This is a genomic window from Haloprofundus salinisoli (assembly GCF_020097815.1).
GTDB classification, from domain to species: Archaea; Halobacteriota; Halobacteria; order Halobacteriales; family Haloferacaceae; genus Haloprofundus; species Haloprofundus salinisoli.
Genome location: NZ_CP083665.1, coordinates 1 through 48,463, shown reverse-complemented (window position 1 = coordinate 48,463; position 48,463 = coordinate 1). Strand labels below are relative to the sequence as shown.

The window sequence follows — 48,463 nt, the reverse complement described above, 5'->3', positions numbered from 1 at the left end:
CGTAACAGAAAAGCAACGATACTTCGTTGCTTGGGACCGTAACAGAGTTGAAACATGGGTTCGAGGGGGAGAAAGGCGTCCATGTATAGACCTCGCGTCAGTGCGGTCGTCGAGCGGTTTCCCGGCGTTCTCTCGAGACGCGTACTCCTTTCCCCGGCAGTAACCTCCTGTTCCCGTGCACCCCCCTCTCTCGTGACCGTTACATCCGCGAACATGGTGTGTGTGAGACCGATGTCGTTCAAATCCCTCCTAACCGCTAAATAAGCGCGATAGATGGCCTGTAACGCTCGAATTGGTTTATTGTCTATGTTTACATTAGCGACGGTACCCCCTCTAAATCACCCCGAAATGAGCGCTTCGACTGTTTCGACTATTTCCCGTCGAACTCTCGCTTCGTCTGGAACTCCAGTGGTTGAATGTCTGCCATCTCTCTCAGGGCAACGAAAAATGAAAAATAGCCAACTAGACAGGTATCTTACCCTTCAACCCGGCGTAGAAGGTGTTCATTTTCATTCGCGATACTGGTGTCTCAGACTCGAATCCCCCGAATACATTCGCGGCGGTGGTGTGCCCCGCCTCGTCGTTTCTCCCGTCCGGATGTTCACACTCATCGTTCCGGAGTTACATCCGCGACGTGGCTTCTGAACCCCTTTCGACAGTTTGGCCGTTTCAGCCGAACTAGTCGCCCAAAACGCGGCGTTACATTCGCGGCGCACCCCCCATTTTGTCGGTAGACTTATCGGCATCGCTTCGAAAGGTTCGGCAACCCGATGACCGACGAAAATCCCTCCGAAACGGACCGCGATTCACTCTTCCGGTACGAGGAGCCGATTTTCGCGCGCGAGGAACTTCTTGACATCCGACATATCCCCGGCCCGGAACGGATCGTCGGCCGTGACACCCACATGCAGCGGGTTGCAAACGCGGTCAACCCGGCAATTTTCGGCCGACCGCCCAAGCATCTCCTGATATACGGGAAGACCGGGACCGGAAAGTCACTCGTCTCCCGCCACGTAACAGAACGGTTGGCGGCCGAAGCAGCCAAGGACGAGGTCACTGTCCGGACCGCGTTCGTCGACTGCGGCGAGGAGAACACGGAGACGTCCGCGGTGAAAACGATTGCGAGCCAGTTGAACGAACCCGCCGAAACCGGCGTCTCGGTCCCCGAACGCGGACTTGCCACTGGAGACTACTACAAACGACTCTGGCGTATCCTCGACGCTCGATGTGACGTTGCGCTGATTCTTCTCGACGAAATCGACATGCTCGAAGACGACGAGATCCTTCGGAAACTCTCTCGAGCGGGCGAGAACAACCGCGTCTCACGCTGCAGTATCGGCGTCATCGGCATCAGCAACAAGATCGACTATCCCGACCAGTTGACGGAGCGCGTCAAAAGTAGTTTCCAGCACGACGAGATCGTTTTCAAACCGTATACCGCAGGCCAACTCGGCGACATCCTCGACAACCGGCGCGATGCGTTCCGGCCCGGTGTTCTCGGCGATGACGTCATTCCGCTCACGTCCGCGCTCGCCGCGCAGGAACACGGCGACGCGCGGAAAGCGATCGATATCCTCCGCAACGCCGGTCGGATCGCCACCGAAGAGGAACTCACGGAAGTGGTCGTAGATCACGTGCGCAAAGCGAAGGAGCGTACGGAAGCGAACCGGTTCAACGAAATCGTAGCCGGAACCCCCGTTCAGGGGAAGGCAATTCTTCTCGCCCTCGCGATGTTGACGCTTGTCGCCGACGAGACGGAGTTTTCGACCAAACGCGTCTACGACACGTACACGTCCATCGTGAGCGAAATCGGGATGGACCAGTTGTCGGAGCGGCGGGTCAACGAGATTCTCCAGGAACAGGCGTTTTTGAACGTCATCAACTCCACTCGCACGAGTCGCGGCCGTGGTCGCGGTGTGTACAGTACCCACCGTCTGCTCGAGGACGCTGATATCGTGAGGAAAGTGATCACCGCCGACGATCGATTCGACGGATTCGACGGAGTCGGCGCGTAACGGGTCACGGCCCGATCTGAGTCCCGTTCGGTTGCTCTGAGGCTTCGCTACGCGAGGAGGCGGTAGGCGTTCAGACAGATAATCGCAGTGAAGAAGAGCACCGCCCACACCTCGGCTGCTAACACGCTCACGATCGGTACACCGACGACCGCACCGAGCGTCGCTCCGAGCCCGACTAGCCCGAGAATCAGCTCTTCGGACTGCCAGACGTCGCGGACGGTCGAAGGCTCGACGTACACGAGCACGTCTTCGAGGTTCGGTCCCGGTGCGACCGTTCCGGTGCTTTGATTGTACTCAATGACGCCGTTCTCCGCCAACTTCGGGAGGTGCGTCTGTTGGAGCGAGACGTAGACGCTCTTGTATACCTTCTCCGGTGCCGGGGTTTCCTCCGCTTCGGCGGCCGCGATCGTCCGAGCGATATCGCCGATAGTTACCGATTCGACCTCCTCGGCCAACAGCGCCATCACCATCCGGCGGCGGTCGTTTTTGAGGAGATCGAAGACGACGTCCTCTCTCGCCGCCGGATTCGGTGTCTTCGATCGTCTGCTTTCGCCGACAGGACTCAGTTCCGCGAACATCACACCTTACCAAGTGTGTAGTCCGTATTCATTCTTATTCAGAAAATCCAGTAATATAGCGTTTAATGACTGTGAATACGACGGTTTTGGTGCCCTGAGGGACCCCTCGTTCAGTCGGAGATTTCCTCTCGATAATCGACAGATTGTCCGAGCAATACCTCCCTGGCCGCGGCGTACTCTCGTCTCAGTCAGTACTCACGATGGGTTCTCTCGATCGACTAAGCTACTGTTACTCCGGGTAACGCCGCACATAGCTATCTGTGATACTTCCGTACGATAGAACGGTCGTCTCGGAAAGCACCCGAGGCCGAAGTCACGTCCACTTCACCATGAACACCACACGATACGTACCCGGAATGCGTCCTCACGCTCCGAAGCGAAACCTCCTTGTCGGCCTCTGGTACGCGTTTCTGGTGTTCTTATTCGCCGGTACCGTCCTGTAGTCCGGCAATTCCGCAGTACAAACTCTCAACTGTCTGATTTCGAATCTCCGCCCCGACTATTCCATTTTCAATGTTTTGTCTCGCGCCTGCGCGAGGCACCGTCGTGAAGGTACAGTTCCCAACAATCGAATCTCGCCTGCGACTGGGACCCCGGTTCGGGGTGTGCTACTCCACGTAACCCGCTTTCTCGCCGTTGCGCTGTCGTTCGACTGACGGACTGTCGGCGCTCCGCCCGTCGGTCTGACAGCGGCAGTTCCCACGGTCGAGTAACTCGGGAAACGACAGCGACCGGTCGCACTCGCCACAGACGACGGTCGTGTCCACGTACACGTCGAACGAATCGAGGGTGACGACATCTGCTCGTTTCAGCCGCTCGACCGTCTCTTCGGTGACCAACCGCATCCTGTTCTGCAGCGAGAGAACCGTCTTGTCCGCTTTTTCCACGCGCGACTCGGGGTCGGCTGTTCGGTCCCGCGTCGCGCCGAGGCACTCGCGGAGGTGCGTGTGTATTGTCTGGTGCGAAACGAAATCGTTGCGGACGCGCTCTACGTTGACCCCAGCGCGTTTGAGATAGTTCTCCGTCTCGGCCCGTTGTCCGGCACTTACCGACCCGTCACAAAGGCGCTCGTGGAGGTGTGTCACGTCGCCGTCCAACATCGGTATCGGCGTCTCGGCCATCGCCGACTCCAGCACTCGCTCGTTGAAATGCGTCTCCAATCGACGGAGACTGTAGCGCTCGCTGCCCTCGCCCAACCATCGGGAGACGAGAACCTCGTCGATTCGGCTCAATTCGTACTGCTCGGCGACTCGTTCGACCTTGCACCCGCAGCCATCCTCCGGTTCGACGGTGGTGCCCCGCTGCTGGTTCATGGCTGCTACCCTGTGTTCGATTGGCGAGATAAACCTTTCGACGAATGCGTAATTCAGATTTTCATTAATTTTCTCCACGCCCGCCCCCGGCGAGAACGCGCATCCCCGTGCTAACAGCGAGCAGTGTTGCGAATTACATAGATACCCGTGTAAAGAGCGGGCGGTTTTCGATGTCGGTTCGTCTTCATCTGCGGCGGGAAACCGACGCATACCAAAGGGTCGTCGCTCGAAACGAGTACCAATGAGCGAATCACCAACGGGACAGACCGTACTCGTCACCGGCGGCGCAGGCTTCATCGGCAGTCATCTCGTCGACGCTCTCGTCGAGGAGAACGAGGTCCGAATCTTAGACGACTTCTCGTCCGGACGGCGGGAGAACCTCAACGACGACGTCACTCTCTTCGAGGGGGATATCCGAGACGACGACCTCGTCGCACGCGCGACCTCGGGCGTCGACCTCGTCTATCACACCGCAGCGCTGGTCAGCGTCTCGGCGTCGGTCGAAGATCCGCTCTTGAGCCACAGCACGAACGCGTCGGCGACCGTCTCGCTGCTCGAACACGCCCGACAGGAGGGTGCGAGAGTCGTTCTCTCGTCGAGTGCGGCCATTTACGGACAACCCGAGGAAGTTCCGGTCTCGGAGTCGCATCCGAAGGACCCGGAGTCACCGTACGGCGCGGACAAACTCGCGCTCGACACGTACGCGAGACTGTATCACGACCTCTATGGGCTCGAGACGGTCGCACTCCGATACTTCAACGTCTACGGTCCGCGCCAGACCGCCGGCGACTACAGCGGCGTCATCAGCATCTTTCTCGAACAGGCGAGGGCGAACCAACCGATAACCGTCGAAGGCGACGGGGGACAGACCCGGGATTTCGTCCACGTGAGCGACGTGGTTCAAGCGAACTTGGCGGCAGGGACGACCGATGCGGTCGGTCGGGCTTACAACGTCGGCACCGGCGACACGATCTCGATAAACGACCTCGCGGAGGAGATTCGAGACGCCGCGGACTCCTCGTCGGAGATCACACACGTCGACGCCCGGCCTGGGGACGTCCGAGACAGTCGGGCAGACATCTCGCGTATCCGTGATGCACTCGACTTCGAACCGACGGTGACGCTCGCTGACGGCTTAGCGTCGCTGTGCGAGTGACCCCCCACCGAGCGTGAACGCCCGCACTGCTCGCCCTCCGGTAGCCTCGCTTCGGTTCCTGCTCTCTCGTCTCCGCACACATCACTGAGAATGACAGACCATTTAATAGTTATTTTCGAACATTTGGAACGTGATAAAGGCTATATCCTCTGAAACAGTCTGTGCATAAGTAATCCGGAGACAGCGACGCCATCGTGGCCGACTGCGTCCCACTCTGGAGAAAAGTATGAGACAGGATATCAGCGTCATTCGAGCATGATTTTGGGCAGAGATATGCATACACACGTGAAACTGTTCGTGCTCTGTATCGTCCTGCTGAGCGGCGTGTGCGGTTCGGTCTCCGCAACCGACGAATCGGCAGCCCCCGTCGCTGAATCCACGGACGTCTTTGCGGTTACTACGGGCCAGACCACCGACGGGATTTCTCCGTTCGCCAACCCGCTCGTACAGCTCGCCGCGAGTGACTCGGTCGTACAGACCGACGTCGAGTCGCTCTCGGCCGCTGTCCTGCCGTCGTTCGTCGCGGACGTCGGTAGCAGACTGTTGGACACCGTCTTCGACGGTTCGTTGCTTCGAGAGAACTCACCCGGATTCGCGTTGACCATGTTCCTCGGTCGCTTAGACGCCGCGTCGACCACGGCGATGCAGCGGGTCGACGCGAGCTCGGCGATGACCGACGACGTGCACGCTGCACCACCCATCGAGTGGATGAATCCGAATCCGAACGAACGTCTCGCTGAAATCGACTATTTCGCGCTCATGCTGAGCCTCACGACGGTACTCGTGAGCATCGGTCTCGTCGCGTATCGTCGGCTCTCGGCACCGCACGGTATCGAACGCGAAGTCGAACCGTCGCTCGCTGAACCGGAACCGACGCTCACCGACGAGGAACGTATTATGCAGCTACTCGAGGCTCACGACGGCCAAATGCGGCAGGTCGAAATCGTCGAGGAAGTCGAGTGGTCGAAAGCCAAAGTGAGTCGACTGCTCTCGCAGTTAGACGAGGACGGAAAAATCACGAAACTCCGCCTCGGCCGCGAGAACCTCATCTGCACTCGCGGTCGCGAACCCGAAGCGTCTCGGTCCCCGTTCGCCGCCCTCCAGGAGAACTGAGAGCCTACAGTAGTAGCTATCTCCTAACCTGTTTCAGTAGACGAATAACAATCCCCCTAACCAGTCAATTCTCGAACTGACCCCCGCGCCCGATGGTGCGGGTGGGGAGTGATCATGAGTTTACAAACAGGAATTTTTGTCACAATGCGTCGTCTGCGCCGGTCTATCACCGGCCGAAGAGTGTCGAGACGCTTCGCTGCGATTACGTTCGCCGCGGTGCTTCTCGTGAGTTCGATAGCTGGTCCCGTCACTGCGATGGCTCCGGCTGCCGATCAGGCGGCCATCGGAAACGTCGACGCGACCGCTTCGGACTCGGCACCGATAGAGTCGAACGAAACGTATCACGGCGCCGACGGAGTCGTCTTCTCGAGTATGGTAGAGACCGACGATGGAGGGTTCCTCCTCGCCGGGTGGGTCGACAGCGGTAAAGACGACCTCGGTGACCAAGCCACCGTCGTCAAAGTCGACGCTGCGGGCGAGCGTCAGTGGACCAAACGATTCGGTGACGAGGGTACGGACCGCCTGTTCGACATCGTCGAATCCGACGACGGTTACGTCGCCGTGGGTCGCTCGAACGATGATTCGGGCTGGTCGCAGGCGTGGGCCGTCGGTCTCTCAAACGACGGCACCGTCGACTGGGAGAAGCAGTACGGCGACGCCCGTGGCGACGCCTTCTGGTCTATCAGCCGCGCGGGTGATACGTACTTGATGAGCGGTTGGACGCCGACGGACGGCGACGGTGCTGACGGCTACGTAGTCGCCGCCGACGAGGCCGGCGAAGTCGACTGGGAGTGGACCACGGACGGCCCACAGGACGAGTACATCCGTGACAGCGTCGTGACCGACGACGGCGTCGTGTTCGTCGGCGACTCAACGACGTTCTTCGGCAACAGCGTCGGCTACGTGGCGAAACTCGGCACCGACGGAACGCTCGTCTGGGAACAGACGCACGAGAAGGCGGGCTCCGACGTGGAGTACCGCTCCGTCGCCACCGGTGACGGGGAGTTCGCCATCGCCGGGATCGACAACGGCCAGTCGAACGAGAAACCCGACGGCTTGTTCGCACGCTTCAGCGACACTGGTGAGTTCCGCAACAGCCGAACGTACGGTGACAGAGGCTACGACATGCTGGAGGGAATCGCCTACACCGGCGACGGGTACATCCTCAGCGGTGGCAACCGACTCTTCGCCTCCTGGGATCTCGACGGCTGGCTCATCCGGACCGACGAGAAAGGCAACTCCGAGTGGCGAGAGCGTCTCGGGACGACCGACCGTGACGCGCTCTGGCCCGTCGTCACCACCGACAGCGGTTACGCGGCCGCCGGGTTCACCGGCGACGAGGGGTGGTACGTGAGCATCTCCCGCCGTGTCGACGGAACCATCTCCGCCGAGAACGGCACGTCGACGGTGACGTTCGGCGACGAACCGCTGCAGCTCACGTACGACGGAGAACGAAACCAGAGCGACGTTTCGCCGTCACTCACGCGTCGCCAGTTCCTGGACCAGTCGATGCCGGGTACGCCGATGTACGCCGCGAGCATCGCCAGCACCGACGAGGGTGAGGACTCGCTGACGCAGGTCAGCGCGCGGTTCGACGAGGCGGCGCTGCGAGAACGGAACGTCTCCACGGCGTCGCTTCGCCTCGGTTACTACGCCGACGGACAGTGGCAGTTCGCAAACAGCGAGACGACCGTCGACAACGGCACTGTCGTCGTCCACGCGATGCTGCCCTCGTCGGCTAACGCGATCTATGGCGTCTCCTCGCTCGAAGCACCGACCGCTGTCGTCGACGGCGTCCCGCAAGGAGCGGTCGCCCCCGGTGAGGCTGTCGACCTGAGCGCAGCCTCGTCGACCGGCGGGTCCGACGAGAACGTCTCGGTCTCTTGGTCGTTCGCCGACGGCACCGCCGAAGGCGAGTCTGCGACCGTTCAGTTCGACGAACCCGGTCACCACGACGTCACTGCGACGGTGACGAACGCGCACGGACTCACCGCCGAACAGACGGTCTCCGTCCTGGTCAACGACCAACCGACCGTCACCGTCGACGCACCGCAATCGTTGTCGGTCGGTGAATCCGCGCAACTCAGTGCAACAGTCGCGAACGACATCGGCAACACCACGGTCACGTGGCTACTGCCGAGCGGTAACCAGACCGGTTCGACGGTCGAGTACGCGCCGCAGTCTGCGACCGAGCAGTCCGTCGTCGTCGTCGTCCGAGACGAGTTCGGCGCGGAGACGAGACAGACGCTAGAGATCTCCGTCGACGAGGTACAGAACCAGCAGAGCGCGTCCGAGACGACGACTTCGACGACGACGCCCGGGTTCGGGACCGTCGTCGCGTTCGCCTCGTTGATACTGTTCGCGGTGGGCCTCACGCGTCGATCCCGACGCTGAGGTTTCAATCACTGCTATTCTGACGAAGAGATAAGTCGGTCGCATACAACTGTGGGGTATGGATTCGACTGCCCCCGGAGACGCTATCAAAGCCGACCAGTACCAGTACGAAGACGGGACAGTGGAAGTCGTCTTCGCGGTCTCTGACGGCCGAGTCCTCACACTTCGCGAGTACCCCGACGTGCCGACGTTCAACCGCACTACCGAAGTCGCGGCGTACCGGGGCACTCATCAGGCGGTCGCGGAACTCCCGGACCTGATGGCGTTCGAGGATCTCGACCTCTAAAAACGAGTTAGCGGTACTGCTGGTAGACGCCGAGAACGATGATGAGCGTGAGGAAGATTACTGCCCAGACCTCGACGGCGAGCGCGTTGAGAACGGGAACCCCGAGCTGGGCACCGATAATCGTGAGCAGCCCGACGACGCTCACAACCAGATACACCGACCGCTGCATGGCCTCGAGACCGGTGGTTCCGTCGGTGTACACCTGAATTTCGTTCATTCGAGCGCCCGGCATGATGCGCTGGTCATCCGCGTCGTACTGGATGATTCCCTGCTCTTCGAGCTTCGGGAGATGAGTCTGTCGAAGCGAAACGTACACGCTCTTGTAGAGCTTCTGTGCGTCCTCCTCGCTGTCCGCCTCCTGTGCGGCTATCTGCTCTGCGAGTTCGGAGACGGCGATGCTCCCGCCGCTTTCGGCTAGTCCGTTAATCGTGGCTCGTCGGCGGTCGTTTCCCAATATGTGGAATATCTCCGCCTCATCCAGTTCTCCTTCCGAATTTGCCTCGCCCGTCATTCTCTCTAACGAGTTCATTGTCCTCTCTCAGTCCCGCACAGCATTGTGTGACCCACTGTCCCAGTTTCGTCTCAGTATGTTGCTTGTGTCTTCAGGCAGGTTTAATAGTTCGCACTGTCACGTTTGCTTTCAGTATTACATTTACAACCAAAATACTGCGTTAAAATAACGGATGGCGACCCAACAACGCACTACTCGGTGTCCTTGACCAATCCGAACAACACGAGATTCGTCCGTGTGTGCAGTTGGTAGAGCGCTCCACAGACGAGAAGCGTGAAGACGACGAAGATAGGGAGCAAAACGTTGAGGGTTCGGATGTACGGCGCTCCGAGCAGGTTTCCGAGCAGAAACACTACGCCGACGCCCGCGGTGCTGAGGTAGTAACTGTTCCAGGACACCCCTTCAATCGGGAACGAGTCGATGGAGAGTCGCAACGAACCGTCGGTGGTCTCGCCGCGTTCGGCGACCGTCTCCGTCCCGACGGCGATCGGAAGCGTCCCTCGTTCGATCATGAGCCGGACGCTCTCGCGGGCGACGGTCGTCTCCGCGCCGTCGAGCGGGAGCCGTTCGACGAGGCGGTCGATGATCTCCGAAGTTCCGTCGCTGCCGCTACGCTCCTTCCGTCCGCTCGTTTCGCCGTCCGCCGAGCGGCCGCCAGTGAACGTAGATAGGAATCCGGAGAGCCTCATAGTACACTGTCCACGCTCTGCATAGCGTCATATATATTTTCTGGGCACCGATCGATGAATACGATTCGTAAAACGGAGTCGGTCTGCCGCCGCTTAGCTGTTCATCCGCTGCTGTGGGATGTGTTCGCCAGTCTGTCGCTCACGCGACGTCGTGCAGTCGAGACAGCCGTGCACGTCGTCGATGTTGTCACCGAACACCCGCGCGAACTGTGGTGTCACGTGACGTCCGCAGTTGCTGCAGCGTGGACTCGTGTTCGATGCTCCCCTTCCGTTCCAGTTCAGGTCTGCCATTGTTGGATTCTCCCTGTGTGTCCGTTTCGCTGGCGGCGGCGTCCACCACCGACGGTCGTTAGTTCTCCGCTCGCGGCCGATCGCGGCCACAGACCGGGTATCTCCGACTTCGGTTCCACTGTGGGTGCAGAGACCTGATAAAAGAGGAACACCGTTTGTCAAGGTTTATTCGAGTTCATGCAGAGTAGATGTACATTTCTACGTGAATGAGGGTTACACCCCCCGAATCCACACATTCGTGTAACCACCCGGTAAGGCACTTCGTTCCGTATCGTTCAAGGGTTGCGGGAACGTGATGAACGACGAAAGCGGTGCTTGATTCGAATTCACGGACCGGTTTCCCCCCGTCGCCGATTTTTAACCTGCAAGTAATAATGTTACAGCCTCGTGGACATACACTCGTCTGAGTATATCGACTGCAGGGGGTAACTGTCTAGGTGACCGACACTATCCCAGATCGAACGGGTATTCCGGCGACGGCGCTCGGCGCTCGTCGTCGCGAAATCGGACACAACGGCGTTCGTCCGGCTCCGAGTCGACCCGCTTTCAGGCACGATATCGATCAAAATCCGACTCGCCGCTGACACTCCTCCCACGAGGGCTTATGTGACGCCCCGTGGGAGTACCGACGACCCGGGTCACCCGGTGTGTCAGTAGCGATTCGCTCCACGTCCACACATGCCAGAGAACATCACCGATACGAAACCCGACAGTCCGGTTGCGAGCGCGGCCCTCCTCGACGTACTGGGCGACGAGTGTTCGCGCGCGATTCTCGCCGCCGCCGGCCGAGAGTCGATGACCGCGAAGCAGTTGACGAACTCGTGCGACGTCTCGCCAGCGACGGTGTACCGCCGAATCAACACGCTCCTCGACCACGGCCTTCTCGAGGAGTCTATCGAGTTCGGCACGAACTCCGGGCGACAGAAGGTGTACAAGACGACGTTCTCGCACCTCGACATCGACCTCGCCGACGACGGGTTCGAGGTCACGTCGCACGACCAGAACGGCAGTTCGTACCACCTCATGCGTCTGCTCTCGGAGATGCCGTTCGAGCACGTCCGCACCGACGCGGTCGACCGCGAACTCACCGTCCAGATTGGCCTTACCGACGAGATGTTCGAACAGTTCGTCGAGATCTGGGGCCAGAACTGCCAGTAACCGGCTTCAGCGGTTCGAGCGGGAGAAATCGAAGGGTACTGTTGTTTATGATATGGATAACAAATACCCAGTCCATTGAACGGTCTATCAGAATGTACAGATGCATTACTTGAGTGGATTCCAACGAGACCTGCTGTACGTCATCAGCGGGTACGACAGACCGTCCGGCCAGCAGGTGAAAGACGAACTCGAGCAGTACTACGACACCGAGATCAACCACGGACGACTGTATCCGAATCTGGACACGCTCGTCAATAAAGATCTCGTCGAGAAAGGCCAGCTCGACAGACGGACGAACTACTACGCGCTCACCGAACGCGGCGAGGAAGCGATGCGAAAACGCCGCGAGTGGGAAGAGAAGTACTTCTCGTTCCAGGAGTGAGCGTTCGCGCGATCGCGTAGCCGGAGGTAACCGCGGCATAACAAAACCCGAAGCGAGGCTCTGTACAGCTGATTAGTCGCGAACCACGGCCGAATTCGAGTGTACGACGGGCAATATGAAATCAGAAACTAAGACATCGACACAGCTCTCTACCGAACAGTTGCTCCCAACTGACATCTTCGCAGCGTTGCTGCTGGCCGGCGGAGGTGTACTCGCAGCGCTGTTCGTTCCGCCGTCTGTGGGATTCGTCCGACTGCTCCTCGGACTTCCACTCCTGTTGTTCCTTCCCGGGTACGCGCTGGTAGCGGCGCTGTTCCCGCACCGAGCGGCCGAGAAGACCAACCGGTCGTGGTCGAACGTGCGCGAGCCGCTCGTTCACGGTGTCACCGGCGGTGAGCGTCTGGCGCTCTCGTTCGGTTTGAGCCTGGTAATCGGGCCGCTGCTCGTTCTCGGCCTTGGCGCGTCGGTGTGGGGGATCACGCTCCAGTCGGTGCTCGGCGCGTTCGGCCTCTTCGTGACGCTGTTCTCGCTCGTGGGCGTCGTCCGTCGCTACCGGCTCTCCGTCGAGGAGCGGTACAACCCGTCGTTCACCGTCGGTTACGCCCGCTTCCGTCGCCGCCTCTCGAACGGCGGCACCGCCGTCACGGCAGTCAACGTCTTGCTGGTCCTCGGCGTCCTCGCCGCCGCCAGCAGCATGGCGTTCGCACTCGCTGCCCCACCGGCCGGCGGTGGGTTCACCGACTTCTCGCTGCTCACGCAGGACGAAAACGGGACGTTCTCGTCGGCAGGGTTCCCCTCGGAGGTGACGCAGGGAACCGCGATTCCGATGGCGACGAGCATCGAGAACAACGAAGGCGAACAGACGAACTACTCCGTCGTCGTCCAACTACAACGGATGGACGGTGAACAGGTCGTCGAGCGACAGGAACTTACCCGTTTCTCGCGTAGCGTCGGCGACGGTGGGACGTGGCGACACAAGCACTCCCTCGCCCCCTCGATGACCGGCGAGGACCTCAGAGTTCAGTACCTCCTGTACGAAGGAGAACCCCCGGCCGACCCCCGCGCCCAGAACGCCGACGACGCCCTCCACATATGGATCACCGTAACCGCACCCTGACGACGCCCGTATCGACGACGTTCGACGTGACTCCCTTCGGCTTCCGTCTGCACCCGCCTGTGGGCACCAGTGCGAGGTGTCGATGAGATGTGGCCGTGGGAGCATCTCGCGTTCGGCTACATCCTGTACTCGGTCGCACACCGACTCGTTACGCGTCGGGGCGTCACCACTCCTGCGGCGCTGGCTGTCGCGGTCGCAACGCAGCTCCCCGATATCATAGACAAACCGTTGGCGTGGACGTTCGAGCTGCTTCCGAGCGGCGTCTCGCTGGCTCACTCGGCGTTCTTCGTCCCCCCGGTCACGTTGGCGGCGTACCTCGTCGGTCGCTGGACCGGATTCAAACGCCTGTGGATACCGTTTCTCGTCGGCTATCTTTCGCACCTCCTCGGTGACGGCGTCTCGGATGTCGCCTACGGCGGTAGCCCGTCGTTCTCGTTTCTGCTCTGGCCGCTGTACGAGACGTCCACACCGTCGCGTGCCGGCCTCTTTAGCAACTTCTTCTACTACCTCGGAAACTACCTGGAGACGCTCGCCAGTCCCGAGGGCGTCGTGTACATTCTCTTAGAACTGAGTCTCCTCGGGACGGCGTTTCTGCTCTGGTTGTGGGACGGCGCTCCCGGTCTGCCGCGGTTTCGACTCGGTTCGTCGCTACCGCATCGCAACCGGTAACGTCTCTTCTGCACGCGAGTAGGCGCTTCTGAGTACCGCCTCGACGCTGCCGAAGAACGGTAACGGGTCGTCGAGCGAGAGAACGTCGTACCCCGTCCGGTCGGCGCTGTCGGAGAGAAACTCCGTCATCACGCGGCGTCGATCCCTCGTTTTCGTGACTCGCATCACGTCGCCGAGTAGCCACCGCATCCGAACGCCGGCGTCGTACGTCAACGTCGGTTCCGCGTCGCCGAAACACGCGGTCCGATACAGCAGATACGGGACGTCGACGCCGGCCTCGACCGTGAGAGCGAGGCTCCCCCACAGCCGGGGGTTTATCTCCATGAGTTTCGGTTCGCCGGTTCGCGCGTCGACGCGGAACTCGACCATCGCAGCGCCTCGCCACTCCAGCTCTTCTAACAGTTGCCTCGCCGTCCGTTGTAACTCCGGATCGTCGACGGTCTCCCGATACGTGCTCGCACCGCCGTCGTCGTGACTCGAACGGAGGCGATGCTGTATCGTCAGTCCGAGCAACGCGCCGTCACAGCCGTACACCGTGTACACGCCGCGCTCACCGCCGTCGGGAACGTACTCTTGAACGAGCGGCGCGCCGGAGGGCGTGTGAGCCGCTTCGAACGCTTCCTCGAACGTCGCTTGGTCCCTACAGACGAACACACCGGCTCGGGACGAGCCTTGCCGCGCTTTGACGACGAGCGGTCGACCGAGCTCCTCGACCGCCCGGTCGTACGCCGGCGAATCCAGAAACAACGTTTTCGGGTGCGCTATGCCCGCCGTCTTGGCTACGCGAATTGTCTTCGACTTGTCGAGGGCGACGAGCAGCCGTTCGTACGGGAGCAACGGAACGACCGCGTACGGCTCGAACCGCTCCTGGGCCTCCGACACGGGCCGAACGGTCGCCTCCGCGACGGGGAGGACCATCCGATAGTCGCCCTCTCGGAGTTCCGTCTCCAGCCACGCGAGAAACCCGTCTCGATCTCGCTGAGGCGAGGGGTACTGTCGTTCCTCGGCGGCGTACTTCGACATCGCCCCCGCTGACCGGCGGAGCGGGCTGGCGGCGACTACGTCGACGCCCCGCCTTCCGAGGCTTCGAATCACCGTCACCGCGTACCGACAGTGAGCGTCGAGAACGAGCACCCTGTCGGCCGTCGGTCGGCGTTTCGATTCTAAATGTCTATCGCGTCCTGTTCGGACCTTCGAACGTTGCTCGTCGTCGGGAGGCGTCTTTCCACGACTGTCTGCCTTCACAACTTCTTGCCTCAGGGTGTTATCGGTGTCCGTGGCGGCCGTTCGAGCGCGTACCGGGTGACGACGACGCCGAGAACGGTAGCACTCACCACAGCGAGAGTCCACGAGAGAGAGAATCCGTCGAACGGTGCGATGCGAAGTATCTGCAACAGCAACAGCCCCATCCCGAAGACGCTCGCGAGAAGGTATCCGACGTGCCAGGGAGCTTTACTCTCGGCTCCGTGCCCGAGATACTTCTCGACGTTGCTGCTTGGCCGAAGCGAGACGACGTTGTCCGAACGGTCCCACTCGATGATTCCGCGCTCTTCGAGCATCGGCAGATGCGTCTGATACAGCGAGATGTAGACGCGCCGGCGCTCCGCGCGGGCGAGTTCGTCTGGTTGCTTGTCGTTTTCGGCGGCAGCGACGTGATCGACGAGAGGACTCAGCTCCGAGGCACCGCCGTTGGCCCGAAGGTGACGGATAATGCCGAGCCGACGCTGGTTGCAGAGCGTGTCGAACAACTCACCCTGCGTGAGTCCACCGGACGGCGCGCTAGTCATCCCTCGCGTGAGGCCATGAGCTCACTCCGTCTACGATTCGGCTGGGCTGGCAGTACATATCTTATTCATCCACACTATCCCCACTTTACTATCCGCTGGCTAACGTTCAGATGGTCTGTAGTTGCCGTTCGCTGTAATTTGGTTGCCGCTCCGTTCTATCGTATCGTCTGTGAATAATTGCACAGGACTAGGTGGCGAAAATTGGTAAACTGGCACATACTCTCCCATCAGGCTGTGAATAACAAAGCTACGACACCATCAGGTGAGGGTTGCAACTGGACGGACTGGGAGACTGACGCCCGGTCGAGGTTACACTACGTCATTCATGACACAAAGAGACAAACACGGCGAAACGGAGGAGATACGCCGCGCAGCCGAAGGGCCCCCTGTCGAGCTCGGGTCGGACGCAGATGTCCACGAGACCGCAGTTTTGGGCCACCCGCACGGCAACGCGTCGGAACCGACTGTGTTGGGCGAGGGTGCGACCGTACGTGCGGGCACCATCATCTATCAGGACGTCGTCGCCGGAGACGGGCTCAACACGGGTCACAACGCGTTGATCCGGGAACTCACGACGCTCGGCGACGACGTGCTCGTCGGCACGAACACGGTCATCGACGGGCAGACCGAGATCGGCTCGAACGTGAGCCTCCAGACGAACGTGTACATCCCGACTGGGACCACCATCGGAGACCGCGTCTTCGTCGGTCCCGCGGCGACGCTGACGAACGACCCCTACCCGATTCGTAAGGAGGTCGACCTCGCCGGCCCGACGTTGGAAGACGACGTCTCCATCGGCGCGAACGCAACGATTCTTCCCGGTGTTACCGTCGGTGAGGGAGCGTTCGTCGCCGCGGGTGCAGTCGTTACGGAAGACGTTCCGCCGCGAACGCTCGCAGTCGGTGCACCCGCGAAACACCGGGCCCTGCCGGAGAATCTTCAGGGACGTAACTTACTCGAATGATACCAATCGCCAGCCCCGAACTTGGCCCCGAGGAACAGCAACGCGTCGCAGACGTAATCGAGAGCGGGTATCTCGCGGACGGTCCCGAGGTACGCGACTTCGAGGAGGAGTTCGCCACCTACTGCGACGCCGACCACGGCGTCGCCACCTCGAACGGGACGACCGCGCTCCACGCCGCCTTCGAGGCGCTCGACGTCGGCCCCGGAGACCGCGTCGCTACGACGCCGTTTTCGTTCATCGCGAGCGCGAACGCGATTCGGCTCACCGGTGCCGAACCGGTGTTTCTCGACATCGACCCCGAGACGTACAACCTCGACCCCGACGCGCTGGAGGCGGCGCTCCGCGACGGCGAGGAGATCGACGCGGTGCTCGCGGTCCACCTCTACGGCCTTCCGGCGGAGATGCCGCGGTTCGTCGAACTCGCCGACGAGTACGAGTTCGCGCTCGTCGAGGACGCCGCGCAGGCGCACGGCGCGAGAATCGACGGTCAACCGGTCGGCTCCTTCGGCGACGCCGCTTGCTTCTCCTTCTACCCGACGAAGAACATGACGACGGGCGAGGGCGGCATGGTCGTCACGAACCGCCGCGACGTCGCGGAGGGCGTCGCCGAGTACATCAACCACGGACGCTCGAACGCCTACGGCGGGAGCTCCTCCTACGAGCACGTCTCCGTCGGCCACAACTTCCGGCTGACCAGCCTCGGTGCGGCCATCGGACGGGCGCAACTGGAGAAACTGCCCCGCTTCGTCGAAGCGCGCCAGCAGAACGCCGCCCGCCTCAACGTGCTGCTCGAGGAGTCGTCGGTGACCACGCCGTACACGCCCGACGGGTACGAGCACTCCTTCCACCAGTACACCGTCCGGACCGACGACCGAGACGGGCTGCAGGAGACGCTGGACGACCACGGCGTCGGCTCCGGCATCTACTACCCGGTCCCGATTCACCAGCAGCAACCGTACGCGGACCTCGGTCACACGGCACCGAACGCGGAGACGGCCGCCACAGAAGCGCTCTCGCTGCCGGTCCACCCGGCGCTGTCGGCCGACGACCTGGAGGTCATCGCCGACGCTGTCCTCGCCCACGGCGAGGAGGTGATGGCGTGAACCCCAAAGTCGGCGTCATCGGCGTCGGTCACATGGGGCAGAACCACGTGCGTGTCTACAGCGAGATGCCCGGCGTCGACCTCGCCGGCGTCTTCGACGCGGACGACGAACAGGCCGACCGAATCGCCACCGAGTACGGCACGACGGCGTACTCGATGGACAATCTGCTCGACGTCGTCGATATGGTCTCTGTCGCGGTTCCGACGCGCTTTCACGCGTCCATCGCCCGAGACTGCATCGATGCCGGCGTCGACCTCCTCGTCGAGAAACCGTTCGTCGACGACCTCGAAGTGGGTCGTGAACTCGTCCGTCGCGCCGAAGACGCGGGCGTGACGCTGCAGGTCGGTCACATCGAGCGCTTCAACCCCGCCATCACGGCGCTTAGCGACATCGTCACCGACCTCGACATCATCGCCATCGAGGCGCATCGTCTCGGTCCGCCGATCAACCGGGACTTGGAAGACAGCGTGGTGATGGATCTGATGATCCACGACGTGGACATCGTCCTCTCGCTCGTCGACGCGGAGGTCGAGTCGGTTTCAGCGGTCGGCACGCGCAACACGCAGTACGCCGACGCGCAGATACAGTTCGACGACGGCACTGTCGTCTCGCTGACGGCGAGTCGGCTCACCCAACGGAAGGTCCGCACGCTCAGCGTCACCGCTGACGAGTGCCGCGTTGACGTCGACTACATCAGCCAGTCGGTCGACATCCACCGCAACTCGCTGCCGGAGTACATCAAGCAGAACGGCGAACTGCGCTACCGCCACGAGAGCATCGTCGAACAGCCGATGGTCGAGAAGAACGAGCCGCTGCGCGACGAACTCACGGCGTTCGTGAAGGCGGCGACGGAGAACACGACGCCGCGCGTCACCGGTGAAGACGCGCTTCGCGCCATCGAAGTAACCCGCCAAATCGACGAACTGGCCTCGAAGGCCGAACGCCACGAGGTGATCCAATGAGCAGCATTCCGCGCGGAATCGGTCTGTACCGGTCGGAGTATTCGACGCAAGCACAGCGCATCGGACTCACGAGCGGGGCGGTCCCCATCGCCATCTACGGACTCGGCAAGATGGGGCTCCCGCTGGCGAGCGTCTACGCGGAGATGAGCGGCAACGTCACCGGCGTCGACATCGACGACGACGTCGTCCGCGGAATCAACCGCGGGGAGTGTCACATCGACGGTGAACCGGGACTGCCGGAACTCGTCGCAGAACAGGTCGAGCGCGACCGGTTGAGAGCGAGCTCGGACGCCCGGGCGGTCGCAAAGGAGTCGTCGGTCCACGTCGTCATCGTGCCGACGCTCATCAACGACGAACACGAGGCGGACCTCGGCGCGCTCGAATCGGTCTGCACCGACATCGGCAGCGGACTCGAACCCGGTGACCTCGTCATCATCGAGTGCACCGTCCCGCCGCGCACGTGCGAGGACGTCGTCATGCCGATTCTCGAACGCGAGAGCGGACTCTCGCGCGGCGAGTTCGGCCTCGCGTTCTGCCCGGAGCGAACCTCCAGTGGGAAGGCGCTGTACAAACTCCGCGAAGCGCACCCCAAAATCGTCGGCGGTATCGACGACGAGAGCACGCGTATCGCGGAGATGATCTACGGTGAGATCACGAACAACGACGTCATCCCGGTGTCGGACGCGACTACCGCGGAGGCGGTCAAGGTGTTCGAGGGACTCTACCGCGACGTGAACATCGGGCTGGCGAACGAACTCGCCCGCGTCACCGACAGCCTCGGCATCGACACGACCGAGGCGATAGAGGCCGCGAACACGCAGTCGTACTGCAACATCCACACGCCCGGTATCGGCGTCGGCGGCCACTGCATCCCGTACTACCCGTACTTCCTGATGCAGCAGGTCCCCGAGCAGACGCCGCTGCTACAGACCGCCCGCGAGGTCAACGACTCGATGCCCGGATTCGGCGTCGAGAAGTTGCTCGACGGGCTTTCGCGTCGCCACACCGACATCGACGGCGCGAAGGTGCTCGTCCTCGGCGTCACGTACCGCGCCGGCGTCGCGGAGACGCGGGCGACGCCCGCCGCACCGCTCATCGAGGAACTGCAGGGACTCGGCGCCGACGTGTACGCGACGGATCCGCTCGTCGACGTCTCCGAGTTCGAAGCGACATCGGTCGACCTCGACGAGGTGACCGACGACGACTACGACGCCGCGGTGCTCGTCACCGCCCACGAACAGTTCCAGGAGATAGACTGGAACGAGTTCGCCGACATGATCGTCGTCGACGGCCGGCAAGCGCTCGACCTCTCCGACACCGACCACTACGTCTACACCATCGGCGTCGGTCCCGGTGAGATGCGAACGAAAGAACGCGTCGAACAGTAGTTCGCTACTAACCAGATACACGACATGATACCCGGACACGATTTCGCACTCGGTCTCACCCACGACGTAGATAGACCGTATCAGAGCCCGATTCACGCGGTGTACTACGCCCTCCGAGAGCGAAATCCGAGCCGCCTCCGGGGACTTCGACCGGGCGCGAATCCCTACTGGCTGTTCGACGACATCATGGAACTCGAAGACGAACTCGGCGTTCGGTCTTCGTTTTACTTCCTACAGGAGCAGTCGATGCTCCAGCGCCCGCTCGAGGAGTGGCGAGACGCCAAACACTGGGTCGAGCACATCGGGCGGTACGACATCCACGCGCCGGACATACACGACCTCATCCGCCGCCTCGACGACGGGGGGTGGGAAGTCGGTCTCCACGGGTCGTACAGCTCCTACGACGACCCCGACCTGCTCTCCGAGCAGAAGGCGACGCTCGAACGCATCGTCGGCGACACCGTCGTCGGCGGGAGACAGCACTGTCTCAATATGACCGCCCCGGAGACGTGGCGGCACCACGCCGACATCGGCCTCCGCTACGACTCGACGCTCGGTTCGAGTTCGACCTACGGCTTCGAGCACGGCTACGACCCCATTCGCCCCTTCGACGACGAGTTCGTCGTCTTCCCGCTCACCATCATGGAGCGAACGCTGCCGAACGTCTCCGAGACCGTCGACGAGGCGTGGGCCGAGTGCGAACGGTTGCTCCAAGAAGCCGCCGAGAACGAGGCCGTCATGACGGTGTTGTGGCACCCTACTTACTACGACGAGGAGGAACGCCCCGGCTACCGTCGCCTCTACCGGCGACTCATCGAACGAGCGCAGGAACTCGGCGGCTACGTCGGTCCGCTCGACGAGATATACCAGTCGCTCGAACATCCAGCCACGGTCGACGCAGAGCGGTAATTCTCTTCTCTGTGGTGCGTCGGTAGCTGGCAACAACCACGGTACTGCGTCGAGGTATGCGGCGGATAACAAAGGGTTGAACGTCCCTTTTCGGAGTCAACAATGAGAGTTGAACGGCTCGACTTGACAGCGTGGGATAACGCGCTGCCGTCCTCTGGTTTCGAGGTCTTCCACACGTCGGAAGCGCTGAAAGTCCTCCGCGAGCACGCACCCGGTGAACTTCGGCTCTACGGTGGGTTCAAAGGAGAGCAAGCGATCGCCCTCCTCCCGCTCGTCGTCCGCCGCCGGTCGGTCGGGACCGCCGTGTTCTCGCCACCGCCCTCGATGGGCGTTCCCCGGCTCGGTCCGATAATGATGTCGCCGAGCCCGAAGCGACGCAAGCGCGAACGCGTCAACCGCGAGTTCACGAAGGAGGTGCTCGACGATCTGGATCTGGACGCCTCTCTCAGTTTCTTCCGGATGGTCTGCGGCACCGACTACCCCGACCCGCGGCCGTACTCGTGGAACGAGATGCGCGTCGACCCCTACTTCACCTACGTGCTCGACACGGAGGGCACGAGTACGGACGACTTGCTGAGCTCGTTCAGCAAGAGCCTTCGGCGCGAAATTCGGGACGCCGACGACACCGACGTGACCATCGAGTCGGTCCCGGCGTCCGAGGGCGCGAAACTGGTGTACGAGGACGCGAAATCCCGCTACGAGGAACAGGGAGAACAGTACCAACTGTCGTGGCCGTACGTCCGCGACCTCACGAACTCGCTCTCCGAGACCGACCGGTGTCGGGTGTACCTCGCTCGGACCCCCGACGGCGAGTACCTCAGCGGCATCACCGCGCTGTACTCCAACGACATGGCGTACTTCTGGCAGGGCGGGACGATCAGCGAGTACGACGGAACGACGGTCAACAGCCTGATCCACTGGCGTATCATCCAGGATATCGCCGAAGGCAACGCGCCCATCGACTCGGTCACCGCCTACGACCTCATGGGCGCGAACACCGAACGCCTCTGCCGCTACAAAGCGAAGTTCGGGGCCGAACTCGTCCCCTACTACACGGTCGAATCGTCGGGTGCGAGCATGGAGATGGCGAAGAAAGCATACAGTCTCATCAACGGATAATGGTCTCCAACGGGTACGGTCTACGACCGAGTAGTGCGGTACAGCACCGCGAGTCGAATACGGAGCAGCCGTAATGGTCGACAAGGGTGGCGAACTCAAGACGCTGTTGTCGAGCGCCAGCCTCGTCATCGTCGGCGGCCTCGTCGGGTCGGCGGGAAAACTCTTCGAGCGGATCATCGTCGGACGGGCGCTCGCGCCCGACGCCTACGGTGAGATGAATATCGGGTTCGCCGTGATGACGTTCGCGACGACGCTGTCGCTCGTCGGTTTCACGCAGGCGATTCCCCGATATCTGTCCAGATACGACGACGACGCCGACCGGCGCGGCCTCTGGGTCGGCGGGATGATACTCACCGGTGCGCTCGCCCTCCTCGCGACGGTCAGCGTCACCGTCTTCGCCGAGCAGCTAGCGGAGTGGTTCTTCGATAGCGGAGAGCAGGCCGTCACGCTGTTGCGACTCTTCGGGCTGACTATCCCCTTCGTCGTCGGGATGCAGGTCGCCGTCGGTGCGATTCGCGGGTACGAGAACACCATCTACAAGACGTACGTACAGGATCTGACGTATCCGTTGACGCGTATCGGACTCATCGCCGTGTTCCTCTTCGGACTCGGTGGTGGGCTTCTCACCGTCGGGTACGCCTACCTCGTCTCCGCCGTCCTGGCGTTCGTCGTGGCCCACGTGCTCCTCAACCGGCTGATCTCGCTTCGGGGGTCGTTCAGGACGCACAACAAGAAGATGCTCGCGTTCTCCGCGCCGCTCATCGTCTCGACCGTGATGTCCATCCTCATCATCCAGATGGACAACATCATGCTCGGGTACTTCACGACCTCCTTCCAGACGGGGCAGTACGGGGCGGCGTACACGCTCGCGTCGGGGATGTTGGTCGCGCTCTCGGGCTTCGGATTCATCATGCTCCCGATGGCGTCGCGGCTCGACGCCGACGGCAACCACGAGGAGATAGACACCATCTACTCGACGACGACGAAGTGGATCTACATCCTCACGTTCCCGGCGTTTTTCACGTTCGTCATCTTCCCCGGCGACGTGCTGCAGATCGTCTTCAACAGCGACTACCTCCCGGCGGCGCAGGTGCTGCCCATCCTCGCGCTCGGATTCTTCACCAGCGCGATGGTCGGTCGCAACCGCGAGACGCTATCGGCGCTCGGTGAGACGAAGTTCATCCTCGTGTCGAACTCCACCGCGTTCGCCGTGAACTTCGCGCTCAACGTCACCCTGATTCCAATGTACGGCTTCGTCGGTGCCGGTATCGCCTCCGCAGTCTCGCTTGCGGTACTGAACGGAATCGTCGTACTGGTGTTGAAGATGAAGTTCGACATCACGCCGATGTCCCCGGCGAACGTCCGGACGTTCGTCTTCGTCCCGCTGCTGCTGTTGCCCCTGGGATTCGCGTTCGAGCGGTACACCGACTTCTCGCCGTCGCTAGTGACGCTGTTTCCGTTTCTCGTCACCATCGGACTGCTCGGAATCGTCGTCGTCGTTGCAGTCGGCGCGCTACAGGAGGAAGACCTGTTCGTCATCGAGTTCTTCGAGGACCGACTCGGACGGCAGATTCCGTTCGTCCGCCGGTACTTCGCCTCGTAGACGGCGTCACCGGAGGCAGCGGTCTTTTCTCCCGTGTTTCTCCAATTCAATGGAAAATCTGTTACTTTTGAATGTTCAAATGCAAGGATATAAATATAAAACAGTTGAAGTGGTACTCATACTATCCCGTTGTGTACCACGCTCACGACAGTCTCAGCGGATGTCACGAAGATACTAGATTACTATGGATCGGACACCTCACGAACCAGGGGCGACAGAGCGGAGCGGGAAGACAATCGTACTCGGATTCGACGCGCTCGACTTTCGCTACTTAGACGCGTTCGCCGACGACACGCCGAACCTCTCGGCGCTTAGAGAACGCGGGGTCGAATCGTCGCTCGCGTCGACGTTCCCGCCGTGGACCGGAAGCGCGTGGCCCTCGATGTACACCGGCACCGACCCCAGTCATCACGGTATCTACGGATTCTTCGATTACGACGGCTATCCAGACGACGGCACCGTCGTCACTCGAAACGACGTACGGAGGCCAGCGCTCTGGAACTACCTCGATGCCGAAGGAGTCCCGTCTCTCGTCTTGAACGTCCCCGTCACACACCCGGCAGACCCGATTCGCGGCGCTCTCATCCCGGGATATCTCGCGACCGAGGACACAGCCGGATTCCCCGGCGACGTCCGCGAAGCGTTGTCTGCGTCGCTCGGTGAGGAGTACACAATCTACTCGCGCGGAGAGACCTCGTCGGACAAAGAGAAGAAACTCGCCGGCTATCTCGAACTCATCGACCTTCGAAAACGCGCCGCACTCTCGCTCATGGAGACGTACGACTGGGAGCTGGCCGTGATACAGGTCCAGAAGACCGACGCGGTGTTTCACAACTTCGACGAGGAGACCGCCCAGCGGAAGGTGTACGCGGCCGCCGACGAGCTCGCGGGTGCGGTCCTAGACGCCGTCGACGAGTCGACGAACGTCGTCGTCTGCTCGGACCACGGCATCGGACCGACGACGGGGTACCGGATCTACCTCAACGAGATACTCCGACAGCACGGATACGTGGAGACGACCAACCAGGGGAAACAGGAGTCGCTCAGCACAATCAAGACCGATCTCACCGGTGAGTCGTCCGCAGACGAGAAAGCGGAAACGGCGGGTGACGAGTCGGTACGCACTCGCCTGTTCGGGTCCGCTGGGACGGTGCTCCAGAAGGTCGGCATCTCACCGACGAGAGTGTACGAGACGGCGAAGCGGTTCGGGGTCGAGTCGGCGCTCATGTCGATTACGCCGGACGAAATCCGTAACGCCGCGGGCAAACACGTCGACTGGCGTGCCTCGAAAGCCTATCTGCAGAGCGGAACTCGCCTCGGAGTCCGAATTAACCTCGAAGGGAGAGAACCCGACGGCGTCGTTCCGGAGTCGGAGTACGAAGACGTACGGACAGACCTGATCGAACTGCTCTCCGATCTGGAGACACCCGACGGAAACCCCGCGTTCGACTTCGTGAAACGACGCGAAGAGGTGTATCAAGGGGAGTACGCCGACAAAGCGCCCGATATACTGTTCCTCCCGCGGGAGATGAACCACCAACTCTCGGTGAAGGTGTACGACCCACCGTTTCTCTCGGTCGACGTCTACGACCACAAACAGAACGGCGTCTTCCTCGGTGCGGGCCCCGCATTCGAGGGCCCAGCGCCAGAGACGATGTCGTTGACCGACGTCGCACCCGTCTGTATGGCTCTCGCCGGATTCGACATTCCCGACCGGATGACCGGGTCGGTTCCGGAGGGCCTGCTCTCGTTTTCGCCGTCGGTCCGAACGTACAGAGACGTCCCGTACGGGACAGAACAGATCGATGCCGGCGGTGAGGAGGAAGTGACCGAACGTCTCGAAGACCTCGGATATCTCTGATGGCCGCTTCGGGCGAAGAACTGAAGTCGTTACTGTCGAGTGCGTCGCTCGTTATCGTCGGCGGACTCGTCGGTGCGACGGGACGGCTAGCCGAGCGCGTGATCATCGGTCGGGTGCTCTCTCCGGCCGATTACGGCGAAGTGAGCATTGGACTCGCGATGTTGACGTTCGTGACGACGTTGTCGCTCGTCGGTTTCACGCAGGGCGTCCCCCGGTATCTCTCGCGCTACGAGAGCGACGAGCAACGCCGCGGGGTGTGGGTGAGCGGCATCGTCTTCGCCGGCTTGGTCGGGGTCGTCGCGGGTGCGGCGGTGTTCGCTTCAGCGGGCTTTCTCACGGAGAATCTGCTCGACGAAGCGGACTCCGTCAGACTGGTGCAACTGTTCGCTGTCGCCGTCCCGTTCGTCGTCGGGATGCAGATCGGCGTCGGCGCGATTCGCGGACACGAGAACACGATTTACAAGACGTACGTTCAGGACCTCCTCTACCCGGTCGGTCGGATCGTCCTCATATTCGCACTGCTCTCCGCGGGTTACGGCATCGTCGTAGTCGGGTACGCGTACCTCGCCGCGGCGATAGCCGCGTTCGTCCTGTCACACGTCCTGCTGAGTCGGTTGATGACGCTTCGAGGACCGTTCGAGACGCATACCCGCGAGATGCTCGCGTTCTCCGCGCCGCTTGTCATCTCGACGGTGATGTCGACGATGCTGACGCAGACGGACACGCTCATGTTGGGCTACTTCCGCGCGTCGGAGGAAGCCGGACTGTACAGCGCGGCGTACACGCTCGGAACCGGCATGTTGGTCGTCCTGTCGGCGTTCGGATTTCTCTACTTGCCGCTCGCGTCCAGACTCGACTCCGACGGCCAGCGCGACGAAGTCGGCACCATCTACCAGACGACGACGAAGTGGGTGTACATCGTGACGTTCCCCGCCTTTCTGACGTTCGTCGTGTTCCCGCGAGACATCCTCCGGATAATCTTCGGCGCGTCGTACGAACCGGCCGCCCTGGCGCTCATCATCGTTTCCATCGGGTTCTTCCTGAGCGCCGCGGTGGGTCGAGACCGCGAGACGCTGTCGGCACTCGGCGAGACGAACTACATCCTCGTCGGCAACGTCGCCGGGTTCGTCTTCAATTTCCTCGTGAACCTCGTGTTGATTCCGCAGTACGGGATGGAGGGTGCGGCAGTCACCTCCGCGGTTTCGATGGCGATCGTTCACGTCATCGTCTGCGGAATCCTCAAACTCCGCTTCGGCATCACGCCGTTTTCCGACGAGTCCGTCAGAACGTTCGTGCTGCTACCTCTCGCGCTGATTCCGCCCGCGCTGGTGCTATCAAACTGGGTTTCGCTCTCGACGTTGACGCTGCTGCCGTTCCTCGTCGTCGTCGGACTGCTCGGTATCGCCGTCGTAGCCGTCGGCGGCGCACTGCAGGAAGAGGATCTGATCGTCGTCGAGTTCATCGAAGACCTGCTCGGCGTCCGTATCCCGCTGGTCCGCCGGTACTTCCCCACCTGACCGGACCATCTATTTCCTGAGAGCCGGCCACAGATCGAGTCCAATCGGTCGAGTAGCGACGGAATCGGGAGTAGTCAACGAGGAAGATCAGCGGTTGACAAATCGGAGGTCGGACGAAAGAGTGGGACGAGGGAGTCAGTCGAACTCGTGGGGGTCGTGGACGATGACCTGCAGGTCGTCGTTCTCGTGGAGGTCGAACACCATCGCGAACAGCATGAACAGCCATCCGACGAAAAACAGCAGCACCGAGGGCACGCTGTCTTCGTGCTTGAACAGTTTGCGGGCCGCCGATCCAGCGCCGAGCGCCGCCGCGGCCGCGCCGAAGTAGTAGAAGAGCGGCAGCGGGTGGAAGTCCTTCACGAGATACTTCGCACGGAGTCGCCAGAGGAAATCGCGCAGCAGCAGCACCGACGCCTTCGGGATGAACTCCTGGTACTTGATGTGGCTGACTTCGTCTTTATACACCGCGCGGCGGGAGACGTCCGCGACGACCATTCCGTGGACGTTGAGCCGGACGAGTAAGTCGTTCGCGAAGCCGTAATCCTCGTACAACGAGTCGAGGTTGACTTCGTCGAGCGCGGCGTAGGAGATAGCCGTCGACCCGTTCTGCGGGTCCATCAGTTTCCAGTAGCCGCTGGCGATCTTCGTCAGCAGCGAGAGCACGAAGTTACCCACCTGCCGGAACTTCGGCATGTCCTCCCGGGCGCGCCCTCGCAGGCGATTGCCCTTCGAGTAGTCGGCGTCACCGAGCGCGACGGGCCGGATGATGCGTTCGACGATGTCGGGTTCGGTCTGGCCGTCGCCGCTGATAACCGTCGTCACGTCGACGTGGTCGGTCAGCGCGTGCTGGTAGCCGGTCTTGATCGCGCCGCCGACGCCGCGGTTCTCCTCGTGTTGGATAGGGACGACGCGGCGGTCGAAGCCGATGCCGCCGTCCGCGCGGGGGGCGGGCGCGTCCCAGCCCTCGTTGACTGTTTCGGCGGCGCGACGGATGGCGTTCCACGTGTCGTCACTCGAGCCGTCATCGATTACGTACGCTCTGTCGACGAACTCGGGGAGAGTCTCGATGACTTCGCCGATGAACTTCTCTTCGTTGTACGCCGGTATCACGGCGCCGATTGTCTTTCCTTCGTACATCTTACAGCGGGGTTGCGTCGGTCTGTTCGACGTTCTTTCGTTCACTGTAGCGAGTCAGCGAGGCGTTTCTGCTGACCGCCCGCGGATCGGTCACGACGTCGACGATGAGCTCGGTGAGATTCACCCGCTCGTCCATGAACGTCCGGCGACGCTCCTGCCAGAGCGCGGGGACGCTCTCGTCGACGAGCAGTTCGTCCGCTCGCTCGACGACGGCGTCGAAGTCGGTGATGTTGTCGATGAGGCCGTGGCGTTCGAGTTCGGCGAACTCGCCGAACTCCTGGTCGACGAACGCGCTCGACCGAATCGCCGGCGTGCCGAGCAGCGACGCTTCGGTGACCATCGTCCCCGTGTCGGCGATGAGCAGCGACGCCTCCGCGAGCGCGTCGTGCATCCGCGCGGGGTGGATGTCGTACGGTCGCGCCGGAAGGTCGTCGAAGTCCATGTTGTCGCCCTCGTCGGAGACGAGCACCGTCGCCTGCTCGGAGAGGTGTTCGATGAGTTTGCGGCGGTCTTCGAGTGAGAACCCTTTCTTCCCGGCGTCGTGCATCGCGTCGAACGAGTTGAAGCGAAGCATGACGAAACGTTCGTCGGACCCGACGCCGAGCTCCTCGCGGACGCTCGTGTCCGATTCGAACACGTCGGGGTGGAGGTACGCGCACTCCTTCAGACCGGGGAACGTGTAGTGGTTCGGTCCGAGGTCGAGGCCGTACACGTCGGGTGTAAGCACCACGTCCGCGAACTTGCTGGCGAGTTTCGGCAGCAGCGTCCCGGGAGCGGAGTCGCGGAGGAGAATCGTCTCTGCGCGAAGGAGCGTCCCCGCGTAGGCGGCGTACGCGCCGAGACCGACGACGACGTCGGGGTCGAATCGCTTGGCCGAAACCGGAATCTTGAGCAGTTGCGTCGCCAGTTCCTGAGCCATCCCGGTGTTCGAATACGCCGCCGTGTCGTGGTGGCCGTATATCTCGAACGGGAGGTCGTAGTACTCGAGGAGGTCCTTGGTGCACGTGTAGTCACGCGCCAGAATGTGGACCTCGTGTCCACGGTCCTCCAGTCGCCGGACCACGTTCTTGTACACGTGAACGTGGGCCGGAGTGTTCGTGAATATTAGATACCTCATCCCGCTCGTAGAATAACCTCATCCGGCCTTTGTTATGGCCTGTCTACCGATGAGTGCGGGACGAACTCCGCTCCGTCTACCGATTTCGGAAGTGAGCGAACCCTCACCACGGGCGGTCAATCAGGGTGTGGATAACAAAGCCCGACGATAGACTACACCCGTTAGTAGCACCATCGTCGTATGCACGTTCTCAACCTGACTACCAACGCCGACGCAAGATTCTACCGACTACAGGTCCGGGCGCTCGAGGAGTCGCACGGAGTAACCTGTACGACTCTCTCCGTTCCGGGTAAACACCACGCCGGGTCCCCGCGAACAGCGGCCGACTACCTGCGGTTCTTCCCGCAGGTCATCCGCCAGTCGCTCGGTGAGTACGACCTGATTCACGCGAACTACGGCCTCACCGCGCCGATGGCGCTCTCACAGCCGCGACTACCGGTCGTGCTGTCGCTGTGGGGGTCGGACCTCGAAGGCTCTTACCGGGCGGTGAGCAAGACGTCCGCCCGGTTCTGCGACGCCGTCATCGTGATGTCCGAGGAGATGAAGGAGTCGCTCGGACAGGAGTGTTCGGTCATTCCCCACGGCGTCGACCTGGAGCGGTTCAGCCCGACGCCGCAGGCGGAAGCGCAAGCGGAGCTCGGGTGGGACGACGACAAGTACCACGTGTTGTTCCCGTACTCCCCCGAGCGAACGGTGAAGGACTACCCGCGCGCCGAGCGCGTGGTCGAAGCCGCTCGCGATCAGATGTCGAAACCGATCGAACTCCACACGATCAGTGGCCTCCCGCACCCCCGCGTCGCGGTGTACATGAACGCGTCCGATTCGCTTCTTCTCACGTCGAAGCGAGAGGGGTCGCCGAACGTCGTCAAGGAGTCGCTGGCGTGTAATCTGCCGGTCGTGGCGACGCGCGTCGGTGACGTTCCCGAACGACTCGCGGAGGTCGACCCGTCCTTCGTCTGTGACTCCGACGAGGAACTCGTCGAGAATCTGGTTCGAGTGCTCGAACGAAACGAGCGGTCGAACGGACGCGAAGAGGCCAAGCGCATCGGCATCGAGCAGATGGCCGACCACATCTACGAGGTGTACGAGGAGGTCCTCGCCAAGAACGGACGAAAGGTCACCCAGACGGCCTGAGCGAAAACGAGCTTTTCGAGGTCGAATCGCCGTGAGGAGAGCTATCGCCGTATCGGCCGGGCGGGCGACCCGACGACGGTCGTTCCCGCGTCGACGTCGTCGAGGACGGTCGAACCGATACCCAACTCGGCGTCGTCGCCGACGGTGAGGTGACCGGCGACGGCGACGTGCGGCTGGACGACCACCCGGTCGCCGATTTCGGTGCTACCGGAGACGCCGGCGCCGTACGCCATGGAGACGTTCTCGCCGACGAAGACCTGATGTGCGATGTGAACCTGCGCGCTGAGGACGGAGCCGTCACCGATGACCGTCTCCGAGAACGCGGCGCGATCGACGCTGCTGTTCGCGCCGATTTCGACGTCGTCGCCGATGACGATTTCGCCGAGGTGGGGTTGTCGGAGCGGTCGGTCGGTCTCGTCGCGGGCGAACCCGAATCCGGGTTCGCCCAGGGTCGTTCCGGCGTGGATTCGGCAGTCGTCGCCGAGCGTCACGGCGTCGCCGATGTACGCCTGCGCGCCGACGTAACACCGGTCGCCGAGTTCCGCGCCGTCTTCGACGACGGCGCTCGGGTGGATGGTGGTCTCTTCTATCGGGTCGGCGAAGAACTCGCGGGCGGCCTTCACGAAGCCGAGTTTCGGGTCCGGGTGGCGGATGAGCGCGCGGTCGAGTTCGGGCGTCGACTCCGGGCAGATGAGCAGTCCGGCGGCGGAGCGAGCGAGTTCCTCGGGGTCGTCGTACCGGGAGAAAGCGAAATCCTCGGCCGTCGCGTCGTACAGCGACTCGACGCCGGAGACGGACACGTCGTTGCCGTCGAGGCTCGCGCCGAGAAACGATGCGATGTCGGAGGCGCGTAGTTCGGTGGGCACGAGCCGAAAATCGGGGACGACCGGTATTGTAATGACCTGATTGTCGTCCGTCGTGAAGTCGAAAGGTCGTTCGTGTTCGGCTACTCCATGTAGCCGAGACCTTTCAGCCGGTCCTCGACGCCGGAGAAGTCCTCTTCCTCGGCTTCGCCGCGGCCGACCTCGCCGTAGGGGCCGTACTCGACGGACCGGGCGGCCGTCTCTGAGTCGTCGTCGAACGCTTCGAGCAGGACGCGGCCGTCGGTGTCCTCGGGGACCGGTTCGCCGAGCGCGTGCAGGAGCGTCGGCGCTACGTCGACGACGGTCGCGCCGTCGACCGACGCGCCGGCGGCCACGTCGTCGCCCCACGCGAAGAAGATTCCCTCGGGACGGTGGGACGCCTTGAGCTGGCCGCTGTCGATGCAGACGTCCTCAGTGAGCGAGGCGCGGACCTCGTAGCCGGGCCGGCCCTCCAGGACGATGTCGGCGGAGTGTTCGTCGTCGTCGTAGATGTCGTCGCCGTCGAACACCTCGAACACGGGGTCGCCGGTTTTGGGGTCCGTATAGCTCTCGAACAGCTCCATCAGGCGAGCTTTGACCTCGGGGACGCGCTCGCGCGGGACGATGCCCTCGTCGAACCGGTCTTCGGCGTTGACGAACACGTGGCCGGAGCCGTGGACGAACGCTTCGGTCTTCGAGAAGTCCGCGTCGTACAGCGCGTGGTCGCCCGGAACCTGGTCGGCGACGGAGTCGACGAACCGGTCCGGCAGGTGTCGGGCGACGGTGTCGATGTCGAGGTTGACCGCGCCGAGCGTCTCCTCGATGCGTTGTTTCGTCAGGCCGAAACGCTGGAGCGCGCCGCGCTTTTTGTCCTGCTTTCGGACGAGGAACCCTTCCCGTTCGAGCAGCGTGTTCGCGCAGGCGTACTGGTCGATGGGGCCGAAACCGTGGTCGGAGACCACGTAGAGGTTCGCTCCGCGCTCCTCGACGTAGCGAAGCACGTCGCCGAGAATCGTGTCGAGCAGGCGGTAGTGCGCCAGCAGCGTCTCCTCGTCCCAGATGAGATGTTGGAGCCGGTCGGGTGCGGTGAAGACGAAGAAGAACAGTCGCCAGTCTTCCTCCGTCATCAGTTTCGAGAGTAGTTTGCGGCGCTGGGTAGCGAGGTTCTCGATGGCGGCGGGGAACTCGTCTTTCCGGTCGTGGTAGTCCGCGTACCGCATCCCGATGATGTAGTCGGGGATCTCCTCCTGGATTTCCTCCGAGAGCGACTTCGGACTCGTGAATCGGTCGTTGAAATCGGGCGTGAGCATTCCGGTGACCATCTTGCCGTCGATGTCGGTGGCGGGGTAGGTCATCGGCACGTTCGCCACGATAGACGGCGACAGCATCTCCCAGAGCGTCGGGCGCGAGAGATCCGAACTCGTGTACATCTCGCGGCGATAGTCCTCCATGAGTCGCTGGAAGTCGTAGAGACCGTGTTTGTCCGGCCAGACGCCGGTCGCAATGGAAGGCCACGCCAGCGGCGTCGACGCCGGGCGAGTACTCTGAAGCGAACCGGACGCACCCTCGTCTGCGAGACGCTTGAAGTTAGGCAGATGCCCGTCGTCTATCCACGACTGAAGCATCCCCCACGGGACGCCGTCGAGTCCGAGCACGAACGCTCGCGTCGTTGAGTCAGAATGCATTGCTACTACACGGAGACATACCGGATACGCGCTTTGTTATGCGTCGCGTATTCCCTCACTCGGTCTGAGTAGGTCGGCGTTGAGAAGCGTCGTGAGCCGAAAATCGAGGGAAACTCTAGCTACTCGAACCCGTCGCGGGTGACGTACAGCGTGTACTCCGAGTTCGACTGGACGAGGTTCAACTGCCGCTGTGTCGGCAGCGACTCGTACTCGGCCTTGGTGTACGCCTTCTCGTTGTACAGCAACACCTCACGTTGGTAATCCGTCTCTGTCGTGACGAAGTATCTCGGACCGTCGAACTGTCCGGAGACGTTGCTCACGTTGTTGCCGCCGCCTTCGATCGGCACGTTAGCGACCGGCGGGCCGGCCGGGTCGGTGATGTTCTCGAAGCCGTACACCGCGTCGGAGAACCGCTCGGGACCGCCGCCGGTCGACGAGAAGAACACCTCTCCGTTTCGGTGCTCGAACGTCGTCTCGTAGCCGGAGTACTGCTGTTCGGAGACGTGCTGGGTCGTCTTGACGATGTACGGCGACGGGAAGATGACGACCATCGACATCGCCAGCATCGCGACCATCACCACGGCGGCGACCGAGCGGGCGGCGTCGAACGTGAGCCGGCTCTGCAGGCCGCCGACGATTTTACTCAGCGCCACCGCACCGACGATAGTCGCCACGACGAAGATGAAGCCGAGCTGTCGGTAGCCGAGCGTCGGCGACCCGACGAAGTACGCGCCGAACAGGCCGACCAGCGGAACCAGCGCGACGCCGAGGTACAGCACGAGCGACTGACTCCGCACGTCGTCGTCGAGGCGGCCCGTCGACGTGAGTAGGAAGAACAGCCCCGTGAGCACAGCGTAAATCGTGGCAACGAGGAAGATTTTCACGAACAGTTCCTCCAAGCTCACACCGATACTCTCAGCGCCCCCACCCGTCGTACTGATTTGGTCACTGCCCACGAACGCAGCCTGCAGGATATCGACGTACACACCCTCGAACGCGCCTTGGAACCGGTCGCGCGGAATCATCCACGCGAACAGGAACAGTCCTAACAGACCGGTTTGAGCGTACACCGGCCGGTGACTGGCGACGATAGAGTCCATCGCCCGCCTGCGTGCGAGGAACTGGATGATACCGATCGTCCCGCAGACGATAAAGAGGTTCAACGCCTGCATCGGGTGGTAGAGTACGAGACCCGCGCCCACGAGGAAGAACAGCGCCCCGAAGACGAACGGGCCGCCGGAGACGTCGTCGAACGAACTCTGGACGTAGCGGACGAGTAAGTACAGCGCGAGCGTGGCGATGAATATCGCCTGCGTACTCGGATGCGGCATCAGGTGCACTGCGATGTGGTTTAGCGGCAGGAGCAACCACGCCGAGAATGCGCCGAACACGAGCGCTCGGCTGCTGCCGGTCATCGCACGCGCCGTCAGCGGCACGAAGATGAGGAACACGACGAGCGTGACGACGACGACCAGCATCATGGAGCGTCGAAGTCCCATCGCCGTGACGAGGTCTATTGCGTCGGTGAGGCTATGGAGACTCGGATAGAACATCTGCTGAGGCAGAACCGATGCGCGCTGGATCGAGCGCGCCCACCCCAGGTGACTCAGCGAGTCGCCCGCCCCGACGAAGAAGTAGCCGCGAACGAGCGGCATCGAGACGACGGTCGTGATCGCGCTTCCGCCGAGGATGAGCGCCCAGAGGCGCGTCCGCCCCGCCGGGAGAAACAGCGCGTACACGGATGCGACGAGAACCGCAGCGCCGATCGCAGCCCAGACTGCGACCGGCGTTCCGGCGTATATCGATAGCTCGTACCCGGTCGCCGGGACGCTTCGCGCGTAGAGAATCGCCCCCGCGAGCGCGAAGAATCCGACGGCGAGAAGCCCGGTCGCGACGAGGTCTTCGCCGTCGGAAGACTCGTCGCCGGCCTGTCTGAAACTCATGAACAGTTACAGAGATAGCGAAGAACAGCCATTGTTAATCGCCTCCTTCGGAGAGGAACTCCGAAGCCAAAAAGCCCCGTACGGCCTCGAATCGGCGCTTCTGCTGCTGTTCGAGGCGTTCTTCGAAGGTCGCGTCTTCGTCGCCCCACAGACCGGGATGGGTGAGCAGCTGCATCCGCTCGGGGATACCGCCCTCGAACGGATGGCCGCTACGCCAGCGCTGGCCGGAGTCCCCGAGATAGGTGACGGCGCTGAAGAATCGCGGTTCGTAGCTGTTCACGAACCCGTTGAACGACCGGTCGAGCGTCCACTCGGGGGGAATGTGAAACGCAATCGTCTCGGTGAGGTCGTCGACGACGGAGTCGAGCGTCTTTCGTTCGCCGTCGATTCGGCGGAGCAAGTCGGATTCGAGCGGTTCCTCGCGCCAGTACTCGTGCGTGCTGAAGTGAAGTCCGACGTCGTGTCCGAGCGCTTCGATCTCCGCGATAGTCTCTCGGATGTCTCTCGCGTGAACGTTGTAGAACGGGGTCGTCACGAGAAAGAAGTACGTCGACTGCACGTCGCGGTCGGCCTCCATTCGAGCCATCCGAAGCGCCTTCTCCGGCGACCAGTCGACGTCGTGTCGAAGGATAACTTGTCCGCGCGACGGCATCCGCTCGTAATCTGTAAACGAGTAGCCGTCCTCGATGAGCGAGTCTAAGAGACGACCGTACTCGTCGAAGGTAAACTCCATCGGAATGTCCGTTCACTAGAAGTCGGCTTTGGAATGAGGGGGCTAATCCAGCGTAGGTGGCGGAGAGCCGACCAAATGTGGGGTAGGTGAAATATAACAATGACCGGGCCAAAGATAGAACCACGTGTGACAGAGAAGCAGTCTCGTTCAGGAGTAAGCAGACGAACGTACCTGGCGGGACTTGCTACGGGACTGACGGTCGGGGTGGCCGGCTGTGTCGACTCGTCGGGTGACCCAGCCACGATGTCGAACGGGTCCATCGACGAGACCGGCAACTCGGTGTCGAACTCGGGGATTCCGTACGCAGGTCGGTATCAGAATGTCGTCGACGTTGCAGCGTCGGGAGCCGATACGAGCGGTTCGGAGGCGATAAACGGGCTATTGGACAGAGTCGTGGGCGACGATACGCTTCTGTACTTCCCCGAAGGGGAGTACCGCATCGACGCGATTTGGGCGATACAGGACCACCGGAACGTCGGCATCGTAGGTGAGAACGCGACGTTCCGTCCGCCCGACGGACAGAGCGGTGTTTGGCTGAGCTTCGACAGAGTCAACGGACTTCTGTTCGAGGGAGTGTCGGTAGCCTGCCGAGGAGAGGGGGTTGCACCCCAGATACAGGTGTTCTGCGACGGTGGAAGGAACGTTGTTCGGGACATCAGTCTCTTGAGCAGGTACACAGTCTCACGCCGAACTCAGGCGTTCACGTGCAGGGTATCGGGTTCCGAGACGGAGCTGCTGGTCGAGAACGTCGACATGTCGAAGGGGTCGACACACTCGACAGCAGTGTTCATCTTCCCGACGAGCGACCCCGGGTCGATAACGTTCAAGGACTGCCGCATAATCGGATGGGAGGAGCAGGGCCTGTACGGTTCGGCCCACGGTGGGCCGATGAAGGTACTTGGCGGCGAGTACGCGAACAACGGCCTCTCACAGATCCGTGTTGGTGGCGGGAACGCGGACACGGCCGCGCTCGTGAAAGGGGCGACGATCCGAATTGACGAACCACGACCCGACATGAAGAACATGCGCGGGATCTGGCTCAAAGAGGGAGACGACACCGTCATCGAGGACTGTACCATCAAGATAACCAGTCTCGACGGAACGCTGAGTTCCGGTGGCATCGTCGTCGACAAGGAGCACGGCAAAACGACGGTCAAAAACACGGATATCCTCGTCAACGCGCCGACTTACGGAATCAAAGCCCGGTATCCGAAACCGGGGAACTTCTACGCGCCGAGCCTTCGTTCGAGGCCCGAACAGTGGGACATCAACCTGGAGAACGTCCGGATTCACGGGAACGGAACGGGGTGGAGTGCGGTTCAGGTGGAGGGCCGCGACGAGACGGTGCTGAATCAGGTGGATATCAAACAGTCCGGGACGAACCGCGACGGAATCGACATCATCGACTCACCCGGAACGGTGCTGAAGAATCTCTCGGTCGTCGTCGGCCGATACCCGCTGTTGGTGGGCATAAATCAGGAAAGCGATGACTGCGGCGTGCTCCTCGGAGAGAGCTCGCGCCTCGAGAGCAGAAACCACCAGACGAGGGCCGAGGCGGACCGGCATCTCGTCGACGAGACGCTCCCGTTCTGCATCGACAGACAGTTCTTCGGGGAGGGAACCAGCAACGGACGGTTCGCGATCACCGGCGTCAACAACAGCGGCGTGGTCGGAACGTTAGTCGACATATCCTGAGATATTCCTTTTCGGTACAGTTCACAGAGTCGGACGACGGGGCCTTTGTAAGCAAGAAATAACCGGACGGAGAATTCCTAATGGAGTGTTAATCGGCGATTTACACGGTGGGATAACCCGTCAAACACCCGAAAATGGCGTTTCATTGCTATTAATCAGATTTCCATACATTCACGAAATTCTAAGGTTTCATTCAGGAATTAGTGAATGTATCCAGGAATAATCGGGCAGACTAGGAAAGATTTATAGGTGCAGTCTTATCTTAACCGAGTGCATGGCACGCGAACTGGCAGTCAACGATACAGAAGAAGAGTCGACTACTGATGGCGATAACGACGGATTACTCCTCGGTCGCCGGTCCTATCTCCAGATGGCCGGCGCAGCCGCGGCGGCTGCAGCGACGGGCGCCGGTGCCAGCGGCGTCGCGTCCGCAGCAGTCTCGGAAAACAACTACAACACCGTCGTCAACATCGCCGAAGCAGGTGCGGACACCTCCGGCAACCGGACGATAAACAGCGTTCTCGAAGACCACCTCCAGAACAACACGCTCGTCAAGTTCCCGAAGGGTACGTACAAGCTCGCCCCGTTCAGCAAGAGCGGCCTCAAGAACTTCGCGATGGTGGCCCCGAACGGCGCAACCATCGTCCCCGACCACTCCGGCGGTACGACCCTCATCAGCCTCTCGCGAGCGCAGGGCGTACACATCGAAGGTTTCGACGTCGAACAGCCGGGCAGCACGTCCTCCCGCGTCGTCTTCAAAGCGACCTCCGGAACGAACGTCCTCAAGAACTGGCGGCTTCTCGACCGGCAGGACGCCGGTAGTGAGGTCGGCGGCGCATTCCTCCAGTGCGCTGGCTCCGACACCGTCCTGACGCTCGAGAACGTCGACTTCTCGAAAGGCGGTCTCGGCATGGGCGTCTGGGTCCGACCGACCATCGTCGGCGACTACCCCGACGTCGGCGAGGTTCCGGAACTCGACCCCGCCGGGACGCTCAACTTTGTCAACTGTGACGTCAGCCGCTGGGACCACGAGGGACTCTACGCCAGCGCTCACTCCGGCCCCGTCAACGTCATCGGCGGCCGCTACGCGAACAGCAACATTCAGCAGATTCGTACCGGCGGCCCGAAAGCGGTCGTCAAAGGCGCGGAAGTCGTCTGCGACGACAAAAGCCACACGCCGCGGGACCGCAACGCCCGCGGTATCTGGATGAAGGAAGGCCACGAGATGCTCATCGAGGACTGCGACATCATCATGAGCGACGTCGGTGCGTCCTCGGGCGCCATCGTTCACGGAACTGAAGGTGGCAAGATGACGGTTCGGAACACCCGAATCAAAATCGACGACAACGTCAAGGCCCTGAAATCGCGCTCACCCAAGAGCTGGCCGTTCCGCGCCGTCTCGATGGACTCCGCGCCCTCCTCCCGACGCCTCGTCATGGAGAACGTCAGCGTCACGGGCACCGCATCGGGCGACGAAGCGATTCTCATCTACGGCCGCGACGGCTCCGAACTGCGCAACCTCTGTGTCGAACAGAACGGAAGCAACCAGAACGGTATCCAGATCAACGGTTCGAGCAACGTCACCCTCCGCGACTCCACCATCAACGTCACCGGTCAGGCGACCGTGTTCAACAGCTCCAACGTGAACACGGCCAACGTCTCCGGCAGCGAGAGTTGCCCGACGCCGAACTTCGATGGGCGGCCCGTCGAGTACGACGGCAATACGGGCGGTTCAACCAACGAATCCGGTCTTCCGAACCACGTCGAAGTGACCGGCGACGGCAACTACGCCTTTGCGGCTTCGGGCGAGATCAAGAACGCCGGCAAGGCAAACCTCGAAAAGGAAGACTCCATCGAAGCCCAGACGGCCAGCGGCACGGTCGTCAACGGTGGGACCGACTCCTACGGATTCGAAGGGGAACTCAACGCGCTCGATGCCGACGACGGCGTCACCGTGAAGCTCAACGGCGAGGCGGTCAACGCGGCCGACTACCCGTCTGTGTCCCGCCCGAACGTCATCGCAATCAGCGGCGACAACGGTCTTGCGAGCTACGAGTTCACCGTCGACGGCGAACTCGGCGTCGGCCCCGCTAGCGCCGGAACGTTCAACGAAGAGGACAACATCCACGGCGCGACGGCCGAAGGCGCAACCGCCGGCGGCCGGGACGCGTACTCGTTCTCCGGGAACATCACGCAGTTCCGCTTCACCGAGGGAACGGCGACGGTGTACGTCAACGGTCAGGAAGTCGACCCCTCGGAACTCGGGTCCGACACGACTGACGGCGGCAGCACCGACGATGGTTCCAGCGACGGTAGCACTGACGACGGCAGCACCGACGACGGTAGCGAGGAAGAGGGTCGCGGCGACACCGGCGGCGAGGAAGAGGTCGAGCGCGACTCCGACCACCCGCACCTGCTCGTCATCAACGGTCCGAGCGAGGGCGTCACCAACTACTCGGTGGCAGTGACCGGCGAGATCAAGCACACCGACATCGTCGGCACCGTCGACGCCGAAGACGAAGCCAACGGAAACAAGGCCAGCGGCGCGGTCGCTGGTGGCATCGACGCGTACCTCTTCTCGGGAGACATCACGCAGTTCAACCTGAGTGGCAGCGCGAGCGTCGACCTGAAGAAGGATTACCAGCAAGAGTAGACCGCACGAACGCCTGGTAACCAGGCACGGTTCGTCGGTGCCCGCCCGACACTCCGCTTCCACATCACACAGACGGACATCAGTTAGGTCCCGTCGATTCGGTATACACCACCGTCAACCGCGGGCAATTCACGCCACCCACTCTGACATACCATTCTTCCGGGTGGCTGTTTCGAGACGCGCGAGCGGTAGCGCAGTCGGTCGAACTCGAAAGCACCGGCGAGAAAGCGCAGAATCGACTGCGTCGTCAGTCGAGGGCAACGAACGAGCTACTCGACGGTGACGCTCTTTGCGAGGTTCCGCGGTTTGTCGATAGGTCGGCTCAGCATCGCCGCCGCGTGGTACGACAGCAACTGCAGTTGGACGTTCGCGACGACACCCGCGAGTTCGAGGTTCGTCTCGGGGATTTCGAGGACCATATCCGCGAGGTCGCGGACGCTTTCGGGGTCGCTCGTCACCGCGATGATGGGCGCGCCGCGAGTTTTCGCCTCGGCGAGACTGTGGACGGTTTTGTCGCTGTCGAGGCCGTCGACGATACCGATGATAGGCGTCGACGGGGTGACCAACGCGAGCGGCCCGTGTTTGAGTTCGCCGGCGGCGAAGCCTTCGGCGTGCTCGTACGTGATCTCCTTGAACTTCAACGCTCCTTCCAGCGCCACCGTGTAACCGGTGTTGCGGCCGATGAAGAAGTACGAGTCCACGTCGCGGTACGTCTCGGCGACGGACTGGACGGACGTCTGTTCGAGAACCGATTCGATGACGTCCGGAAGGTCTCGAATCGCCGCGAGCATCTCCTCGGAGCCCTCGGACGGTTCACCGTCGTGGCGGTCACGGTAGTACTGTTCGACGAACAAGGCGAGGCAGACGACTTGCGAGGAGAACGTCTTCGTCGCCGCGACACCGATCTCCGGGCCGGCGCGGATGAACAGCGTATCGTCGCATTCGCGGGCGGCGGTGCTGCCGACGACGTTCGTCACCGCGAGCGTCCGTGCGCCCGCGTCCTGGGCTTTCCGTAGTGCAGTGAGCGTGTCGGCGGTTTCACCGCTCTGGGTGACCCCGACGACGAGCGTGTTCTCGTCGACGTGCGGAATTGCGGTAGCGTACTCGCTGGCGAGGAACGCCTGTGCGGAGAGCTGTCGGTTGGCGCACATTTGGACCGCGTACTTCGCGGCGTGATAGGAGGTACCGCAGGCGACGAACTGTATAGATTCGACGTCCTCGAACGTCCCCGACGGGAACTCTTCGAGCGCGAGTTCGTTCGACTCCGGCTTGACCCGACCCTCGATGGCCTGCCGGAGCGAGTGGGGCTGCTCGTAGATCTCTTTGAGCATGTAGTGGTCGTATGCGCCTTTGCCGGCCTGTTCGGGGTTCCAACTCACCGTCTCGACGGCCGGTTCGGCGATCGAACCGCTCGCGTCGGTGAGCGTGTACCCGTCGGGCCTCACAACCAGCATGTCGCCGTCGTCGAGATAGACGACGCGGTCGGTGTACTCGAGGAACGCGGGGACGTCGCTCGCGAGGTAGTAGCTGTCGTCGCTGACGCCGAGCACCAGCGGCGACCCCTCGCGGGTCGCGTACACGGCGTCGTCGCCTTCGACGATCATCGCAATCGCGTAGCTACCGGAGAGCTGGTCGACCGTCTTTCGGAACGCGGTCTCCGCGTTGTCGCCCGCGTCGAGGTACTCCTCGATGAGGTGCGGGACGACCTCGGTGTCGGTGTCGCTACGGAACTCGTGGCCGTCGGCCGTGAGGCGCTCTCGGAGCTCGCCGTAGTTGTCGATGATGCCGTTGTGGACGACGGCGACGCGCTCTTCGCAGTCCGTGTGGGGATGGGCGTTGTCGTCCGTCGGCGGCCCGTGGGTGCTCCAGCGGGTGTGACCGATACCGACCGGGCCGAGAACCTGTCCGTCGGCCAAGTCACGGAGTTCGGAGACGTTGCCCTGGCGCTTGACGACGGTCGGCCGCGAACCGTTTCGCTGCTTGACCGCGAGACCGGCGGAGTCGTACCCGCGGTACTCGAGGTTCGAGAGTCCTTGGAGCAGCTCCTGGACACCGTCGTCGCCGCCGACGCGGGCGATGATTCCACACATGTTAGCCGCCTCCTCCGTGTCGACTGGGAGCAGGCGCTCGTTCGACGGGATACGTCGGAGTCTGTTGTTCCTGTGTCATGGGTAATTTCGTTCTGCGACTTGAGGGTCGAGTGAACGAACAAGCCTATACGTGGTACAATCATTGTTATACGCTAATTGACGGCGGGCAACCCTGCCCTAATCAAGCGAGTAAACCGTCTAGATTGCCGTATTGACCGGTTTTGCGTGCGGATATGGGATAGCGGGGCGGAGCGAGGTGTCCGATGGAACGGCCGGGAGAGAACACTAAAAGGCGGCTACTACCCGGGCTATGACTGCGAAAAATCGAGGGCCGAGCCGTCGATAGCGAGTGGCTACTTGATTCGAGAGAACTTCTCGGCCGCGACGCGGCGGGTCTCACGGACATCGCGCGCGTGGACCAGCGAAACGCCGAGGACCGACGCGACGAACGCGATGGTGACGAGGACTTGTAGCAGTTGGCCGACGGCAGCTAGCTGAAACAGGATAGCGAACGATCCGCCGATGAGACTGAGACCGAGGTACCGTTTCTCCCATTCGGTTTCGATCTCGGTGTCGTTGTTCAGATACATACCGAGCAGGTCGGCGTTCTCCGAGAGCGTGATGTTGCCGCGGTCCTGTTCGTACTCGATGATACCCGCCTTGTCCATCTTCGGAAGGTGGGTCTGGTAGAGCGCGACGTAGACACGCTTTCGCTGGTCGGAGTTGAGTTCCTGGACTTCGATATCGTTCTCCCAGGCGGCGACCTGTTCGGCGAGTTCCGAGAGCGTAACCGTCCGCTCGACTTCCATGAGATATCGGAAAATGTCCCGGCGACGACGGTTCTTCAGTAGCTCGAAGATGACGTCGAGCGAGAGCTGTTGGTCGTCGTCCTGTTGGGACTCCTGGAGTTGGTCGAACTTACTTTCTGCGACGCTCATTTGTAGAACACGCTTCCGTTGCTGTCGCTGCTGGTCGAGTTCGTATCGTCGTGGTAGTTATTCGTCGAGTGGAGACGCCGCTCTATAGACCGCATCCGTACTTGCATGGTTGACACACCAGTTATCAATCACTACTTATCACATGATAAGCGCCCCCATCCATTTCACAGGGCGAGAAAACCCCACCCCGAATTTTCATCAGTTGAAACTAACGTTTGTCGGTGCATACCATGAGTCCGTCCGAGCATAACCGCGAGACATCGAAATACAGTGAGAGCCTACGACATCGGTGCTTTTCGTAAGGCGACATTGTCCGCCCGCGAGCTACCTCTGAAATCCGACTCGAAGGCTATTTCGCGGCGTTTATCACCAGTTTTGTCCCTCACGATTCCGGAACGACTCGTCGAATCGAATCGCAGCACCACGTCCGATGGGACGGAACTCGGAGCGATGTAGCCTCGCGTGCGCAGCAGGTGTGATGCAGAACGTACGGTCGGGGAACGGAGTCGTGTTTACGAACAAAGTGACGTTAACCAAGCACTCCCGTCGGAGGGTTTTCCTCCGCGAATTTCGTACGGCGAAGAAGTCGTCAGTTTCGGGGGAGATCGTTAGGAAACGTATACTAATGCTGTCTCCAGAGCCTTCAACGTGTAATGTTCGGGACCAGTGGAATACGTGGCCCCGTCGGGAGAGTCGTGACGGCGGACCTCGCTCTCGACGTCGGTCGAGCCCTCGCCTCTCAGGGTGCACAAACGATAGTCGTCGGACGGGATCCCCGGGAGAGTGGGTCCGCTCTCGCCGACGCGGTGAGCGCCGGCGCACGTGAGTGTGGCGCAGACGTCGTCCGCGTCGGCGTCGCAGCGACACCGACGGTCGCACGGAGCGTCGGCTGGCTGGACGCGGACGCGGGTGTCGTCGTCACGGCGTCTCACAACCCGCCGACCGACAACGGTTTCAAACTCTGGACACCGAGCGGGCAGGCGTTCGACCGACCGAAACGCCGGGAGATCACTCGACGGATCAACAGCGAGGCGTTCGAGTTCGCCGACTGGAACGAACACGGCAAGGAGTGGTCGTGGAACCAAGCGATAGAGACGCACGTCGACCGAATCGAGGCGGCGCTCGACCCGATTCGAGGGTTGACCGTCGCCGTCGACGTCGGAAACGGGGCCGGCGGTGTCGTCGCCGAAGCGCTCGAACGACTCGGCTGCTCGGTCGAGACGCTCAACGCCCAACCGGATGGCCGGTTCCCGGGCCGTCCGAGTGAACCGACCGCGGAGAACTGTACGTCCCTCTGTGAGTTCGTCGCCGCGACGGACGCCGAGCTCGGAATCGCCCACGACGGCGACGCCGATCGGATGATGGCCGTCACCGAGACCGGTGAGTTCGTCTCCGGAGACGTGTTGTTAGCGTTGTTCGCGCGCGAGGCGGTCAAGCCCGGCAAGCAGGTCGCCGTCCCCGTCGACACCAGCCTCCTCGTCGACGACGTGGTCGCCGACGCCGGCGGATCCGTCGTCCGAACGAAAGTAGGCGACGTATACGTCGCTGCCGAAGCCGCAAAACCAGACGTTGTGTTCGGTGGCGAACCGAGCGGGGCGTGGATATGGCCCGACGAGACGCTCTGCCCGGACGGTCCGTTCGCCGCCTGTCAGCTAGCGTCGCTCGTGAGCAGACGGGGGCCGCTATCGACGCTCGTGTCTGAAGTAGAACAGTATCCGATCCGCCGGAAGTCGATTCGAGTGACCGACGAGTTGTCCACGATCGAAACCGTTCAAGAACGACTCACGGCCCAGTACGCTGCCGTCGACACGACCGACGGCGTTCGCGTCGAGCGCGACGACGGCTGGTTCCTCGTCCGTGCGAGCGGTACCGAACCGATCATTCGGCTCACCGCGGAAGCCCGAACCGACGAGGAAGCCGACGCCATACTCGCCGAAGTGAGCGAGATCGTCGACGGCGTGAGAGAAAAAGCCCCGAGCATTGATCTCTCCGACTGAGCGCTCATTTCACAACGTTCAACACCGTAAGCTTTCGTTTCGCGTGAAACCGACTCCTGCTCTTACGTGCAATCCGGCTGACCTGCTATTTGATGACGCGGACCGTCGAGCAGCGCACGGGAGACAGAGGGGACGAGTGCCCGGACTGCGGAGGGCCGCTCGTCACCGACACGGAGCGAGGGGAGCTCGTCTGTGACTCGTGCGGTCTCGTAGCAGAGGAGACTGCTATCGACCGAGGGGCAGAGTGGCGTGCATTCAACAAACAGGAGCGAGACAGTCGCTCGCGTGTCGGAGCGCCGATAACGCAGATGATACACGACAAGGGGTTGACGACCGAGATCGGCGCGGGCAACCGCGACGCGCACGGTCGAATGATCGACTCCGAAAAAAGACGACAGCTGTCGCGCATGCGCACGTGGCAGGAGCGGATTCGAACGCGGAACGCGGACGAGCGGAACCTGCAGTACGCGCTGAGCGAAATCGACCGAATGTCGAGCGCGCTGGGGATACCCGACTCCGTCCGAGAGGTGGCGGCGGTCATCTACCGCCAGGCACTCAACAAGGATCTGATTCGGGGGCGCTCCATCGAGGGGATCTCGACGAGCGCGCTGTACGCAGCGTGCCGTCAGGGCAACGTCCCCAGAAGTTTGGAGGAAGTGTCCAGCGTCTCGCGCGTCGAACAGCGCGAGATTGGCCGGTCGTACCGGTACATCGCGGACGAACTCGACCTCCAGTTAGAGCCGACCGACCCCGCGCAGTACCTTCCGCGCTTCTGCTCGAAGCTCGGCGTCAGCCACGAAGTGCAGGCACAGGCGCGCGAGATTCTGGAGAAAACGACTGCGACGGGACTTCACTCCGGGAAGTCGCCGCCGGGATACGCCGCAGCGGCGATCTACGCCGCCGCCGTACTCACCGATACGAACCTGACGCAGCGTGAAGTCGCGGAGGTAGCACAGGTGACGGACGTCACGATCCGAAATCGCTACCGCGAACAGCTCGAGGTCGTCACGTAACGGACAGGACGGTCCAGTCGGGATAGCCGGAGCGCAGACCGAGTTTTCACCGGGGCGGCCGCGAGCTGTCATCCGATTTCGCTCAGAGAGAAGGAAATACAGCTCCGCCCTCTAATTAGGCCAAGATTTCAGCCCGGTAACTAGCATATAACGAAGGGGGTAGCTCTTTATGAATGCAATGGCGCACGTGGACTTCCCTCGGCGCTGAGCCGGCACTTGCCCGGATGTCGGTTCGCAGGCCATCTACGCTCGCTCGGCTACTGGCCGTGGAGCCGAAACGAATGCGTCGGTCTGCACCCTTTTGACGAAATTGCACCTTCGACCGGAGGTTATCCCGTCGAAGCTTCTCTCATCGAACTTTCCTCGGTGATTTTCCCCTCTAAGGGGCACAGCTCGTCGGTCGACTCGCAGCGACGAACAGAAATCGGTCGCGGTGTCTCAGTTATCGTCGCTCGATAGCTCGTCCGTTCGCTCGGCGACTGCCCCCGACTGCTCCATGCCGATCTGCACTAGCGCGGTGTGTAGCTCGCGTTTCTTCGCGCTCTCGATTTCGGGGTAGTCGAGCGTGAGTCGCTTCAGGAACCGACGAAACTCGCGCCGGGTCTCTTCGGGGAGATACAGCGTCGTCGGTACCCACTCGGGCTCTTTGTCAGTTTCTGATTCAGAGTCAGTCTCGTCTCTCGGGTCCGACTCGGCGGATGATGCCGATTCGGCTCCGGAGTCGGCCGCCGACTCTTCGTCGGTTTCCTCAACGGAGCGCCGAGACCGATCGCTCGTGTCCGTCGCCGCGCCGAACCGATCCCCGAGTCGGCGAGTTGAACGCTGTAGGTCGTCGTCTTCCGCCGTCATGGAAGGAACCTCAAACTAGCGAATCGAGAGCACAGTCGCGCTTGCCCCGTACGTCTGCCTCTGTGTTTCGGAATCATAGTCTGGACGATGTTCGGAATCATGGTCTGGATGATGGTCGGAATCGTAGTCAAGGTGATGTAGTACATTATCTAATTCATACCCCGTTCGACGTCCGCTGCGAGACGGTCGAAGATCGGGACCATATCCGACGCCTCGTTGTACGCATAGAGCGTCTCTCCCCTCCGCATTGCGTATTTGATATCGGCGCGCTTTCTGATTTCGTACGGAAGCACGAGTTCTTCTAACCCGGGCGTCGAACGAATCGTTTCGAGCGTTGACTTTGCGACGCCGTCTCGGGGGACCAAGTTCGGCGCGATGCCGAGGACGTCGACATCGATACCGAACGCGGCCTCGATCTCCTCGATTTCGTCGAGCGCCATCTCCAGCGCATCGAGCGACGAGTCCTCGGCCTGAATCGGTATGAGTAGCCGACGCGACGCGAGAATCGCGTTGTCGGTGAGGACACCTAAATTCGGCGGACTATCGACGAGCACGTAGTCGTAACTGTCGTCTGGAAGCGCCGAAAGGACGTTCTGGAGTCGGCGCTCCCTGTTTCTCGCGTTCGAGAGCGCGTCCACGACACCGCGCATGTCGTAGTTGCTCGGCACGAGGTCGACACCTTCGTCGGTTTCGACGACGAGGTCGGTCGGATCGCCGCGAGCGTTGCCAGTGAGATGGAGTGCAATGTTGTCCGTGTCCGCTCGGTACAGTTTCTCCTTGAGACCGAAGTGACGGGTGAGATACCCCTGTGGGTCGAGATCGACCGCTAGAACTCGGTGATCACGTCGCGTCAGCCCGACCGCGAGATGGGCGGTTATCGTCGTTTTACCGACGCCCCCTTTCTGGTTCGTAATTGCAATCGTGTGCACGGGTGCCGGCAGTTCATATCGTGATGCAATAATGTTTCGGGTGCAGTACATTAGATAATGCAGTGCATCTCAAATTTTGATAATGCAGTGCATTTCGTTCGGAATTATAATGTAGTGAATTGAAAAATGTAGTGCATTTTTGAAGAGAGGAGAGACAGCATTGACAAACTGAGAGGAACGACAAAAGAAGGCCAGAACCGGGCGTTAGACGACTTGCCAGAGATTCAGCCAAGAGGTGAACTAACCGAACAGTGAACGGTCAACCAGTGTCTCACGAGGCTCGACCCAGAAAGTAGTCAGAGCGGTCACTGAACGTAGGAGTCGATATCACTCTGTATAAGAAGAGTTGTACGAAGTAACTGAGCTCGGAATAGTACGATGGCCGTCGTTACCGGGAGTCAGCGTAGAGGACGAATTTGTGGATCGGACTAACGTAGTGCCTCTGCGTTGTAGAGATGCGTCGTCGACAAAACTCTACAACTTGCCTATAGCACCGGAGAGTGTATTCATCGACAGCCGACCTAGTATCTCGGAGGTTCCAGTTGAAACGTGGGTAGAAAATGACGGACGAGAACGATAATCTGCGAGCTCTCGTTGACTGGCCCTTGATCTCGCGAGTGCTCGGACACACACACCACCGCCGCGAATGTAACGGGCTCGAAGGTGGGGGTGGCCTCCGAGACCCGGGTTTTGTTGCCGCTATGTCACCGTTCTGTTCCAGTGTCTGTCAATAGGAATTCATGTCTAGAGACCACCTTTTGTCCTGAGGATAGTGTGATTTTTATATAATGAATGCGAAAAGTCCACTAAGTTAACTTCGTTG

At 61.6% G+C, this 48,463-nt stretch carries 40 protein-coding genes; 23 read left to right on the top strand and 17 right to left on the bottom strand.

Features of this window, described 5'->3' with window-relative positions; genetic code table 11:
* Window positions 1-770: 770 nt before the first annotated feature.
* Complete coding sequence (locus LAQ73_RS17565; protein WP_224271127.1) at window positions 771-2,015, top strand: Cdc6/Cdc18 family protein; 1,245 nt, start codon at window positions 771-773, stop codon at window positions 2,013-2,015.
* Window positions 2,016-2,062: 47 nt separating this feature from the next.
* Here the strand turns inward: LAQ73_RS17565 and LAQ73_RS17560 are convergent, their stop codons facing one another.
* Window positions 2,063-2,593: a DUF7344 domain-containing protein gene (locus tag LAQ73_RS17560; protein ID WP_224271126.1), complete on the bottom strand. Its 531-nt coding sequence runs from the start codon at window positions 2,591-2,593 to the stop codon at window positions 2,063-2,065.
* A 608-nt stretch (window positions 2,594-3,201) separates the two neighbouring features.
* Window positions 3,202-3,906 carry a rod-determining factor RdfA gene (gene rdfA / locus LAQ73_RS17555; RefSeq protein WP_224271125.1) on the bottom strand — a complete coding sequence of 235 codons (705 nt, stop codon included), beginning with the start codon at window positions 3,904-3,906 and terminating at the stop codon, window positions 3,202-3,204.
* 241 nt (window positions 3,907-4,147) lie between these two features.
* Between rdfA and LAQ73_RS17550 the strand changes: the two genes are divergently transcribed.
* The 4 genes from LAQ73_RS17550 (at window position 4,148) to LAQ73_RS17535 (ending at window position 8,855) form a co-directional block, all read left to right on the top strand.
* Entirely contained in the window at window positions 4,148-5,062 is a 915-nt protein-coding gene (locus LAQ73_RS17550; RefSeq protein WP_224271124.1) for an NAD-dependent epimerase/dehydratase family protein, read from the top strand.
* 273 nt (window positions 5,063-5,335) lie between these two features.
* The gene (locus LAQ73_RS17545) at window positions 5,336-6,175 is read left to right on the top strand and encodes a helix-turn-helix transcriptional regulator (RefSeq protein ID WP_224271123.1); all 840 of its coding nucleotides are present in this window, start codon (window positions 5,336-5,338) and stop codon (window positions 6,173-6,175) included.
* A 372-nt stretch (window positions 6,176-6,547) separates the two neighbouring features.
* Window positions 6,548-8,569, top strand: coding sequence for a PKD domain-containing protein (locus LAQ73_RS17540; RefSeq protein ID WP_224271122.1), 2,022 nt, complete (start codon window positions 6,548-6,550; stop codon window positions 8,567-8,569).
* A 58-nt stretch (window positions 8,570-8,627) separates the two neighbouring features.
* Window positions 8,628-8,855: a hypothetical protein gene (locus tag LAQ73_RS17535; protein WP_224271121.1), complete on the top strand. Its 228-nt coding sequence runs from the start codon at window positions 8,628-8,630 to the stop codon at window positions 8,853-8,855.
* Window positions 8,856-8,862: 7 nt separating this feature from the next.
* Here LAQ73_RS17535 and LAQ73_RS17530 read toward each other — a convergent pair whose 3' ends face one another.
* The 3 genes from LAQ73_RS17530 to LAQ73_RS17520 form a co-directional block, all read right to left on the bottom strand.
* The gene (locus tag LAQ73_RS17530) at window positions 8,863-9,309 is read right to left on the bottom strand and encodes a DUF7344 domain-containing protein (RefSeq protein ID WP_224271120.1); all 447 of its coding nucleotides are present in this window, start codon (window positions 9,307-9,309) and stop codon (window positions 8,863-8,865) included.
* A 248-nt stretch (window positions 9,310-9,557) separates the two neighbouring features.
* Window positions 9,558-10,055 carry a hypothetical protein gene (locus LAQ73_RS17525; protein WP_224271119.1) on the bottom strand — a complete coding sequence of 166 codons (498 nt, stop codon included), beginning with the start codon at window positions 10,053-10,055 and terminating at the stop codon, window positions 9,558-9,560.
* Window positions 10,056-10,148: 93 nt separating this feature from the next.
* Window positions 10,149-10,346, bottom strand: a complete 198-nt coding sequence (locus tag LAQ73_RS17520; protein WP_224271118.1) for a DUF7563 family protein — start codon at window positions 10,344-10,346, stop codon at window positions 10,149-10,151.
* Window positions 10,347-11,024: 678 nt separating this feature from the next.
* Between LAQ73_RS17520 and LAQ73_RS17515 the strand changes: the two genes are divergently transcribed.
* The 4 genes from LAQ73_RS17515 (at window position 11,025) to LAQ73_RS17500 (ending at window position 13,672) form a co-directional block, all read left to right on the top strand.
* A complete protein-coding gene (locus LAQ73_RS17515) occupies window positions 11,025-11,504 on the top strand; it encodes a winged helix-turn-helix domain-containing protein (protein ID WP_224271117.1) in 480 nt (159 codons plus the stop codon).
* A 100-nt stretch (window positions 11,505-11,604) separates the two neighbouring features.
* Entirely contained in the window at window positions 11,605-11,886 is a 282-nt protein-coding gene (locus tag LAQ73_RS17510) for a PadR family transcriptional regulator (protein ID WP_224271116.1), read from the top strand.
* Between the two features lie 115 nt (window positions 11,887-12,001).
* On the top strand, window positions 12,002-13,003 hold the full coding sequence (locus LAQ73_RS17505; RefSeq protein ID WP_224271115.1) for a DUF1616 domain-containing protein: 1,002 nt from the start codon (window positions 12,002-12,004) through the stop codon (window positions 13,001-13,003).
* An 87-nt stretch (window positions 13,004-13,090) separates the two neighbouring features.
* Entirely contained in the window at window positions 13,091-13,672 is a 582-nt protein-coding gene (locus tag LAQ73_RS17500) for a metal-dependent hydrolase (protein WP_224271114.1), read from the top strand.
* Here the strand turns inward: LAQ73_RS17500 and LAQ73_RS17495 are convergent.
* Together LAQ73_RS17495 and LAQ73_RS17490 are read right to left on the bottom strand one after the other, a co-directional pair.
* Entirely contained in the window at window positions 13,652-14,806 is a 1,155-nt protein-coding gene (locus LAQ73_RS17495) for a carboxylate--amine ligase (protein ID WP_224271113.1), read from the bottom strand. The two genes, LAQ73_RS17500 and LAQ73_RS17495, sit on opposite strands and share 21 nt — an antisense overlap.
* Before the next feature lie 122 nt (window positions 14,807-14,928).
* A complete protein-coding gene (locus LAQ73_RS17490; RefSeq protein ID WP_224271112.1) occupies window positions 14,929-15,459 on the bottom strand; it encodes a DUF7344 domain-containing protein in 531 nt (176 codons plus the stop codon).
* Between the two features lie 325 nt (window positions 15,460-15,784).
* Here LAQ73_RS17490 and LAQ73_RS17485 point away from each other — a divergent pair, with 325 nt between their 5' ends.
* The 9 genes from LAQ73_RS17485 to LAQ73_RS17445 all read left to right on the top strand — a co-directional run bounded on the left by LAQ73_RS17485 (window position 15,785) and on the right by LAQ73_RS17445 (window position 26,885).
* The gene (locus tag LAQ73_RS17485; RefSeq protein ID WP_224271111.1) at window positions 15,785-16,423 is read left to right on the top strand and encodes an acyltransferase; all 639 of its coding nucleotides are present in this window, start codon (window positions 15,785-15,787) and stop codon (window positions 16,421-16,423) included.
* The gene (locus LAQ73_RS17480) at window positions 16,420-17,526 is read left to right on the top strand and encodes a DegT/DnrJ/EryC1/StrS family aminotransferase (RefSeq protein WP_224271110.1); all 1,107 of its coding nucleotides are present in this window, start codon (window positions 16,420-16,422) and stop codon (window positions 17,524-17,526) included. The genes LAQ73_RS17485 and LAQ73_RS17480 overlap by 4 nt, the downstream gene beginning before the upstream one ends.
* A complete protein-coding gene (locus LAQ73_RS17475; RefSeq protein WP_224271109.1) occupies window positions 17,523-18,488 on the top strand; it encodes a Gfo/Idh/MocA family protein in 966 nt (321 codons plus the stop codon). Before LAQ73_RS17480 ends, LAQ73_RS17475 begins: the two co-directional genes overlap by 4 nt.
* Window positions 18,485-19,876 carry a nucleotide sugar dehydrogenase gene (locus tag LAQ73_RS17470; RefSeq protein WP_224271108.1) on the top strand — a complete coding sequence of 464 codons (1,392 nt, stop codon included), beginning with the start codon at window positions 18,485-18,487 and terminating at the stop codon, window positions 19,874-19,876. The genes LAQ73_RS17475 and LAQ73_RS17470 overlap by 4 nt, the downstream gene beginning before the upstream one ends.
* A gap of 24 nt (window positions 19,877-19,900) precedes the next feature.
* Window positions 19,901-20,785, top strand: a complete 885-nt coding sequence (locus LAQ73_RS17465) for a polysaccharide deacetylase family protein (RefSeq protein ID WP_224271107.1) — start codon at window positions 19,901-19,903, stop codon at window positions 20,783-20,785.
* Window positions 20,786-20,887: 102 nt separating this feature from the next.
* The gene (locus tag LAQ73_RS17460) at window positions 20,888-21,904 is read left to right on the top strand and encodes a GNAT family N-acetyltransferase (protein ID WP_224271106.1); all 1,017 of its coding nucleotides are present in this window, start codon (window positions 20,888-20,890) and stop codon (window positions 21,902-21,904) included.
* A gap of 73 nt (window positions 21,905-21,977) precedes the next feature.
* Window positions 21,978-23,507, top strand: a complete 1,530-nt coding sequence (locus tag LAQ73_RS17455; RefSeq protein WP_224271105.1) for a flippase — start codon at window positions 21,978-21,980, stop codon at window positions 23,505-23,507.
* 184 nt (window positions 23,508-23,691) lie between these two features.
* Window positions 23,692-25,368, top strand: a complete 1,677-nt coding sequence (locus LAQ73_RS17450) for an alkaline phosphatase family protein (RefSeq protein ID WP_224271143.1) — start codon at window positions 23,692-23,694, stop codon at window positions 25,366-25,368.
* Window positions 25,368-26,885 (top strand): flippase, encoded by a 1,518-nt coding sequence (locus tag LAQ73_RS17445; protein WP_224271142.1) that lies wholly within the window; start codon window positions 25,368-25,370, stop codon window positions 26,883-26,885. The genes LAQ73_RS17450 and LAQ73_RS17445 overlap by 1 nt, the downstream gene beginning before the upstream one ends.
* Window positions 26,886-27,020: 135 nt before the next feature.
* Here the strand turns inward: LAQ73_RS17445 and LAQ73_RS17440 are convergent, their stop codons facing one another.
* Window positions 27,021-28,022, bottom strand: coding sequence for a glycosyltransferase family 2 protein (locus LAQ73_RS17440; protein WP_224271141.1), 1,002 nt, complete (start codon window positions 28,020-28,022; stop codon window positions 27,021-27,023).
* A 1-nt stretch (window position 28,023) separates the two neighbouring features.
* Window positions 28,024-29,139: a DUF354 domain-containing protein gene (locus LAQ73_RS17435; RefSeq protein ID WP_224271140.1), complete on the bottom strand. Its 1,116-nt coding sequence runs from the start codon at window positions 29,137-29,139 to the stop codon at window positions 28,024-28,026.
* Between the two features lie 180 nt (window positions 29,140-29,319).
* Here LAQ73_RS17435 and LAQ73_RS17430 point away from each other — a divergent pair, with 180 nt between their 5' ends.
* Window positions 29,320-30,273: a glycosyltransferase gene (locus LAQ73_RS17430; protein WP_224271139.1), complete on the top strand. Its 954-nt coding sequence runs from the start codon at window positions 29,320-29,322 to the stop codon at window positions 30,271-30,273.
* 41 nt (window positions 30,274-30,314) lie between these two features.
* On the opposite strand, the gene LAQ73_RS17425 is transcribed toward LAQ73_RS17430, so the two are convergent.
* The 4 genes from LAQ73_RS17425 to LAQ73_RS17410 form a co-directional block, all read right to left on the bottom strand.
* Window positions 30,315-31,139, bottom strand: a complete 825-nt coding sequence (locus LAQ73_RS17425) for a DapH/DapD/GlmU-related protein (protein WP_224271138.1) — start codon at window positions 31,137-31,139, stop codon at window positions 30,315-30,317.
* 80 nt (window positions 31,140-31,219) lie between these two features.
* Window positions 31,220-32,800 (bottom strand): alkaline phosphatase family protein, encoded by a 1,581-nt coding sequence (locus LAQ73_RS17420; RefSeq protein WP_224271137.1) that lies wholly within the window; start codon window positions 32,798-32,800, stop codon window positions 31,220-31,222.
* 119 nt (window positions 32,801-32,919) lie between these two features.
* Entirely contained in the window at window positions 32,920-34,743 is a 1,824-nt protein-coding gene (locus LAQ73_RS17415) for a hypothetical protein (RefSeq protein WP_224271136.1), read from the bottom strand.
* Between the two features lie 34 nt (window positions 34,744-34,777).
* The gene (locus LAQ73_RS17410; protein WP_224271135.1) at window positions 34,778-35,476 is read right to left on the bottom strand and encodes a polysaccharide deacetylase family protein; all 699 of its coding nucleotides are present in this window, start codon (window positions 35,474-35,476) and stop codon (window positions 34,778-34,780) included.
* Between the two features lie 243 nt (window positions 35,477-35,719).
* Between LAQ73_RS17410 and LAQ73_RS17405 the strand changes: the two genes are divergently transcribed.
* Both LAQ73_RS17405 and LAQ73_RS17400 read left to right on the top strand, forming a co-directional pair.
* Complete coding sequence (locus tag LAQ73_RS17405; RefSeq protein WP_224271134.1) at window positions 35,720-37,171, top strand: hypothetical protein; 1,452 nt, start codon at window positions 35,720-35,722, stop codon at window positions 37,169-37,171.
* A 274-nt stretch (window positions 37,172-37,445) separates the two neighbouring features.
* Complete coding sequence (locus tag LAQ73_RS17400) at window positions 37,446-39,824, top strand: hypothetical protein (protein ID WP_224271133.1); 2,379 nt, start codon at window positions 37,446-37,448, stop codon at window positions 39,822-39,824.
* Between the two features lie 269 nt (window positions 39,825-40,093).
* Here the strand turns inward: LAQ73_RS17400 and glmS are convergent, their stop codons facing one another.
* The gene (gene glmS, locus LAQ73_RS17395; protein ID WP_224271132.1) at window positions 40,094-41,914 is read right to left on the bottom strand and encodes a glutamine--fructose-6-phosphate transaminase (isomerizing); all 1,821 of its coding nucleotides are present in this window, start codon (window positions 41,912-41,914) and stop codon (window positions 40,094-40,096) included.
* A 353-nt stretch (window positions 41,915-42,267) separates the two neighbouring features.
* Entirely contained in the window at window positions 42,268-42,852 is a 585-nt protein-coding gene (locus LAQ73_RS17390; RefSeq protein WP_224271131.1) for a DUF7344 domain-containing protein, read from the bottom strand.
* 653 nt (window positions 42,853-43,505) lie between these two features.
* Here LAQ73_RS17390 and glmM point away from each other — a divergent pair.
* Both glmM and LAQ73_RS17380 read left to right on the top strand, forming a co-directional pair.
* The gene (glmM, locus tag LAQ73_RS17385; RefSeq protein WP_224271130.1) at window positions 43,506-44,849 is read left to right on the top strand and encodes a phosphoglucosamine mutase; all 1,344 of its coding nucleotides are present in this window, start codon (window positions 43,506-43,508) and stop codon (window positions 44,847-44,849) included.
* A 92-nt stretch (window positions 44,850-44,941) separates the two neighbouring features.
* Window positions 44,942-45,862: a transcription initiation factor IIB gene (locus tag LAQ73_RS17380; RefSeq protein ID WP_058583480.1), complete on the top strand. Its 921-nt coding sequence runs from the start codon at window positions 44,942-44,944 to the stop codon at window positions 45,860-45,862.
* A gap of 438 nt (window positions 45,863-46,300) precedes the next feature.
* Here the strand turns inward: LAQ73_RS17380 and LAQ73_RS17375 are convergent, their stop codons facing one another.
* Window positions 46,301-46,711 carry a DUF8160 family protein gene (locus LAQ73_RS17375; protein WP_224271129.1) on the bottom strand — a complete coding sequence of 137 codons (411 nt, stop codon included), beginning with the start codon at window positions 46,709-46,711 and terminating at the stop codon, window positions 46,301-46,303.
* A gap of 149 nt (window positions 46,712-46,860) precedes the next feature.
* Window positions 46,861-47,640 (bottom strand): ParA family protein, encoded by a 780-nt coding sequence (locus LAQ73_RS17370; RefSeq protein ID WP_224271128.1) that lies wholly within the window; start codon window positions 47,638-47,640, stop codon window positions 46,861-46,863.
* Window positions 47,641-48,463 lie beyond the last annotated feature (823 nt).

What these genes read in the sequence shown, in the direction of transcription:
- LAQ73_RS17500 (WP_224271114.1), top strand. Translation starts at nt 13,091, where the DNA reads ATGTGGCCGTGGGAGCATCTCGCGTTCGGCTACATCCTGTACTCGGTC.
- LAQ73_RS17405 (WP_224271134.1), top strand. Translation starts at nt 35,720, where the DNA reads ATGTCGAACGGGTCCATCGACGAGACCGGCAACTCGGTGTCGAACTCG.
- LAQ73_RS17415 (WP_224271136.1), bottom strand. Translation starts at nt 34,743, where the DNA reads ATGAGTTTCAGACAGGCCGGCGACGAGTCTTCCGACGGCGAAGACCTC.
- LAQ73_RS17440 (WP_224271141.1), bottom strand. Translation starts at nt 28,022, where the DNA reads ATGTACGAAGGAAAGACAATCGGCGCCGTGATACCGGCGTACAACGAA.
- LAQ73_RS17510 (WP_224271116.1), top strand. Translation starts at nt 11,605, where the DNA reads ATGCATTACTTGAGTGGATTCCAACGAGACCTGCTGTACGTCATCAGC.
- LAQ73_RS17505 (WP_224271115.1), top strand. Translation starts at nt 12,002, where the DNA reads ATGAAATCAGAAACTAAGACATCGACACAGCTCTCTACCGAACAGTTG.
- glmS (WP_224271132.1), bottom strand. Translation starts at nt 41,914, where the DNA reads ATGTGTGGAATCATCGCCCGCGTCGGCGGCGACGACGGTGTCCAGGAG.
- LAQ73_RS17565 (WP_224271127.1), top strand. Translation starts at nt 771, where the DNA reads ATGACCGACGAAAATCCCTCCGAAACGGACCGCGATTCACTCTTCCGG.
- glmM (WP_224271130.1), top strand. Translation starts at nt 43,506, where the DNA reads ATGTTCGGGACCAGTGGAATACGTGGCCCCGTCGGGAGAGTCGTGACG.
- LAQ73_RS17560 (WP_224271126.1), bottom strand. Translation starts at nt 2,593, where the DNA reads ATGTTCGCGGAACTGAGTCCTGTCGGCGAAAGCAGACGATCGAAGACA.
- LAQ73_RS17465 (WP_224271107.1), top strand. Translation starts at nt 19,901, where the DNA reads ATGATACCCGGACACGATTTCGCACTCGGTCTCACCCACGACGTAGAT.
- LAQ73_RS17445 (WP_224271142.1), top strand. Translation starts at nt 25,368, where the DNA reads ATGGCCGCTTCGGGCGAAGAACTGAAGTCGTTACTGTCGAGTGCGTCG.
- LAQ73_RS17480 (WP_224271110.1), top strand. Translation starts at nt 16,420, where the DNA reads ATGATACCAATCGCCAGCCCCGAACTTGGCCCCGAGGAACAGCAACGC.
- LAQ73_RS17410 (WP_224271135.1), bottom strand. Translation starts at nt 35,476, where the DNA reads ATGGAGTTTACCTTCGACGAGTACGGTCGTCTCTTAGACTCGCTCATC.
- rdfA (WP_224271125.1), bottom strand. Translation starts at nt 3,906, where the DNA reads ATGAACCAGCAGCGGGGCACCACCGTCGAACCGGAGGATGGCTGCGGG.
- LAQ73_RS17380 (WP_058583480.1), top strand. Translation starts at nt 44,942, where the DNA reads ATGACGCGGACCGTCGAGCAGCGCACGGGAGACAGAGGGGACGAGTGC.
- LAQ73_RS17490 (WP_224271112.1), bottom strand. Translation starts at nt 15,459, where the DNA reads ATGACTAGCGCGCCGTCCGGTGGACTCACGCAGGGTGAGTTGTTCGAC.
- LAQ73_RS17450 (WP_224271143.1), top strand. Translation starts at nt 23,692, where the DNA reads ATGGATCGGACACCTCACGAACCAGGGGCGACAGAGCGGAGCGGGAAG.
- LAQ73_RS17485 (WP_224271111.1), top strand. Translation starts at nt 15,785, where the DNA reads ATGACACAAAGAGACAAACACGGCGAAACGGAGGAGATACGCCGCGCA.
- LAQ73_RS17515 (WP_224271117.1), top strand. Translation starts at nt 11,025, where the DNA reads ATGCCAGAGAACATCACCGATACGAAACCCGACAGTCCGGTTGCGAGC.
- LAQ73_RS17545 (WP_224271123.1), top strand. Translation starts at nt 5,336, where the DNA reads ATGCATACACACGTGAAACTGTTCGTGCTCTGTATCGTCCTGCTGAGC.
- LAQ73_RS17420 (WP_224271137.1), bottom strand. Translation starts at nt 32,800, where the DNA reads ATGCATTCTGACTCAACGACGCGAGCGTTCGTGCTCGGACTCGACGGC.
- LAQ73_RS17460 (WP_224271106.1), top strand. Translation starts at nt 20,888, where the DNA reads ATGAGAGTTGAACGGCTCGACTTGACAGCGTGGGATAACGCGCTGCCG.
- LAQ73_RS17525 (WP_224271119.1), bottom strand. Translation starts at nt 10,055, where the DNA reads ATGAGGCTCTCCGGATTCCTATCTACGTTCACTGGCGGCCGCTCGGCG.
- LAQ73_RS17400 (WP_224271133.1), top strand. Translation starts at nt 37,446, where the DNA reads ATGGCACGCGAACTGGCAGTCAACGATACAGAAGAAGAGTCGACTACT.
- LAQ73_RS17430 (WP_224271139.1), top strand. Translation starts at nt 29,320, where the DNA reads ATGCACGTTCTCAACCTGACTACCAACGCCGACGCAAGATTCTACCGA.
- LAQ73_RS17375 (WP_224271129.1), bottom strand. Translation starts at nt 46,711, where the DNA reads ATGACGGCGGAAGACGACGACCTACAGCGTTCAACTCGCCGACTCGGG.
- LAQ73_RS17390 (WP_224271131.1), bottom strand. Translation starts at nt 42,852, where the DNA reads ATGAGCGTCGCAGAAAGTAAGTTCGACCAACTCCAGGAGTCCCAACAG.
- LAQ73_RS17535 (WP_224271121.1), top strand. Translation starts at nt 8,628, where the DNA reads ATGGATTCGACTGCCCCCGGAGACGCTATCAAAGCCGACCAGTACCAG.
- LAQ73_RS17550 (WP_224271124.1), top strand. Translation starts at nt 4,148, where the DNA reads ATGAGCGAATCACCAACGGGACAGACCGTACTCGTCACCGGCGGCGCA.
- LAQ73_RS17540 (WP_224271122.1), top strand. Translation starts at nt 6,548, where the DNA reads ATGGTAGAGACCGACGATGGAGGGTTCCTCCTCGCCGGGTGGGTCGAC.
- LAQ73_RS17435 (WP_224271140.1), bottom strand. Translation starts at nt 29,139, where the DNA reads ATGAGGTATCTAATATTCACGAACACTCCGGCCCACGTTCACGTGTAC.
- LAQ73_RS17455 (WP_224271105.1), top strand. Translation starts at nt 21,978, where the DNA reads ATGGTCGACAAGGGTGGCGAACTCAAGACGCTGTTGTCGAGCGCCAGC.
- LAQ73_RS17470 (WP_224271108.1), top strand. Translation starts at nt 18,485, where the DNA reads ATGAGCAGCATTCCGCGCGGAATCGGTCTGTACCGGTCGGAGTATTCG.
- LAQ73_RS17520 (WP_224271118.1), bottom strand. Translation starts at nt 10,346, where the DNA reads ATGGCAGACCTGAACTGGAACGGAAGGGGAGCATCGAACACGAGTCCA.